This window comes from Pseudomonas sp. WS 5011 (assembly GCF_012985775.1).
In the GTDB taxonomy this organism is placed as follows: domain Bacteria; phylum Pseudomonadota; class Gammaproteobacteria; order Pseudomonadales; family Pseudomonadaceae; genus Aquipseudomonas; species Aquipseudomonas peli.
The window spans coordinates 1-47,796 of sequence record NZ_JAAQXA010000024.1 but is presented as its reverse complement, the minus strand read 5'-3'; the positions used below and the strand labels follow the sequence as shown (position 1 = coordinate 47,796).

At 55.2% G+C, this 47,796-nt stretch carries 52 protein-coding genes and 2 pseudogenes; 22 read left to right on the top strand and 32 right to left on the bottom strand.

What is annotated here, in order from left to right:
* Window positions 1-419: 419 nt before the first annotated feature.
* Both HBN63_RS19205 and HBN63_RS19200 read right to left on the bottom strand, forming a co-directional pair.
* Window positions 420-938: a hypothetical protein gene (locus tag HBN63_RS19205; RefSeq protein WP_170050512.1), complete on the bottom strand. Its 519-nt coding sequence runs from the start codon at window positions 936-938 to the stop codon at window positions 420-422.
* A 353-nt stretch (window positions 939-1,291) separates the two neighbouring features.
* Entirely contained in the window at window positions 1,292-1,492 is a 201-nt protein-coding gene (locus HBN63_RS19200) for a hypothetical protein (protein ID WP_170050511.1), read from the bottom strand.
* A gap of 109 nt (window positions 1,493-1,601) precedes the next feature.
* Here HBN63_RS19200 and HBN63_RS19195 point away from each other — a divergent pair, with 109 nt between their 5' ends.
* The 7 genes from HBN63_RS19195 (at window position 1,602) to HBN63_RS19165 (ending at window position 6,607) form a co-directional block, all read left to right on the top strand.
* Window positions 1,602-2,639 carry a phage/plasmid replication protein, II/X family gene (locus HBN63_RS19195; protein WP_170050510.1) on the top strand — a complete coding sequence of 346 codons (1,038 nt, stop codon included), beginning with the start codon at window positions 1,602-1,604 and terminating at the stop codon, window positions 2,637-2,639.
* A complete protein-coding gene (locus HBN63_RS19190; protein ID WP_170050509.1) occupies window positions 2,639-2,881 on the top strand; it encodes a hypothetical protein in 243 nt (80 codons plus the stop codon). The genes HBN63_RS19195 and HBN63_RS19190 overlap by 1 nt, the downstream gene beginning before the upstream one ends.
* 61 nt (window positions 2,882-2,942) lie before the next feature.
* The gene (locus HBN63_RS19185) at window positions 2,943-3,224 is read left to right on the top strand and encodes a hypothetical protein (protein WP_170050508.1); all 282 of its coding nucleotides are present in this window, start codon (window positions 2,943-2,945) and stop codon (window positions 3,222-3,224) included.
* Between the two features lie 341 nt (window positions 3,225-3,565).
* Window positions 3,566-3,787 (top strand): hypothetical protein, encoded by a 222-nt coding sequence (locus HBN63_RS19180; RefSeq protein ID WP_170050507.1) that lies wholly within the window; start codon window positions 3,566-3,568, stop codon window positions 3,785-3,787.
* Window positions 3,787-5,211: a hypothetical protein gene (locus HBN63_RS19175; protein WP_170050506.1), complete on the top strand. Its 1,425-nt coding sequence runs from the start codon at window positions 3,787-3,789 to the stop codon at window positions 5,209-5,211. The genes HBN63_RS19180 and HBN63_RS19175 overlap by 1 nt, the downstream gene beginning before the upstream one ends.
* Complete coding sequence (locus HBN63_RS19170) at window positions 5,211-5,531, top strand: DUF5455 family protein (RefSeq protein WP_170050505.1); 321 nt, start codon at window positions 5,211-5,213, stop codon at window positions 5,529-5,531. Before HBN63_RS19175 ends, HBN63_RS19170 begins: the two co-directional genes overlap by 1 nt.
* A gap of 62 nt (window positions 5,532-5,593) precedes the next feature.
* Window positions 5,594-6,607 (top strand): zonular occludens toxin domain-containing protein, encoded by a 1,014-nt coding sequence (locus tag HBN63_RS19165; protein WP_170050504.1) that lies wholly within the window; start codon window positions 5,594-5,596, stop codon window positions 6,605-6,607.
* A gap of 698 nt (window positions 6,608-7,305) precedes the next feature.
* Here HBN63_RS19165 and HBN63_RS19160 read toward each other — a convergent pair.
* The 4 genes from HBN63_RS19160 to HBN63_RS19145 form a co-directional block, all read right to left on the bottom strand.
* Window positions 7,306-7,593 carry a hypothetical protein gene (locus HBN63_RS19160; protein WP_170050503.1) on the bottom strand — a complete coding sequence of 96 codons (288 nt, stop codon included), beginning with the start codon at window positions 7,591-7,593 and terminating at the stop codon, window positions 7,306-7,308.
* A gap of 33 nt (window positions 7,594-7,626) precedes the next feature.
* A complete protein-coding gene (locus HBN63_RS19155) occupies window positions 7,627-7,863 on the bottom strand; it encodes an MbcA/ParS/Xre antitoxin family protein (RefSeq protein WP_170050502.1) in 237 nt (78 codons plus the stop codon).
* Window positions 7,864-8,102: 239 nt separating this feature from the next.
* A complete protein-coding gene (locus HBN63_RS19150) occupies window positions 8,103-8,324 on the bottom strand; it encodes a BPSL0761 family protein (RefSeq protein WP_170050501.1) in 222 nt (73 codons plus the stop codon).
* Between the two features lie 137 nt (window positions 8,325-8,461).
* Window positions 8,462-9,022, bottom strand: coding sequence for a hypothetical protein (locus HBN63_RS19145; protein WP_170050500.1), 561 nt, complete (start codon window positions 9,020-9,022; stop codon window positions 8,462-8,464).
* A 1,103-nt stretch (window positions 9,023-10,125) separates the two neighbouring features.
* Here HBN63_RS19145 and HBN63_RS19140 point away from each other — a divergent pair.
* The gene (locus tag HBN63_RS19140) at window positions 10,126-10,356 is read left to right on the top strand and encodes a helix-turn-helix transcriptional regulator (protein WP_345940502.1); all 231 of its coding nucleotides are present in this window, start codon (window positions 10,126-10,128) and stop codon (window positions 10,354-10,356) included.
* A gap of 266 nt (window positions 10,357-10,622) precedes the next feature.
* Here the strand turns inward: HBN63_RS19140 and HBN63_RS19135 are convergent, their stop codons facing one another.
* The 3 genes from HBN63_RS19135 to HBN63_RS19125 form a co-directional block, all read right to left on the bottom strand.
* Complete coding sequence (locus tag HBN63_RS19135) at window positions 10,623-10,985, bottom strand: histone-like nucleoid-structuring protein, MvaT/MvaU family (protein ID WP_170050498.1); 363 nt, start codon at window positions 10,983-10,985, stop codon at window positions 10,623-10,625.
* Window positions 10,986-11,696: 711 nt separating this feature from the next.
* A complete protein-coding gene (locus HBN63_RS19130; RefSeq protein WP_170050497.1) occupies window positions 11,697-13,070 on the bottom strand; it encodes an FRG domain-containing protein in 1,374 nt (457 codons plus the stop codon).
* Between the two features lie 113 nt (window positions 13,071-13,183).
* Window positions 13,184-13,603 carry a hypothetical protein gene (locus HBN63_RS19125; RefSeq protein WP_170050483.1) on the bottom strand — a complete coding sequence of 140 codons (420 nt, stop codon included), beginning with the start codon at window positions 13,601-13,603 and terminating at the stop codon, window positions 13,184-13,186.
* 1,020 nt (window positions 13,604-14,623) lie between these two features.
* On the opposite strand from HBN63_RS19125, the gene HBN63_RS19115 reads away from it, so the two are divergent.
* Complete coding sequence (locus tag HBN63_RS19115) at window positions 14,624-15,220, top strand: hypothetical protein (protein ID WP_170050496.1); 597 nt, start codon at window positions 14,624-14,626, stop codon at window positions 15,218-15,220.
* A gap of 96 nt (window positions 15,221-15,316) precedes the next feature.
* Here HBN63_RS19115 and HBN63_RS19110 read toward each other — a convergent pair whose 3' ends face one another.
* Complete coding sequence (locus tag HBN63_RS19110) at window positions 15,317-16,264, bottom strand: type IV toxin-antitoxin system AbiEi family antitoxin domain-containing protein (RefSeq protein ID WP_170050495.1); 948 nt, start codon at window positions 16,262-16,264, stop codon at window positions 15,317-15,319.
* A 969-nt stretch (window positions 16,265-17,233) separates the two neighbouring features.
* On the opposite strand from HBN63_RS19110, the gene HBN63_RS22015 reads away from it, so the two are divergent.
* A complete protein-coding gene (locus HBN63_RS22015; RefSeq protein WP_262499038.1) occupies window positions 17,234-17,365 on the top strand; it encodes a hypothetical protein in 132 nt (43 codons plus the stop codon).
* 98 nt (window positions 17,366-17,463) lie between these two features.
* Here the strand turns inward: HBN63_RS22015 and HBN63_RS19100 are convergent, their stop codons facing one another.
* Together HBN63_RS19100 and HBN63_RS19095 are read right to left on the bottom strand one after the other, a co-directional pair.
* Window positions 17,464-19,689, bottom strand: a complete 2,226-nt coding sequence (locus HBN63_RS19100) for a ThiF family adenylyltransferase (RefSeq protein WP_170050493.1) — start codon at window positions 19,687-19,689, stop codon at window positions 17,464-17,466.
* Window positions 19,686-20,876 (bottom strand): metallohydrolase, encoded by a 1,191-nt coding sequence (locus HBN63_RS19095; protein ID WP_170050492.1) that lies wholly within the window; start codon window positions 20,874-20,876, stop codon window positions 19,686-19,688. The genes HBN63_RS19100 and HBN63_RS19095 overlap by 4 nt, the downstream gene beginning before the upstream one ends.
* Before the next feature lie 178 nt (window positions 20,877-21,054).
* Here HBN63_RS19095 and HBN63_RS19090 point away from each other — a divergent pair, with 178 nt between their 5' ends.
* From HBN63_RS19090 to HBN63_RS22010, 3 genes are all read left to right on the top strand, one after another.
* Window positions 21,055-21,888 (top strand): WYL domain-containing protein, encoded by an 834-nt coding sequence (locus HBN63_RS19090; protein WP_262499037.1) that lies wholly within the window; start codon window positions 21,055-21,057, stop codon window positions 21,886-21,888.
* Window positions 21,881-22,444: a hypothetical protein gene (locus HBN63_RS19085; RefSeq protein ID WP_262499036.1), complete on the top strand. Its 564-nt coding sequence runs from the start codon at window positions 21,881-21,883 to the stop codon at window positions 22,442-22,444. The genes HBN63_RS19090 and HBN63_RS19085 overlap by 8 nt, the downstream gene beginning before the upstream one ends.
* Before the next feature lie 437 nt (window positions 22,445-22,881).
* Window positions 22,882-23,730 carry a hypothetical protein gene (locus HBN63_RS22010; RefSeq protein ID WP_244260892.1) on the top strand — a complete coding sequence of 283 codons (849 nt, stop codon included), beginning with the start codon at window positions 22,882-22,884 and terminating at the stop codon, window positions 23,728-23,730.
* A gap of 327 nt (window positions 23,731-24,057) precedes the next feature.
* On the opposite strand, the gene HBN63_RS19075 is transcribed toward HBN63_RS22010, so the two are convergent.
* The 14 genes from HBN63_RS19075 to HBN63_RS19010 all read right to left on the bottom strand — a co-directional run bounded on the left by HBN63_RS19075 (window position 24,058) and on the right by HBN63_RS19010 (window position 37,220).
* Window positions 24,058-24,885, bottom strand: a complete 828-nt coding sequence (locus HBN63_RS19075; protein WP_134638120.1) for an isocitrate lyase/phosphoenolpyruvate mutase family protein — start codon at window positions 24,883-24,885, stop codon at window positions 24,058-24,060.
* Window positions 24,869-25,495 carry a hypothetical protein gene (locus HBN63_RS19070; RefSeq protein WP_244260893.1) on the bottom strand — a complete coding sequence of 209 codons (627 nt, stop codon included), beginning with the start codon at window positions 25,493-25,495 and terminating at the stop codon, window positions 24,869-24,871. Before HBN63_RS19070 ends, HBN63_RS19075 begins: the two co-directional genes overlap by 17 nt.
* A 265-nt stretch (window positions 25,496-25,760) precedes the next feature.
* The gene (lapG, locus tag HBN63_RS19065) at window positions 25,761-26,381 is read right to left on the bottom strand and encodes a cysteine protease LapG (protein WP_244260895.1); all 621 of its coding nucleotides are present in this window, start codon (window positions 26,379-26,381) and stop codon (window positions 25,761-25,763) included.
* A gap of 111 nt (window positions 26,382-26,492) precedes the next feature.
* Complete coding sequence (locus tag HBN63_RS19060) at window positions 26,493-27,275, bottom strand: phosphate ABC transporter ATP-binding protein (RefSeq protein WP_134638122.1); 783 nt, start codon at window positions 27,273-27,275, stop codon at window positions 26,493-26,495.
* Between the two features lie 4 nt (window positions 27,276-27,279).
* Window positions 27,280-28,110 (bottom strand): phosphate ABC transporter permease PstA, encoded by an 831-nt coding sequence (gene pstA / locus HBN63_RS19055; RefSeq protein WP_170050490.1) that lies wholly within the window; start codon window positions 28,108-28,110, stop codon window positions 27,280-27,282.
* On the bottom strand, window positions 28,107-28,964 hold the full coding sequence (gene pstC, locus HBN63_RS19050; RefSeq protein ID WP_166801171.1) for a phosphate ABC transporter permease subunit PstC: 858 nt from the start codon (window positions 28,962-28,964) through the stop codon (window positions 28,107-28,109). The genes pstA and pstC overlap by 4 nt, the downstream gene beginning before the upstream one ends.
* Window positions 28,930-29,739 carry a phosphate ABC transporter substrate-binding protein gene (locus HBN63_RS19045; protein WP_134638125.1) on the bottom strand — a complete coding sequence of 270 codons (810 nt, stop codon included), beginning with the start codon at window positions 29,737-29,739 and terminating at the stop codon, window positions 28,930-28,932. The genes pstC and HBN63_RS19045 overlap by 35 nt, the downstream gene beginning before the upstream one ends.
* Before the next feature lie 14 nt (window positions 29,740-29,753).
* Window positions 29,754-30,794 carry a methyltransferase domain-containing protein gene (locus HBN63_RS19040; protein WP_134638126.1) on the bottom strand — a complete coding sequence of 347 codons (1,041 nt, stop codon included), beginning with the start codon at window positions 30,792-30,794 and terminating at the stop codon, window positions 29,754-29,756.
* A 311-nt stretch (window positions 30,795-31,105) separates the two neighbouring features.
* Window positions 31,106-31,510 (bottom strand): DoxX family membrane protein, encoded by a 405-nt coding sequence (locus HBN63_RS19035; RefSeq protein ID WP_166801172.1) that lies wholly within the window; start codon window positions 31,508-31,510, stop codon window positions 31,106-31,108.
* Between the two features lie 83 nt (window positions 31,511-31,593).
* Window positions 31,594-32,673 carry an FAD-dependent oxidoreductase gene (locus HBN63_RS19030; protein ID WP_134638128.1) on the bottom strand — a complete coding sequence of 360 codons (1,080 nt, stop codon included), beginning with the start codon at window positions 32,671-32,673 and terminating at the stop codon, window positions 31,594-31,596.
* Window positions 32,670-34,862: a bifunctional TVP38/TMEM64 family protein/FAD-dependent oxidoreductase gene (locus HBN63_RS19025; protein ID WP_134638129.1), complete on the bottom strand. Its 2,193-nt coding sequence runs from the start codon at window positions 34,860-34,862 to the stop codon at window positions 32,670-32,672. The genes HBN63_RS19030 and HBN63_RS19025 overlap by 4 nt, the downstream gene beginning before the upstream one ends.
* Window positions 34,863-34,875: 13 nt before the next feature.
* Window positions 34,876-35,856 carry an arsenosugar biosynthesis radical SAM (seleno)protein ArsS gene (gene arsS / locus HBN63_RS19020; protein WP_134638130.1) on the bottom strand — a complete coding sequence of 327 codons (981 nt, stop codon included), beginning with the start codon at window positions 35,854-35,856 and terminating at the stop codon, window positions 34,876-34,878.
* 67 nt (window positions 35,857-35,923) lie between these two features.
* Complete coding sequence (locus tag HBN63_RS19015; RefSeq protein ID WP_134638131.1) at window positions 35,924-36,616, bottom strand: haloacid dehalogenase type II; 693 nt, start codon at window positions 36,614-36,616, stop codon at window positions 35,924-35,926.
* A gap of 73 nt (window positions 36,617-36,689) precedes the next feature.
* A complete protein-coding gene (locus HBN63_RS19010; protein WP_244260894.1) occupies window positions 36,690-37,220 on the bottom strand; it encodes a TetR/AcrR family transcriptional regulator in 531 nt (176 codons plus the stop codon).
* Between the two features lie 323 nt (window positions 37,221-37,543).
* On the opposite strand from HBN63_RS19010, the gene HBN63_RS19005 reads away from it, so the two are divergent.
* The 3 genes from HBN63_RS19005 (at window position 37,544) to HBN63_RS18995 (ending at window position 39,485) form a co-directional block, all read left to right on the top strand.
* A complete protein-coding gene (locus HBN63_RS19005) occupies window positions 37,544-38,116 on the top strand; it encodes a carboxymuconolactone decarboxylase family protein (protein ID WP_134638141.1) in 573 nt (190 codons plus the stop codon).
* Between the two features lie 74 nt (window positions 38,117-38,190).
* Window positions 38,191-39,003, top strand: a complete 813-nt coding sequence (locus HBN63_RS19000; protein WP_134638133.1) for an alpha/beta fold hydrolase — start codon at window positions 38,191-38,193, stop codon at window positions 39,001-39,003.
* Window positions 39,004-39,068: 65 nt separating this feature from the next.
* The gene (locus tag HBN63_RS18995) at window positions 39,069-39,485 is read left to right on the top strand and encodes a hypothetical protein (protein WP_134638134.1); all 417 of its coding nucleotides are present in this window, start codon (window positions 39,069-39,071) and stop codon (window positions 39,483-39,485) included.
* Window positions 39,486-39,508: 23 nt separating this feature from the next.
* Here the strand turns inward: HBN63_RS18995 and merA are convergent, their stop codons facing one another.
* From merA to merT, 3 genes are read right to left on the bottom strand one after another with little or no spacing between them, the layout of a single operon-like run.
* Window positions 39,509-40,927, bottom strand: coding sequence for a mercury(II) reductase (merA, locus tag HBN63_RS18990; protein ID WP_134638135.1), 1,419 nt, complete (start codon window positions 40,925-40,927; stop codon window positions 39,509-39,511).
* Between the two features lie 2 nt (window positions 40,928-40,929).
* The gene (gene merP / locus HBN63_RS18985; RefSeq protein WP_134638136.1) at window positions 40,930-41,208 is read right to left on the bottom strand and encodes a mercury resistance system periplasmic binding protein MerP; all 279 of its coding nucleotides are present in this window, start codon (window positions 41,206-41,208) and stop codon (window positions 40,930-40,932) included.
* 14 nt (window positions 41,209-41,222) lie between these two features.
* A complete protein-coding gene (merT, locus tag HBN63_RS18980) occupies window positions 41,223-41,573 on the bottom strand; it encodes a mercuric ion transporter MerT (protein ID WP_134638137.1) in 351 nt (116 codons plus the stop codon).
* Window positions 41,574-41,644: 71 nt separating this feature from the next.
* Here merT and merR point away from each other — a divergent pair, with 71 nt between their 5' ends.
* From merR to HBN63_RS22150, 4 genes and pseudogenes are all read left to right on the top strand, one after another.
* Complete coding sequence (gene merR / locus HBN63_RS18975; RefSeq protein ID WP_134638138.1) at window positions 41,645-42,055, top strand: Hg(II)-responsive transcriptional regulator; 411 nt, start codon at window positions 41,645-41,647, stop codon at window positions 42,053-42,055.
* A 415-nt stretch (window positions 42,056-42,470) separates the two neighbouring features.
* Complete coding sequence (locus HBN63_RS18970) at window positions 42,471-43,958, top strand: SulP family inorganic anion transporter (RefSeq protein ID WP_170050489.1); 1,488 nt, start codon at window positions 42,471-42,473, stop codon at window positions 43,956-43,958.
* Between the two features lie 14 nt (window positions 43,959-43,972).
* Entirely contained in the window at window positions 43,973-44,824 is an 852-nt protein-coding gene (locus HBN63_RS18965) for a universal stress protein (RefSeq protein WP_170050488.1), read from the top strand.
* Window positions 44,824-44,956 (top strand): annotated as a pseudogene (locus tag HBN63_RS22150) (TraR/DksA family transcriptional regulator); the annotation flags it as partial. The gene HBN63_RS18965 and the pseudogene HBN63_RS22150, both read left to right, overlap by 1 nt.
* A gap of 66 nt (window positions 44,957-45,022) precedes the next feature.
* On the opposite strand, the gene HBN63_RS18960 reads toward HBN63_RS22150, so the two are convergent.
* Both HBN63_RS18960 and HBN63_RS18955 read right to left on the bottom strand, forming a co-directional pair.
* Window positions 45,023-45,334: a hypothetical protein gene (locus tag HBN63_RS18960; RefSeq protein ID WP_170050487.1), complete on the bottom strand. Its 312-nt coding sequence runs from the start codon at window positions 45,332-45,334 to the stop codon at window positions 45,023-45,025.
* On the bottom strand, window positions 45,335-45,694 hold the full coding sequence (locus HBN63_RS18955) for a hypothetical protein (protein ID WP_170050486.1): 360 nt from the start codon (window positions 45,692-45,694) through the stop codon (window positions 45,335-45,337).
* A gap of 108 nt (window positions 45,695-45,802) precedes the next feature.
* Here HBN63_RS18955 and HBN63_RS18950 point away from each other — a divergent pair, with 108 nt between their 5' ends.
* Both HBN63_RS18950 and HBN63_RS18945 read left to right on the top strand, forming a co-directional pair.
* Window positions 45,803-46,402 carry a DnaB-like helicase N-terminal domain-containing protein gene (locus HBN63_RS18950; protein ID WP_170050485.1) on the top strand — a complete coding sequence of 200 codons (600 nt, stop codon included), beginning with the start codon at window positions 45,803-45,805 and terminating at the stop codon, window positions 46,400-46,402.
* The gene (locus tag HBN63_RS18945) at window positions 46,399-46,752 is read left to right on the top strand and encodes a LysR family transcriptional regulator (protein ID WP_170050484.1); all 354 of its coding nucleotides are present in this window, start codon (window positions 46,399-46,401) and stop codon (window positions 46,750-46,752) included. Before HBN63_RS18950 ends, HBN63_RS18945 begins: the two co-directional genes overlap by 4 nt.
* Window positions 46,753-46,916: 164 nt before the next feature.
* Here HBN63_RS18945 and HBN63_RS18940 read toward each other — a convergent pair.
* Window positions 46,917-47,587 (bottom strand): annotated as a pseudogene (locus HBN63_RS18940) (transposase); the annotation flags it as partial.
* Window positions 47,588-47,796: the final 209 nt, after the last annotated feature.

The window sequence follows — 47,796 nt, the reverse complement described above, 5'->3', positions numbered from 1 at the left end:
GGTGCCCAAGGAACTGGACCATCTGCCGGTTCCTCCGTGACTGTTATCGAGGACAGCAGTCGCACGGCGCGCACGCTGCTGTAAGCCATTGATTCCCCTGGGGAAATATTCATAGGCTTCGCATAATATTCGTAACGTTACGTTAATTCGGTTCTGGACAATGCTGTAAGCTCCAGGGCCGATTTAATGTAACGTTCATTATGCGACAGCCCGTTACCGTAATTATTCAACCCCACGCCATTGATCAGGCACGACTTTATGCAGCCGGCCGGAGTGATTCCGAGGCTGTACAGCATGTTCTTGAGGATTACCCTCGTCTTGTTGGAGAGCTTCGGCAGCTCCGTCGCCGCGTTGCGCAGCTTGATGAGGAGGGCACCGCCATTGATGCCCGTTTAGACGCCTTGCAGGCTGCTTGTCGATCAATCCTCGACCTCTGATTTCACCTCGATGATTCGCCACCAGCATCCTTTTTTATTAGGAATTTCCGCTAGTGCGTCTTCTGCTTTTGCTTCGTTCCAGTAGCTACCTTTCAGCGTTACCCATTTTCCGTTTGCCCGTGCTTTCCGCTGTATCCGCCACACGCTTTCCCCTATGGCGTCTGCTACGTCGTGCACGTCCTGGATCATTCTCTGCATGCTCTTATTTAGCCGGCTTCCGCTGAGCTGCGCTTTAGCCTTCGCCAGCTCGTTGCCCATAACGTCACGCTCTGCCTCGGCCAGCTCGGCACGCTTGAGCGCCTCTAGAAGCTGCTTCCGCAGCTCCATTCTTTCGTCAATCGCAGATACTGTAATTTCGGTAACGTTACTTTTTAGCCGGATCCGATAGGCTTTCTGCTTCTGCGCTGGTGTCAATGCTGCGCCTGTTTTTGGACGGCCACGCCCGCGCTTTGGCTGCTCCAGGGGAAGGGATGCTGTTTGCTTGTCTGCTGGGTCGATCATTGCGGCGGCTCCATGTTTGCTGTCCATGGTGTAATTATAGTAACGTTACCAATAATACGCTATCGGTAACGTTACCAATAATCGACCGCTCGTCGGATATTCGGTAACGCATTGCGCGTTACTCTAATTCGCCTCGGTTCTGACCAGCGCCACGCCCTGGCCGACCCCCTCACTGATTACCCGCTTTTCGCTCTCCGTGGAAATCGTTCTGACGCGTGCGGTACACCCGCACATTTGCGATGGGCCGGAACGGGCCAGTGGCGAAGCCATGCTTTCTTGTCTTCCTGGTTCCGCCGATCGCTGAAAAAGTCGGTATAGGTGATACCCGACTTTTGTCTCATTTTGAGACTCACTCAGTCCTTCCCAAGCACCTCTTCCCTGTACTTCAAAACGTCCTTCGTCGTCAGTTCGCCCAGGTGTTTCCACAGCACGGCGTTCACTAAATCTGCCTCTGAAACGTCTTCCCTGGTCTCAACGATCATGTTGATGCGGCGCTCTTTTATCACCTCAACGAACTCGTCTCTGACGCGGTACGGCTTGGTCACGTTAGTCATTTCCTGTTGTTCCTCTGATGCCGGTTATCTTGTCACACGTTGCACTGTTACAAGTTACAGCGTATAAACCATCGAAACCTGTAACGCGTAACGCTGAAACGGACGCCTCATGATCGACTGGATTGCCGCAATGATCGAGCTACAGCACCCACCGCTAGACAGCGGCGCTGTGGTTTGCATCGAAGCTGACGGCACCGTTGCATGGGAAAGTCCTCGCAAGATGCACGTTCGCGGCTCTTACGAGTCGAGCATTCATGTTCGCAGCATAGGCGGCGACGGAAAGGGAAACGCCACACACCTTTACATCGATGGCAATCCCAGCAAGTGGCTCCAGGGTCACAACCTCGTCGGTTCCGACGATCTTGTTGCGCTGATGTGGGACACCTTCCAGCGACTCTGCGGCTTGGTTGATCTCAATCCCACCGATATTGAAAAGCAGAAGGTTAGGGCAGGGCGGTACCGCATTACTCGCGTCGATTACAACCGCATGTTTGAACTTCCAAGCCGTGCTGATGTTCGTTCCTGGTTGCGAGCTGGTGAGTTCAAGTGCAAGTCACGCCATGGCCGTCCTGTAAATAATCGCGGCACGCTTACTTTTGGCAAGGGTTCTTCCCATTGGTCAATTGTTTGTTATTGCAAAGCTGATGAGTTGAATTCTGGCGGCTCTCATAAGTTGCCTGATGAAATAAACGAACATCCTGAAATTCATGAATGGCTTGATAACAAGCTGCGTGTAGAGCTGCGTTTGCGCTCAAAGAAGCTCAAGGCCTTAGACCTTGAAAATGCGTTCCAACTAACCCCGGCGGTCTTATGGGCTCAGTACCGCCAATTTATAGGGGAATTAGATATGTCTGAGCAGATCGAATTAAACACTGAACAGTTGATGGCACTTCCTAGCAAGCTTGTTGGAACTTACATGCTTTGGAAGCAAGGTCATGACCTTTCTGAAATGATTGCGAAGGCAACATATTATCGCCATCGCACCGAGCTTATGCAGCTTGGTATTGACATTAACATTCGTTGCGACCGTCGTGACGACTCTAACGTCATTCCAATGATCCGTATATTGGAAGCCAAACCCGCCGCTATTCCAGCTTTCTTTTTTGATCGCGGATTAATTCACCAATCCGCACGGCGGGCCTGTTAATGAAAAATGCACTCGATAATTTCTACCTGGGCAAGTTATCGCGCCGGGAGGAAATTCAACAGCGTATGCGTGCTCTGCAAACCAATGGCAGTGTTATCCAGGAAGCCGAAACTGCTGTTTTTGCTTATGAGTCTTTGACTCTAGCTCAGAAACTTGAATTGCAAATCCAGGAAGCCAAGGATTCCAAGTTCAAAGTAGTTCGCAATGAGAAATCCGCTCCATATGTAGGCGACCGTTATTAACGCCCGTCTGGGCAAATCCAGCCGGTCATAAGTTACCGGCGCTCAATAAAGAGGCAATACCATGTCTATGGAAGTTAAATTGATCGTAACTCCAACTTGCACACATCGCTCGGGCATTTCGGGCAAGGGCAATCCTTACACTATGGCTGAGTGTTTCGTTGTCCTGGATGGCGTCGATTTTCCGCAAATGTTTTCTTACTATTGTGCCAAAGAGCAGGAAGTTCTTCCTCCTGGTGAGTATGTATGCCCTTTGAAGGGCACTGTTAAAGACGGTCGCGTTGTATTTGATTTTGACCCGCGCCAGTCACGTCGTGTTCCTAACAAGCCAGCTTCGCAAGCGTAAGGGCAGGGCAGAGCCATGGCGCGCTATCTCTCGTTCTTCCTGGTTGGCCTAGTTTCTGGCTGGACTTGGGGCTTCTTTGACGGCATGGCCGTTGTAGTAGGTAGCGCCTAATGGCTGAACTAACAATCACTGACCTCTACATGCTGATCGTCGCCGTCGCGATGATTGGCTGTTTTGGTCATGGCTATACGGCGGGTTCTCAAAATGATTGACGTAGAACCTGCCTCCCTCGCCGCTGGCGCTTGTGTTTTGTCCTGGGTAACTGGGTACGGCTACGGGCGCTTAAAGCGGTTTATCTACCGCATGACCTATAAAGGGTCGCTTTAAACTGGAGCTTCAAAATGAAGAAAATCATCTTCGCTTCCACCCTGGTACTGGTCTCTGGCTCTGTCATGGCCGCTGTTGATCCTGCTGTAAGCGCCGGCCTCGATGCTGTTGTAGACGATGTTGTTCTTTACATCGGTCTGGCTATTGTTGCTGGTCTCGCACTGATGGGGGCTTCTCTGGCTCCGGAAGTTGGCATGACTCTCGGCAAGCGCTGGATTCGTAAGGGCGCCAAGTAATGAAAAAGGCGACCTTAGTCCTGGCGACTTCGGTCGCCATTTTCTTTTTAGCGACATCAAGTTATGCCGCTACCAGGAAAATTGTTAATCATGGCCAGACAAACCAAGGTGTTATTACTGGCGGTGCTACTACTGGCGCTGTTTCTCTTCCAGCTGGAATGGCTGCTTATTACGGCCAGGATTATGTAGACCAGCATTCTGCCGGTACTCGCTTTAATGCTGGCGATAATCCTGGCGGCTCATCAACAGAACCAAAGGTCAAGGTTACTGTTAAGCCGGTTTCTGTTGTAAGTAAGGCAAAGGTTGCAGCCCAGGCTGTTTCAAAGCTTAAGTCTGCAAGTCCTATAAGTCTTCTCGCTATCCCAGCGCTTGAGTGGGCTATAGATCAAATTCCAGGCGCTAAAATAGAAGGTGGCACATTAGTTAAATCACCTGACCCGCAAACTCAACGTGTTTATTGGGATCGCACGTCTATTGCAGGTAGTGATAAATACATTTCCCCGATTACTGCCTGTAATACTTTTTGGAGTAATGGCGCTGGTCTTGCTTCTGGTCAAACCTTTAACCATGTTCAAACTAGCGCCACTGAGTGGGCTTGTCGTGCTCAGAACCCATTCTATTTTTTTGACTATGTCCGTTCATATACCGTCATATGTCCTAATGGTTTTGACGCATCAGGCAATTGTAATAACCAGCCGCAACAAAGCGTTCCTTTCACGGATTCTGATTACAGCAGCTTAGAATCAACGCTCTCTGGTATAGCAAACTCTGAGTGGTTGCGCGGCCTCATCAAGGCTAACTGTGAAGGTGCTTTGAATCCAGGTGGTTGCTTTGACTCAATGGTTGAGTATCAGCAGTTAGTAGGCCCTAACAACCTCCAGGGCAAGACGCAGACAACTACTACCACCACTCAGAATCCAGACGGCACCACAAGTACCGTTAGCAAAACATCAACGCCGACTTATTCTTATACATACGGCTCAAATTACTACGATTACAAAATTACGATGAACACCACGACCAATAACAATGGTCAAATTACAAATGAAACAACCACCACCGATACCCCTCCAGATCAAGAACCCGATGAAGAGCCAAAAGACGAAGAGGAAGAGCAGGTAGAGCCGCCAACGCTCGGTGACCCGTATGAACCCGTTATTTCGAAGTACAACGATATTAAGTCTGATGTTTCCTCTACTGAGGGCCTAACAACTCAAATACCCTTTGGCCCCTGGTACAGCTTCGGCAGTACTTGTGAAGAAATCCAGGTTGAGCTTCCTGTTTATGGCATGTGGTCTACGACATTCTGCCCAATTGTTGAGGATTGGGTCAGGCCGATACTTGCATTCTTATTTGCTGTTTTCACTTGGCAGTCCTGCCATGTAATGGTTCTTGAGGCGTTGCGAGTCGGGAGGCCGATCTAATGGGTTTTGCATCAATAATGCAGTTCTTCCTCAATATGTTTGTTTACTTTGCAAACTTTGCCATTGCAAAGCTCGGCGTTCGTTACGGTATTCGCCTCGCCCTGGTGGCATTCTGGATAACGGCTGTAGGCGTCTTAACTGCAACGGTTAATAGTATCGTCGGCGCTGTAGTGGCTAATGTTCACCCCGTTATAACAACAGCTTTATCTATCCTGCCTTCCTCTACCGGCGTGTGCATCGCGGCCATTGCCGCATGCCGCGCTGCTTGTTGGCTCTATGTATCCGGCGTTTATGTTGCGTCCGTAAAAGCTCGCGTTTGAACTGCTCCTACCGCACCCCCTTTAGGGGGTGGGGTAGGGGTAGTTCTTTTCTGGAGAATTCTATGGCTGTCTATTTCATCACTGGCAAACTTGGCACCGGCAAGTCACTCGCAGCAATCGACAAGATTCGCGACCGTCTCGCCGATGGTAGGAAGGTAGCGACAAATTTAGATTTGTATCTCGACGGCATGTATACCGAGTGCAAAACATCCGCCACGCGCTTGCCCGATAAGCCCAGGGCGGACGATATGTTTTCACTGGGGCAGGGGTACGACAGTGAAGACCCGCGCGATTACGACGAATCTAAGTTCGGTCTTATTGTTTTGGATGAATGCGGCACCTGGTTGAACTCCAGGGAATGGAACGATAAAGAGCGCCGCAAGCTGATTGATTGGTTTTTGCATGCACGCAAATACCGCTGGGACGTCATGTTTCTTATCCAGGATATTGAGTCGTGTGATGCTCAAATCGTCCGCGCTCTCTGTGAGCACCTGGTCGTTTGTCGTCGCCTGGACCGTATCCGGTTTTCAGGCTTCAAGTTGCCTCGCATTCATGTGGCCAACGTCTACTTGGGCCGCACAACTGAGCTGCGCGTCGAGCGTTGGACATATCGCGGAACGGATCTTTTTGACGCCTACGACACGCGCCAGGTGTTCAAGGATGATTTGTTGTTCACCGACTCCGGGCCTGTCGATATGCGAGCGCCTTACACTATGCTCAGCGCCTGGCACTTGAAGGGTCGTTATCAGGTGGCGCAGCCTGATCCTGTACCGGTTTCTCGCCGGCTGGCGTTTTTTGCACTAGGACTGTTCATCAAGCCTTTGCTGTACGCCTGGTGGCTTGTTGATTCCAGCGGGTGCTATCGCGTGGCTTTCCGTGCAAAGTATCTTGCTGAGCAGGCGCTAGAAATTCAGGCCCGCAAGGCTCGCCGCGCTGAACTTTTGCGCCAGGCGCTTGCGGTTGAATATCCGCCTTTTGTTGACCCGACTGGATTGGAAATTAAATGGGCATGTACGACAGGGACTGGTATCGGCAAGAACGCCGAGAAGCCAGACGCAAAGCAGCAGGCCGCATAGCGGAACCCTCAGGAAGGCCCCAAAAAGCGCCGCCAGACGTTTTTAGCCCTAAAGGGCTGTTCGTCATATCCCTGGCGCTGATCGTCGCTCTAATCGTCTTAGGCTTCGCATAATGTATATTATGTTAAATAGATTACAGAGTGATACGCTACGAGTCCCTCAGGCGGCTGCCTGATCTGCTTATCTTGTGATTGGCTGAATTCGAAACCAAATACCCCCTTACACTTATGTTTTCTCGATTTTGAAAGGCTAATTTGAAACTGCGTAGTTTCCATGGTGGCAATTTTAAAACTCCATCTACTTAGATGTTCATTGAGGGGTTCCCAGCAATCCTCGTCGTTCAGCACGCTTTGGGTGATCAGGAGTGATCGGTCACACCCGGCCAGAGGCATCGCAAGCCAGTGCCTGGGATGGCGTCGCCTACCCAAGTGGTCGCTCCGCCACTCGTCGCTGAGCAGCCTTATACGACCTTAATTTTGATGGTTTTTGAAGGCAATGTAGGGCTTCACTCTCAAGGCTAATGCAAAGCAGTTTAACGGCTCGTACCGGAGTAGCTGCAGGTCGGCAAACTAAATCGCCCAAAAAACGAAAGTAATTCTTTGAAGTCAGCTACGGTGCGGCACTAATGACCGGTAATACAGACCTCCGCCGCCCAAGTCGCACAGAGCACCTGGCGGAACGTCTCGTCAATTGAGTTATTAAATTGTAGTTTCAGCCTTCGGGGCATGAAGTTGTGTTTTCTTTGTGATTTTAATATGGGTTCCAGACTTCAACGTGCCGTAAGGCTCAATTGAGCGTATGGCGACTCTTTCTGTCTTTGAGACCTTGAGCAACTGACCGTCCGCAACGACTAAGACGGTTGCTCCACTTGCTATCGCGATTTGGTAGGCGTTTCTAAATGCACGAGATGCAATTTTCGGAATGTGCAATTCTTGTGCAGATATCTGCTTTTCAGTGAATTGTTTCTTTTCCGATTTGTTCGACATAGCCAGTCCTCAAGTAGATATAATATGTCGGAGTCATACCAGGTTACCGTATTCAATAGCACTCAGCACGCGGCGCACCTGAGCAGCCCCCTCATCGGTATCGCACAGCTCGATTGGCTTGGCATTGCCCAATGCAATGTTCTCCCGCATCATCCAGCTCAATGCGACTTTTTTGCTCTCAAATATACCCTCTGCCATACGTACAACTTCGTCCAGTCGAACAGTATGCTCAGCATTTGATGTGGTGGAGGAACTTTTTTTAATCACCATGAAACGCTCCAGTTACGTTGTCTATTCGTGATCCGTATCAGGTGGGCGTTTTCGGACGAAAAACGTGATTGGTAAGATTTTCATCTAGGATGATCACTGCAAATAAAAGTGAAGTGCCTCGCTGCTAAAAAATATGGCGAAGTTATTGGATATTTATATATTGTCTCGGCTAATAGCTGCATTAAATTAATAGTCGTCCCCTCCCCCATGGCCATTCGGGGATGTTGGGGGCGAGGATGTTATTCAATTGTAGAGCTGAAAATCGGTGTGATAATCGACATTGCTGCATACCGCTCTTGGATCTTACCTGCGAGCAAAATATCGTTGTCGCTTGGGTAGTGTCGCAAGAGAGCTACGGCGGTTTTACGGATTGACTCCGTTTGGGCTATATCTCGTGAAAGCTCCTCCAGAAACTCACGGGCATGAATTACAGCTCGTGTACGTTCGTTTGCCATGGTCATGATCCACTTCCTCAGTATCTCGGCGAGCGCCACAAGATTTTTACCTACGGCGACTTTACAGTGGGTGCCGTCAAGTTGGCACGGAGCTCTGCATAGGCCGCTAACAGCCATTTTTCATGGAGCTGGCCGACTTTAGGTCAGGCTCGCTCCTCCCGAGCGTTCAAAATAATTCCCATGCGCAAATTTGTTAGGTCGTCCTTGCTGAGTGGATTAGCCTGCTCTGTGAAAGCGTATCGAATCTCATGTGACCCTAATTCATCCCAATCGCCGAAGATGAGTAGGAAGTGGGCGCCGCGGCATTTTGAAAGTGGCCCCATGTTTAACCATTCAGGGGTGCTGGCTACAAACACACTCATAATCTCGAGCATCTTCGCTTCAACATGCGAGGCCCCCCAGCACTCCGGGTGGTCGTAGTAATCATCGATGTACGCACCCAGGCACTCTCCGGGGCTAGCGCCAGCGACATAGTTCCGCGATGCATCGAACTCACTGTCACATGCTTTCAGGGAGACATAGGCGTCGGCCACCATCTGAAATGCGGTTTGGCGAGGATCGAGTTCTTCATAGCGGCTGTGGTGCGTCTCCAGGTACACGAAAATCGGTACGCCCTCAGGGTAAGTAATCGGGTTGAGCTGCCAGCCAGCATCACCCCATACCAGAGGAATTTCGTTTGGCGTGAACATTTTTGTTGGACTCATGCAATGTCTCTTATGTCGCTGGTTAAGTGCGTTAGTGCAGAAGATCAGTACAAAAACCAAGGAGCCCTCGTGAACTAAGCCAAGGCCCTAAACCGCCTGGATCGTGCCCGACTCCAGCTCATTATCAATGGCCTACTGGCGGGCTAATCAATGAAACTGCGGAAGCCTCTACCATTGTTTGCAGCATGCCCTCAATTTCAAAAATATCCTCAAGCCTCCCTCTGAGCATGACCTGTAGGGCAGACTGCCCTGAACATGCTGGATTACTGATAGGTCGACGTAACCAGGACACCGGGTCATTCGGGCTGTCGAGTGAGAGGGCTTTTCAATATCTCGGATATATAACTGTACCTACCAGCGCGAATGATTAACTCGCAACGTGCCATAGAGCTAATTTCTTCGCAACGGTCTAGGTCTGGTAAAAGCAAGTTGACCTCGTGAGGAGAACAGCCCCATCGAGAAAGTATTTTTGTCGCTCTCAATAAAAAAATGCTGAGGTCTTCATCAGGCATCTCATGCAAACGATTCCACCAACCACTCAGCGCCATCCACATAGTCTCGATGTAGTTCGCGTGTTGATAACGTTTGCGTTCACTGACATGCGATGGATTGGATGTTCTAATCCACCGACCTAGCTGCGATTGCAGGCAGTACTGGCACAAATCAATAGCCACATTGGCACCATCACCAAACAACGAGTCATAACCGCCCGTGAATTCGACGCTTCTGAACTCGTAGAACTCTCGGTCAAAATGGTTTGCTGTTAGTCCGCACCGATCACATAGCATTTCTGTAAGTACCTGCGTGCTAGTCGTGGTTATATTTCGCACCTTTGCCCTCTCGTTCTTGCCAGCCACAGGAAATTCCTTAGGGCGCAACTCGCCGTTTCAAACGTATATCCAGACAACGGCGTGAAAAATCTATTGGGAAGCGGTTTGTATCACTGCAAGCGCCTATGTCCGAGAGATGCTCTACACCCTAGGCCAGGATGTGAAGCTGGCTGCGGGGTAATCACCACTCAAAAGCACGCAAATATTCACACTATACTGTGAAGACGAGCCGCCATCCATAGCCGACAGTCGCCTCCTGGAATGGGAGGCGGCGTGGAAGTAAGTCTTGAGTTCGGAAGAGTGCTGCGACGGCTACGTTTGGCTGCCGGGCTAACACAGGAACAGCTCGGTCAAGAAGCTGGCTTGCAGCGGAATTACGTCAGTCTCATGGAGCGTGGAGTCAATCAACCTACAATCACGACGATCTTCAAGTTGGCTACCGCGCTCAACATCTCAGCTTCCGAGATGATCACTGAAGTTGAAAAAAACTGTATCAAGCACTGAGAGTCCCTTGTGCCGCCACAGCCGAGTGCAAATACGGCCCACGCAGTCAGGGCATCGGTACCGCAGCGCTCGCATTCGCGGGGGCCAGCTTACGGCCTTCTATAGATACGACACTTGGAAGTCCCTCTCCGTAAGTGCTGTGCGTCAGAGCCGCCTTAGCGTGCTTCACTTTCCATACTCTACCCGTCGTCCATGCGCTACTTTCCGGTGGTAATAAAAAGGGCCCTTACGGACCCTATATTCAACTCAATACTGTATGGCAGGCATTATTGGATACGCCAGCTCTCTACAACATCCGAGCCACGCTCTGCTTTCCAGGCTTTCAAGGTTTTCTGGTTACCACCCTTGGTTTCGACGCGCTCGCCAGACTCAGGATGAACATAAATTTTTACGTCGCGCTCTTTGCGCTGGCCAACCGCAACTGCAGCGGGGGCACGACGAGATGCTTTCGGGTCTAGGATGTTGATCACATCGCCCAGATTGACATTGTACTCTGCCATCAAATCGCGCAGCTTTCTCTCGAACTCAATCTCTTTTTTAAGGGCACCATCGTTTTTCATGGCTTCCAGCTCGGCGAGCTGAGATGCAAGTTGTTGTTCGAGTTGACGGAATTCGGCGAGTCGAGACATTAGGTTCTACCTTTGTGGTGGTTGCAATGATCTATATATGGTAAAGAGTTATGGAATTAAATTCACAGCGACAAATTAATTATAGCTAGCTAAGCCCATTAGCTGTATTCACTAGAAACACAATTTCTGAAGCGATCATGCATCCAGTACCGTTTCGTGCTCCCAACGCTTAACTCGTCGATGCGTTCTTGGAGTGCAATGCTTCTTGAGGGAGTAACTTTAGCAATTTTCTTAAAGGCATAACGAGGTTAAATAAAGAATCTTGCCTTGTTATGCGTTGCGAGTGACCTAAATTTCGCAAGAGGAAATTAGTCTTGATACCTGTGCTGTATGCACAGGCGAATCACGGACTCACCCGCGAAGCGAGCGCGAGTACACTGGCAATAAGGCCTTAGCCCAAAAAACCGCCCTGAGGGGCGGTTTTTTTATTCGCAAACCTTGGTGAGGCCATGGTTTGCATCTCACTGGATACTCTGACAAGGGGAACATTAGAGTATACTGGTCGCCCGGTCAATCATCAGGTCGCATTGAGTCGTCCCTGTTTCATAGGCACGACTAGAGTTGATTTCGCTGGCTGCACTCTGTCACGCCACCAGTGGCTGATTTTGGTCGATTACAGCCTCTTGCAACTGGCAGCAACCGACACATAGCAGACTTCAGTCTTACGATAAGCATTCCAGCGACATGCACTTCTATGTCCACTCGAACACGCTAGGAGGGCTCGCCCCAAGTAGCCAGTGGATCAGAGGTAAGATCAACACCATTCTGAACGTATAGACCGGGTTCGACACATTTCAACCACCGGTCCTTCAACGAAAGATCAACCCGGCCAAGTAAGCTGAAATTCTCTGCGTGATCCGACCCGCACGTGCAGTCGTCCTCATGCATAACACGCTCCCAGCCACCACTGCTGTCGATCCGGTAATGCAATCCATAGAAGCGTCCAACGCCCATGATGCGCAGTCCTGGATGATCGACGCCATACTCAAAAACACAGACAATGTCTTCAGGCATCTTCACGATTCCTACGCCCTTCCCATATCGCGTGTCCATCCCATGGTAAACAAGACCATCCACCTCGATAGAGATCTCGTCGTACTCCTCAAGCAGCTTGTTGATCTCCGGAAGGATGAAGCGAGGCGTACTAGCTCCGTGATATAAGGAGCCACTGCATAGAAGCTGGGCTATTTGTGTGGCGGTCGCGGTCTGGCAAGCTGGCGGAGGCGGAAGATCCCTGGTCCAGAATGGTCGATACATCGCGCTCCGAGGCGGCATGTGCTTTTGAAGGTGCCAAGAGTACTCTGGAAGCTCCAGTGATCGTTGGAATGCTTCGAGGCAGTCATCTGGGACGTGTCGCATCTTTTCCCATGGTATCGCCAGCAGTTCGCGATACACGGGATCGTCCGAAGGCTCAGGGAATAACCAGCCAGCGTTATAGTCCTCCGCGAAGTTGCGCAGAACCTCTGCCGGCGCGGTGATATGACAAGGGATGCAATCACCACTTAGGCCACTCTGAATCAAAGGGCCAACCATGTACGCGTCTTGTCGCACGTATCGCGGCGCTCCCTGGTCTGTGGCGATTTCTGATAGGTGAACCGCCTGAATTCCAGACTGTCGAAGAGACTTCTGGCTTATTAGGTAGAGGTGGCCTATGTCCTCGGTTGGTACAAACCACGCATTGAGTGTGCGCAGCCAGACCGGGTCTTCGAAACAGTCTTCAACCAAGTTGACTGCGATCTTTGACTCAAACCTATTGCTTGCGAACCAAGCGGCAACGCGCGGATCACCGGAGGCATCTAGAAAGAATGAGCGAAACCCATAGTGCTGTAGGATCGCTTGGTTGGTGGCTGTATCGCCAGTCTTCTTCCAGCCGCGCACTAGATGCTGTAGGGCCCTCTTTGCGTAATAGGTCCACTTAATCATCAGGTCGGGCACGCAGCCCTGACGCTGAAATGTGGTAGACAATGAAGGGATACTATTAGAGTCGGGGTAGTGCTGGGCTTGCCCCCTGTATAGAACGCCCGGTCCATATGCTTCAATAGCCATTCTGAGCTCTTCAAGTGTCTCGCAGTGCCGCTTTTCCATGCCCCCTCCTCCCGCCACTCTCGCTACTCAGTTGTCCCCGGCGCCAACACTAGATAAGCAACAAACAGCCACCATTATCCTTGCCTAGCCTCAGGGCTGCAGAACCGTTTAGATCAAACCTGAGCAGCCAATGGGTGGATCCAGCATCCTGGGCTTAGGCAATTGAAAAAGTCCACCTGCACTTGGCCAAGATCATTCTGAATTGTCTGGTAGGCATCAGCCCTGTGCTGTTCGCGGTACTCATCCCAGAGCTGGATCAACGTCTGGCGTTTTCCCTGCATCAATTTGTGGATAGCAACCCAGTCTGGTATCACCTTGCCGCTTTCCTGCTGCCTGGGTGAATGGAGGAAGGTTTTCAGCTGGCGATCATCCATGCCCTGGACCGCCGCCCAGTCCCAATTGTTGCGTTCCGCAATGGACAGAACTCTCTTGGCGGTATTGGTTGAAATACCCGCCAGCTTGGCAATTTTCCGGTTACTCATTGCCGCGCAGCAGTGGAGTTGCAGCGCTTTACGATAGGTTTGCACTTGCATAGCTGTACCCTCCACGAGTCGCTCTTATGCTCGAATGAGCCATACGAACGGCATCGTTAGACGCAATCGAAAAAAGGATACAGAGAGGCCCCGAAGCCAGAGTCTGAACACTGGCTCGCGTCTTGACAGACCGGGCTTCGGGGATAAGACTGAAGACAGTCGGGGATTCAAATCGACTGCCTTGAAAGGCCTCTGGGATCGTCGTTCCAGGGGCCTTTTCTTATTCGCGCCTCACTGTGTTGGTTGCACGTATGGTCGCTAGGCCACTTGGGATCACCTCCTTGCTCTCGCTAGGGTGAAACGCCGAGCGCGGCGCTGAAGCGCTGCTCGGCCAGATAGCGCGCAACATCCTTCACCAGAGCGTGCTTTCCACGACGGTGCTCTAGGTTGAATAGAGGGACTGCGACGGTGTTTCGTATTCGTGACTGCCGAAAGGCCTCCTTCGACGTATAGCCCAAGGCACGTAGTAGCTAATCTCCGCTCATGACAGGCCCGTAGCGGCCCAGCAAATCGCTCTCGAGGCTTTTGGCGAGCTCATCAATCAGCAGGCATTTTTCGGTTTCATCCATCGTGGCGCATCCAAGTCGTGCGTATTAAGCCGTGACCTCATGAGTCTATGCCTCGCCGTAAATAGCTGCACTCCGTCGCCTTTTCCGGGGAAATCGCAGAAAAATTAAATACTGCGACTAGATTTTATTTGTGCCTCCGTAGCGCTTAAGGCCTTTTAAATCGGCGGGGTTGGATACACGCGCGCATGTATCCAGTTTCACACTGGGCGCGGCCCATAGAATATTTTTGACTATGCTCAAGTCGGTAATAGCCATTCGCAGCAAGTACTATGCAAGCGAATTACAGCGGAGACTCGGAGTGGGAAAAGTTTCGCAAATTCTTCCGGCCCTAATCGAGATAAGCCACGCTGGAAGTGAAATTAATTACTGTAAGTTCCGCGCAGACCTCTATCGATAGAGGTCTGGTGAGAACATAAAAAGTAATCTTCTAATAAAAGCCGTTGAGAGCATATTGCCTGGCACTGCAAGAGTTATTTCTCACCCACTCTGGCCTTTGCTCTCGGCTCGGGCGGTCGAGGAGAATCAACTCATAGCGCTTGCGCAGGAGCTTGAGCCTGGTTTCGCTTCAGCCCTACTTAAATATGACGAACTCACGCGAGCTATATACTTCAGAAACTTCTCTAAAGATCGTAGCTGGTATCGCCCAGGATCAAAATTCCTGCGGATTATTGATCGGCGCAGCCTGGACGATCTTGCCGCCTTGGTGATCGCAATTAAACTGCATGAGTTGCATGGCGAATACGGCGTATCTAGACTTCTACGGGAGGTTGTAAGACATTTCTTTGTGGAGATCAGTTTGATGGATGATTTTGAATGCGTCGCTGAAGATTTATACCGAGAGGTGCATGGCGCTCTTGCTGAGGTTCCATTTTCCGAAAAATGTGACAGGGAAGTATTCCTCGTGTTTGCTCAAGTTCTGGCTGCTGAAACGCCTGAGAGAATGCTCGGAATAATTCGAAGAGTCTCGGCTGGCCGCGCAACCCATGTCGGGGAATACAGCGAGATATTGAGATGTAGTAGAACTGCTGCATATGTATCTGGCGACTGAAGCGTGCTTAAAGTCCGTTGGGGTTACTAGCAGACGCAGGCGAAGACTTTGCGGCCAGACGTGGGGAATTAATCCTCCCGAGGAGCATGCTCCAAATTATGCGTATTGCGTCGGCTCACTGTTTTCGCGACGCGGCACAGTGATTTTGTACTCATGATCAAACACACCGCCTTTGATCAGTTGGCGCGCCCCACTACCCAGATCAATCTGATCGATCTTGGCGACAACAGGCTTGTACCAACTCCGACCATATTCGCGGGCAGTCCAAAGCACGGCCCGCTTGGCCTTAACCGAGCGACAAGCTATCAGCATCGCAGTGAGCAGATGCGGCCGTAACGTGCCCATCCCCTCTACAACATCAATGAGATGCTCCCAGTCATCTTGAGTTTTGAGCAGGCTTGCCCACTCAACCAGTGCCCGCTCTGGGCTTGAGATCAGGCACCAGCTTTGAGTTTGGCCAAAGCCGAAGATTTCCAAACCAGTCCCCACCAGAGCCATCTCAAGCTCATGCCTGCCGAGGTGGAAGATTTCACCTGCATCCGGGTCGCCAGCCCTGCCCGAGAAAAGCTTCTTCGAGTCCAGCTGTCGCCACGTGACAGACGTCATTGAACTCATCCACTTAGGGATAGCGGCTGGTGTGGTAACCGTAACGCTTGAGTCCTGGAAGTCAGAGACGTAATGCGCCAGATTTTGTAGCCATAGCGCGGAGTAACCCGCGACAGCAATTGGCGTGGCGGAGGTTAACAACACCGAGTTGAGAGCAACCCTCCAGCTCGGTGCATTGGAAAGGATACTGTCACGGGCGTCCCAGGATATGGCTCCAAGCGGCTTGGCATACAGTCCACGCCCGACCCGTACTAGGTAGCCAGAGCTGACAAAGCGGCTCAGGCGATCATCTTCGAACCCCTGGCTGACCAGCCATTCACGGGGCACGACGACGTGCTCAGGAAATGCCGTACCCAGCTCAAGGAGTTTATGTGAGCGCTTATTTACATGCTTCATGCGCAAGATATTCGCTATATCGATAAAGCATTCGAACATCATCGACAGCCATTACGCAATTACGTCGAAGCAACATAACGAGACTACCCATGCCCCTCGACGCGACCTTGGACTGGGTAGCATCCGCTATTGCTTGGGAGGGTTATCAATTCCTAGGTAATGGGCCCGAGCTTTCGCAAGCAGCTGCGCCGAAGACAAACGACCTGCTCGGTACTCATTGAGCAGATCGGCCAAGAATGGTGATGGGGACTGCCCGGAGATCCGAGCAGATGCCACCACGCGATCAACATCAGCTGCTCTTTCGGCTTCCAAGTGCTGCTTATTCGCCATGACAGTGCCGCCTCTGAAGCGCCAGACGTTCGCGTCCGGTCCGTATCAATACCGCGATGGATTATTTCGTTGGCCGTAGTTAAACGTAACCTGGCTGAGCGATGCCGGCAAACTGGTTAGCCTGCCAGATAGGCCCCGTGACTCAGAATCCGACGGAAGCTTGGCGATCTAAGTGAGCGCCTGCTTAAAAAGCCGAGCAGTGCACTCGCGAGCAGTATGTGCGTAACTGCTTCTGGGCTGGCTACATACTGCATCTCTTAGCCTACGTTTAGTAGCCATGGGAGGCTCCAGCCCAGTAAAATCGGCAGCGATCGGCCAATAGCTGCCGATCTGAAATGGCTGATTGGGCTCGAAAAGGCATGTTCATGGGGGCGGATTGTCAGAGCCTTGGACCATAGTCGCAGCACGGTTTTTTAGCATTGCAACTGACCGCCGCAGTGCGAACAATGACTGAACTTGGCCTCACGCGTCGCGTGCTGAAAAATCCGCATCGCGAGGGCGGCTTTCGCACCTCATGGAATAGAAGAACAAGGATGAAGATTCATCATGAGACGATCGCTGCCAGAGGGATATGCAAGCTACAGTGTCAGATGTGCCGCTATCAGGTGCCCAGGCTCAGCGGATACCTACACGGCCATAATTTGCAAAGGCATGTACATATCAAATAAAGGAGATAGGCAGATGGGTATAAAACCTGGACCAAAACCGATAGCTGAATCGACTGGTAAAAAAGATCAACGTCGCCGTGTTACTACCGAGAACAAAGATAAACACCCTGACCTAGAAGTGCATAAGCACAAAAAAGGGGAGTGACCGGTAAAGTCCCGCCTTACATGGCGGGGCTTTTACATAAATATGGGGCAAAAACCTAGCCGCTTTACGGCCCTTCGGCAAAGCCTTGCCAGACTCGCTTAACGCACAATGAATGACACTTCATTACTGGCGACAATGGCCATCAATGCTGGCAGCCCCTCAACACTCATCTTGCGATGAACCGTATTCAGTAGGATCTCGTCATCCTGACTTGGGCGCGCCGGAACGCCATCTGGATGTGAATGCCACTCGCCTAGGTAGTCGACCACTCGGGCAGTTCTAGCATGTACCTCTTCGAGCGCCTCCTGCTGCCCCCTCTCGCCTCTGATGAAGTGGCTGGTACTGGATTGACTGTCGGGCGGCGTGGGCAGCACATCGACAATGACGAGAGTCCTAGCCTTCAAATCGGTAATCCCTATGATGGAGCCACCAATTTCATTGGGAAGTGCAGCGAGGCGTGCTTGCTTGAGTTTATCCACGAGCGCTGCATCGTATTTGATGGTCCAACTGTTGGAGGTCGTTGTGAAAACCTCGAACAAGGAAACCTCATGAGAGGCGATCCCCCCCGACTGCTCGTCATAGGCCCAGACGCAGAGGCGCGCTTCAGGTTTTGCCACTGACTGGCGTAGCTGACGCGAAAGAATACCGGCATGAACGTGGATGCACTCATCGGATATGCGCACCGAAATGTCCCGACAGCCCCCACCGACCCAGCGATCACCAAGATGATTTGCTAAGTGCTCCTGCCCCCACTCATTGTTGAGGACCGCCCGATAATATTGGCCCTCCATTCCGTCGACGCGCTGCTGTCGAGCCTGATCCTCGAGAATCATCACGCTTGAAAGCCCCGACGGTGTCAGGAAGAGGCTCGCCGTACGTGGGGCATTAGCCGTGCGCGCTAACTGTCGGGGCGCCTGCAGGGTAGTAGTTACATCTACGACTAGTTGGGCTTCTGACAGTGCGTTAAGCACATCCTCGTCCTGTGACAGGATGCTTTTTGCGATGGCACCTGGTAGTGGTTCGTCAGGGTAGATGCGCGCTGCATGATCTTGCATGACATCGACTTTCTCTTGGCCAATGCCATAGTCAAACGCTACGTGCCGACTTAGGTTGTGTGGCATCAGTCGGTCAGGGTCTATGAATGTCCAGTGTCCCCACCCCTGGCGAATCCAGAGGTCTGCCAATGCACTGCCAAGTGCGCCTACACCGGCCAAGACGCCTTCGAACTGAGAATTCTCCGGCGCCACTGCTGACAAATCTCGCGCCATATTGGCTGTGAGTGCCGAACGTACTTCTACAGGCACTGGCTCCAGAGATCGCCAATCAGCCCCTCTTTGTCCGCCCACCAGCGTTATGCGCAAGCAACGACCGTTTGCATCTGGCGGGCCTAGCATGTCGAAGGCTTTAGCAAGTTCGAACAACGAGGACGTCATCAAGAAGCCCAAGACATCAATCCGGTCAGGCTCGCCCTGCCTTGTGCGAGGAACCCACAACAGGATCAGCAGCCCTTCACCGCCCCCCGCTGAGGGTGAAACACCCTCTGCGATAGCTTCAAAGACACTTTCATAGAGTGGCTTTGACAAGTCACTGTCCCACACCTCCAACTGGTCCTGGAGCGCACCCAGCGTGTCTGGCAACTCGACCACCGTGGTCGAGTCCACTGGCGGAACAGCAATGGAGACCACCCGTATAGCTTTAGATTGAGCGGTGGGAGTGAAAGGCACTGCACGCAGGATGAGCGACTGGCCTTCCCCCACCCTTAAAAAAGTGAGAGTTTTTCCACCAGCTGCCGCGTAGTCGGCATAATTGGCAGGCAGTATCAGCTGACAAGGGCTCATGTAGAAAAGCTGCTCCAGCGGCTGATCATCTCGGTGCAGCTTCAGCTGTGCTGACTCCCGGAGCCACCAGAACATTCGCGCGATGAATCGCTGTGGCGTCCAACTTATCTGCACTGCTGCCCAGTCGGAATCATACAAACACAGCATCCGAGGGCCGCCAGGAGTTCTCGGATGCTGGTGTGAAAGCGCCGGAAAGTCCTTGCGCAGTGCATTTATAAAAATAGGGACGCGGTACTTTGGGTTTACACCTATCGCAAGGCGTTCCTGGCGACGAATCCCGGCCAGGTTGCCAGAGTCGACGGTGCCATCGCCCGCATCGATGATTATGTACTCGGTGCGAGACGTTTCCGACGTTTCACAGCGGAGCTCGCGGAGCTCGATGTAGGGGCTCGCGCGACAAGCTTTTAGCAACGCAGCCGTCTCGGGGTACAGCTCATCTTCCCGAGACGCCTCTACCACTTCGCCAAGTACGAAGTACTCGATCATTTCCCGCTACCAGCCCGGGGCGCTACGGCAGCCGCAACCGAGGTAGTTGTGGCTCCAGCCAATGCAGCGGCTACTACGGCCCGCTTAACCTTCCCGTTGGACTCCACGGTGAACTCAAGAACAGCCTCATCTTTGAGATCTCCGGTGCAGCCAAACCAGCCATCAACATCAGCCAAGATGTCCTTGTACTCTCGCTTCGCACGGATGTTCGGCGGATCAATGTCATCGTCGAGAATTGCTTTGCTGCTCGCGACGATGGTGGCTCCGCTGCGAGCCTGGCCGAGGGCATTGCGCGCACCGTCGTTGAGCTTGGCCTTTTCTCCTTTCTCCGACCAGCTGTCATAGGACAGGGTGCGCCAGGAGCAATGGTGTGGCGCGAGCAGCAAGTCGTACTCAAGCGTTTCAGGTGTTTTCTCGAAGCGTTCCCACATGCGTTCCCAGATGAGCACCGCCGCGTCGCCCCCCACCAAAAACCGAGTTTTGGTACTTGAGTACGCCGATGGGGAGATTTCGATGTTCATGACAACGCTGGACTCGTTCTTGCTGAGTTGCTCTTCAAGAGCGGAGTCATCGTCATGCGGCGCAGGAGCCAGCAGGTGCGCTCTGAAATATGCGGGGTAGTCCTCACCATCAATGCGGCTGAATTTTTCGCCGGACTTGATAACGATTAGGCCGAGGCTATCCGTTTTGCCCTTGATATCCTCGCCCATGATGAGGATGCGATTGCCACTTCCCGCGCTTCGATAGGTCCGCCAATACTCGACCCGACGACGAGCCTCCTTGTCGAAAGCTGCCGCGTCGTCACACAGCTTGTGGCTGGACGATCTGCGCCGGAAGATCAGCGGAGACGACCAGAGCTCACGAATCAGGATGCGCTTGTCATCTTGAGCCAGATTATCGTCTGGATAGTCGGCGGGATCGCCGAGCCAGAAATGCTTGGCCAGCCCACGGCAGTGATCCTGGTCCGGATGGCTCAGAAGAAATGCATCCACATAAGGACGCAGATTCTGATCTTTCAGCAACCGCTTGCGGAGAGCACTCGCAACGTCAGGGGTTTCGTCGTCCGGGTCATCGGCCGCTACGCGAATATTGCTGTCAATGAGGATGGTCGTGACGCGCGTGTCAGCGAGCCGCACGAGGGTCATGTCACCATTGCCGACTTGAAAAAACGTGATCTTCGCCGCCATAAATCCCTCCTCGGGTCGCAGTGCGAGCTTGAAAAAACCTTCACGCCGGTTAAGATACGTATAGAAAAACGACCCGTCTATATCCTATGCGAATATTTTTTATGCCCACAATCCATTCAGCTGACTACTCATGACTAATCCGACTGCTCGCACTGGGCGCTGGGGGCAAGACCGACGCTTGGAGTTTATTGATTTCAGGCTGTTCTGGGAGGGGCGCCTGAATCGCTCTGATTTGACGACTTTCTTCCGAATATCGGTTCCCCAGGCGTCACTGGACCTTGCGGCCTATCAAGAACTGGCACCAGGCAACATGGTCTACGACCGCACACAAAAGACGTACGTGGCGGCCTCAACATTTGCGCCCGCCCTGACTAGCCCGGACAGCAGCCACTACCTCAACGAGCTGTTGTGGCGGGAGATTGGCACCGTTGCGGCCAGTGATAGCTTCATCGGGTGGGCCCCACCTGTAGCAAGCCTGCCCTCACCTACCCGACAGGTAGATACGCAGATTCTCATCAGCCTAATCAGAGCCCTCCAGAAGGGTGAGGCGCTTACCGTCGACTATCGCTCGATGACTCATTTCGACGAGCCGACGTTGCGAACCATCTATCCAGCGTCATTCGCACACGATGGCTTCCGATGGCACATCCGAGCCTTCTGCTTCAAATCACAAATCTTCAAGGATTTCGTTCTAGGACGAATCGCATCAGTAGTGGACTCTCTTCCCCCACCCTCACCGGTACCCAAGGACACAGAATGGGAGACCTACATAGACGTGGTGATTGGACCCAATCCGACCTACCCGCCCAACAAGTGCAAAGCGATTGAGCACGACTACCAAATGGTGAATGGGGAAACCAAGATCCGTGCGCGCAAACCGCAACTCTATTACCTCAACCGTCGCCTTAACCTGAACGACAACCCGGGCGACCCTATTGATGAGAAGCAACAGATCGTCATGCTTCGTATCGAAGAATATTTGCCTGTAAGGGAGTCACAGCTCGATGTCTGATAACGGATCGCAAGCGAAGGCCCCAGATAAAAGGGAGTGGATGATCTTCGTAATCATCATCTATCTGATGGGATTGTTGATTTTTGCGACCTACTCACTAGGGGCCATGGGTTTAGGCTGGTTACCTGCGCCTTATGCACCACTACGCGTGCCACTCATGTGTGGCTCTATTGCGTATGTAGGGGGCGCGCTGTACTGCTTCCGAGCGATCTATCTCAACAAGTGCGTCTACAAGCGTTGGGATCCGGACTGGCATGTCTGGTACCTCATTCGCCCCATCACCAGCACCATAGCCGGGGCGGTGAGCTACCTGTTCCTTAAGGCAGGCCTGCTAGTACTGGAGTCCAGCTCAAACACTGACGCAAGCGAGATCGGCTTCTTTGCACTGGCGTTCATTGCGGGTTTTAACGTCGACAAATTCGTTGCCAAAATCGAAGAGGTGGCAAAGGCAGTTTGGGGTATCGACAAGTCAAGGAGCTCGCAGGTACGGGCTGGAGAGCGCCTAGAGAACACCTCGGGTGACACTCCACTTCAATCCGAAAAAGCTTCTGACTAAAGATGGCAACTGACAAAGATCGCCTTGAGTCAGTTGCTGCCGCTTATAACAGGTAGTTCTGGCTCAAAAAAGCCCTTTGCCAACGGCCGCTATTGACCGGAGTCGAGCATCAGTGAACGGCAACTACCATCCGATTCTGTTGAAAAAGTCGGTTTTCTGAAATGGCCAGAGCAAAGGTCGGTGAACGCGCCTGTTTAGCACTCAGTCATGTGAAATCTGAGTCCAATAGCCTTTGCCGGAAGTAAAGATTTCAATCTCAAACGCATACTTTTTTGCTGCTGGAGCCATGGCCGACTTTTTCAACAGAATCATCCCAAAGCGGACAGTCAGTCATCTCCGTTGACTGAGTGAGACAACGCTGATGAAGCAGTAGCAAGCCATAAGCAGGTATGACAAAGCTTAGGCAGCAGCAAAGACGACTACTTTGAGGAACACCATTGAACGTTTTTAGTACCAAGGACAATCCTAAATTCCCCTACCCACTGACGCAGACGCTATACAACAAAAAGACTAGTCGGGAAAAGCCATATGTATGGGCTATTGGTGAAGAAGTAAAGTCCTACGCTATCTGTCCTGCATGCCAGAATCCCACTACGTTGGTAAACCGTCACATTGCACAGACCAATGCGACAATTCTGTATGCGAAACACACGGGCCATGACGTGTCAGGCCTGGCTGGTCATAACCAGGCTGCCTATCTCGATTGCCCGTTTCACAACCCCGAACGTTTCGACAGCAAGACACGCAGATCCAGTACTGGGCGAAATAACGAGCTGCGCGAAGCATTGCGCAACCACCTGCATCTGGTGATTACGACCCTTGAAGGTGCTATCGGCGTCAGATTTAGCGACACGGTTGTCGAGTCGATGGTGCAGGACTTTGGTGGCAATTGTGGGTATGAGTACAAGGCAATCAATTTATACAACTTACCCTTCGGCTTCGCCTACATGACAGAAGCACAGGATTTACATGGATGTACTGTTGAGTCAGAAATCGCCGATGCGATTAATACGGGCTCCGTTGGCTTCGAGACCAGTCGATATTCTTCAGTCTTTCGTAGATGTGGAGTAAAAGGCACCAAGCTTCGATTCTATTTCAACAACCATCGACTTGATGAGTCGTCGGTCGGCAAGGACTCGATAGATCTTGTGGTTGTTGAAATAGACGTCACATCTAATGAATCTAGAATCTTGTTTACAAAGCGCGTGGACTTTGATTGCGAAAAATTTTTCAACACATACATGCGACGTGAACGTTTCAGATTACTAGCACATCGATATTTTTAATTCCGTTGTTTCAACATAGAGCCATGGAGGCGCTGCATGCAGCGCGACCAAGTTGATAATCGTCAGCTATTGGCTGAAGGCGGCTTGCTGTGGGCCATGTGCGGTGAACTGCGATATAGATGCATGCGGTAGTCGATCTAGCCCCATACGCCCTATCAGCAGGGTGTTCAGACTTTTCCGGCACCGTGTATCACTATAGACCAGCTGGGCATATCAAACTTTCTGGCCCCTACACTTTGCCTGACATTTTCAAACGAGGCTTCGACGTGTTCAGGAAATCCTGGGCGATTCAGAATTCACATCCCAAAGCTTACTGACACAAATTTCCTAAATAGACTCCATGAGCGAGTTAGCCTCTCGAAAGCTGATGGCGTTGCTGGCGAAATTGAAAGTCCCCATGGTTTTTACTTCCTCCGCAGCGCGGATAAACTCACCAAGCGCGGCCCTGGCAAATGAGCTACCAAGACTGACTCTTCGGACACCAACCCCTGCAAGCTCATCCACTGTGAGCGTAGAGTCTGCCAAGCCCATCACCACATTGACAGGTTTTTGTAACGCCTCACAAACAATCTGGATAGCATTCAAATCGGGCAAGCCGGGTGCAAAGAGAACGTCGGCTCCAGCCTGTTCAAATGCTATGAGTCTGCGGATTGTGTCGTCCAGATCATGTATTCCTGAACTGAAGTTTTCAGCACGAGCCACAAATACAAAAGGGAACGACAGGCTGCGCGCAGCTTCAACACCAGCAATAACTCGCTCCAGCGCATGGTTGAACTCGTAGATTGGCGCTTGTAGGTTACCAGTAGCGTCTTCGATTGAACCGCCAACAAGCCCAATTTCAGCAGCCATGCTGATTGTTTTAGAAACCTCTTCAGGTGAGTCTCCAAATCCATTTTCCAGGTCGGCGCTGACAGGCAAATGGGTTGCCTCAACGATGCTTTGAGCATTGGCAAGTATCTCCAGCCGCGACAGAGCGCCTTCCGCATCTCGACGGCCCAGGCTAAACGCTAGACCAGCACTCGTCGTAGCTAATGCTTCAAACCCCATAGATGTCAGAATCTTTGCGCTGCCTGCATCCCACGGATTTGGCAGGATAAGTGGTTGTCTGCGCGAATGAAGCGCTTGAAACGTCAAAGCTTTATCCAGATGTTGCATTACGGCTCCAAATTAATTGGTTTTGAACAACAGCTAGGTTAGCCAACATGACTCGATACGGCCTAACTGGGAAAACGCACTGATCTGCACACCGAATTGCATTGCATCTGAATATATCAAGATCGTCGCCGGCCTCATCCGTTGCTTCTTGGGACTGGTGGTCAAAGGTTTTCAGTACCGCCTGGCCAAGAGTCTCCCAGTCGTCCTCGAATGCCTCAACAGCGAGTGCTGCTTTCCACCAGTCTCGACCGGGAAGGTTTTCGAGGAGCAGTAACGGACGCAACGCTTGCAAGCCTGAATGGCATTGCAGCACCCCGCTCACGAGGGCGTTGAAGAGCTCTCTCGGCTGGTTCGGCAAATCAGAGTGGCGAAGCGACCAGCCCAGCGCTGGTTTTGACTCCTGGTCGTGTTCATCACGCCGATAGCGAATGCCGATGGATGCGATGTCCCGAAAAACTTCGATTGCCTCTTCACGCGGAATTACGGCGATGACCAGACAGGCCCACAGCATCTCCGGTAGGCGAGTGTTAGCCCATGACGAGAAACTCATCCCTGTGAGTTGCATCATGGGAGGTATGAGCGCTTTGCCTAGCCGATTGGGAACAGGCATGAAGGCTCACGTTCGTCCTGCCGATAGTACTGACCTGACGAGCATTCGCCAGCCACAGAAGCCCCCAAGATACGGACAAGAACGCAGCCTGGGGGTGATCGAGTTCCCTGCCGCAACTAGAGGGCATTGGTATACCGAGATGAAAAGTCGACGTGACGAAAAAAACCAACGTACGCCGTAATGTCATCGTGGACATAGGTTCATTGGCGAAGGATGAACCTATGTGTACCCGCGTCCATGGGTGAGCTGTCCCGATCCTATAACCCTAAGAAAACCCTTCGCTGCGCATTTTCCGGAGCACATCCTGCCAACGCGACAATTGCTTGGTATCACCAGTTCGTTTAACCCCGCTGGCTTTGAATAGATAAAGTCCTTCGGCGTTAAAGGCGTACACCGGCAGCAAATCCGAACGCTGGTTGGCAGGTAGTATCTGGTTGATCAGGTTGTCCAACACCAGAGGTTCCGCACTGCTACTGGCGTAATAGGTCACCACCATGTGTGCCTGGTTCAGCCTGAGTGCCTTTACATAGGTAATGCGCAGTTTGTCCGCCGGAACAGCCAGTTGGCGCAGGCTGAAATACTTGGCAAGCGAATAGTCTTCGCAGTCTGCCCTGCCCTTTAGCAGTGCCTCGACCGGTGTGGCCCAGTAGTCATGCTCGTCCCAGATCTTGATGTCATCGACAAAACGCAGCACTCGATTGAAGTGGCGATTGACGGCTTGCAGCTTGTCCATCTCGCCAAGCCCTTGGCTCTGCAACAGCAGTGCTTGCCAATCCAGAATACGTTTGCGCGCATCCCCCAGAGGGCCATGACGTTGTTCGGCTAGACGGATGATCTGCTGAAAATCCCAACCCACCACGCGGCTAGCCCATGAAGCGCCGAACAATAGGCTAGGAAGGCCAAAAAACGCTATTTGCAGCACGGCACGTCTGCTGTAGCAACTCTCCTCGGAGTCTCTGGTACCTGGCATCGGTTCCTATCTCCGGATAGCGCTGCTCTAACACAGCAAACCGTTGAGGTAGCGATGAGCCAATGGGTCGCGACTGCCCTCGAACAGATCGCACGCAGGCCCACTGTCCAGAACACAGCCGCAGCCATCACGCACCCAGCAGACCGCCACATGATCGGCCAGCCGCCGGGCCTGAGCCAGGTTGTGGGTCACCATCAGCAGGGTGTAGCGCCCTTTAAGACTTTCGATCAGCGCCTCGACCGTGGCACTGGCAATTGGGTCCAGGGCACTGCAGGGCTCGTCCAGCAACAGCACTCTCGGCTGCAGCGCCAGGGCGCGAGCGAAACACAGGCGTTGCTGCTGACCGCCAGACAATCCCAGGGCCGGTTTATGCAGGCGTTCGCACACCTCTTTCCATAAGCCGGTGGCTTGCAATGCTTGCTCCATGCGGCCGTGCAATTCGGCTTTGTCACGCAGGCCATGCTCACGCAAGGCAAACAGAATGTTTTCGGCAATACTCAAGGGAAATGGATTGGGTTGCTGGAACACCATGCCAACCTGGCGACGTAAGGCTTGTACATCCATGCGGTGACTCAGCACATCTTGATTGTCGATCAATACCCGGCCACTAACGCGAGCTCCAGGGGTCAGATCAGTCATGCGGTTTACCGCAGACAACATGCTGCTCTTGCCACAGCCACTGGGGCCAACCACGGCCATAAGCTCACCGGGGGCAACATCCAGCGATGCTCCGAGCAAGGCCCCCTGCTCACCGTAGTGCACGCTGAGATTCTGGATACTGAGTGAAGGCGGTTGCGTTGACACAGTCATAACATTATCTCGCGAATGAAAGCGGTCGTTTGCCGATCTGCCAGGCCAGTAATTGGATTGCCAGGGCGAAACCCAGCAAGACCAGCGCGGTTGCCGCCGAGGCCGGGCTACCACCGGATACATTCATGGCCAGATCATAGATATGCACGGCCAGGGTACGCCCAGAGTCAAACAGGCTCTCCGGCCAGCGCATTACATAGCCGGCGGTGAACAGCAGCACAGCAGTCTCTGCCAAGGCGCGTCCGGCGCTGATGACCAGCGCGCCGGCAATACCAGGAGCGGCAAACGGCAACAAGATGCGCCGTAGATAGCCGAGTCGGGAGATGGCCAAACCGGCAGCCGCCTGCCGATAACTCTGCGGGCAGTCGCGCAGAGCCTGCTCGCAACCGCGGATAAACAGCGGCAGCACCATGCAGGCCAGGGTGCAACCACCGGACAAGAGCGAATAGCCCCAGCCCAAATCGACCACGAACAAGCGATAGCCGAACAGACCGAAAACCACCGAAGGGACCGCCCCCAAGCCATCAAGAGCCCATTGCAAGGTCAAGTTCAGGCGCCCCCCAGGGCGCACTTGCTCAACCAGAAACAACGCCGTCCCCAACCCTATGGGCACCGCTAGGCTCATACAGATCAGCAAGACCAATGCCGTAGACACAATGATCGGTCCGATCCCTCCACTGCGACCGGCCTGTTCGGGTTCAGCGATCAGAAACTGCCAGTCGAGCAGGCCACTGCCCTCGCCAAATACCGTCCACAGCAAGCTCAAGGGGGCCAGCATCAGCGCCAGCGCCAACAAACCTAGGGCGCGTGCGCGCCAGGTTTCCCGGATGTTCATGTGCGACTCCCGTAGATCCGCGCCAATGCCATCAGCAGCAGCGCCAACACCAGCAACAGCCAGCCGCTGAGGTACAGCGCATCGAGATGCGGGCCAGTGGCGTAGCTCATTTCTAACGCAATATTTGCAGTCAGTGTTCTGACCGGCGCAAACGGCGAACCGGGCCACTGCACCACATTTCCAGCCACCATCAGCACCGCCATGGTTTCACCCAGCGCCCGCCCCAGCTGCAGCAGGATGGCCGGCCATAGGCGCGGCCATGCCGCAGGCAGCAGCACCCGACGAATCGCCGCCCAGGGCGAAACGCCCAGACATAAAGCCGCCGGCATGTGGCGACGGGCACTCTCTCGCAAGGTCACATCAGCCTGCACCATCAGCAGCGGCAGAATCATCAGTGCCAGCACGATACCTGCGGCAAGCAAACTGGCTCCCGGCGGCACCCAGGCACCCAGTAGCGGCACCAGTACCACCAGGCCCCAGAGGCCGTAGACCACCGACGGGATACTGGCCATCAGGCCGAGCATGGCTGCATAGACACGCGCCACTGGCGCGGGGGCGTAGAAGATCAGCCAGATACTTACCAACAGCCCGGCAGGCACCGCCAGCAACAGTGCCAAAACGCTGCTGAACAGTGAAGCGCCAAGCATGGCCTGCAACCCGAATTGCCCGTTCGACGGCTGCCAGGTTGTACCCATGAGGCTTGCTGGTTGCTGCAGCAGCGGCCAGCTGGCCTGGGTCAGAAACACCAAAATCAGCAACAGCACCACTGCCGCCGTCAGCGCGCAGCCCAGGCTGGCTGCGCGTAACAGCCTGTCCAGATTATGGCGCAGGGATAAAGGCGTGCTGCTCGACAAGGTCGGCCACCTCGCTGGACTGGGCGAACGCCAGCAATGCTCGAGTATTGGCATCCGGATCGCCTTTCACGACCAGATTCAACTCGCGCTGCAGCGGATACTGACCGGCAAGCAAAGCCGCAGTCGAAGCCGGTTGGCCATCGAGCGCCAGCAGCTTGATTGGTGCGCCCAAGTTCACCTCATACTCGGCGGTACCGATGGAGACATAACCTATCGCGTGCGGGTTGCCGGCTACCGACTTGATGCCCTGCTGGTTGTCACCAATCACCAGGTCCGGATGCACAGCTGGATTTTCCAGTTTGAAATGCTTGAGAAACAGCTCCAGCGTCGAGCGGCCTTCGGCCTTATGCACCTTCACCACCTGCCCCGCTGCGCTGCCCAGATCCGCCCAGTCATTGAGTTTTCCGGTGTAAAGCGCCACCACCTGCTCGCTGCTGATGCCAGCGAGCGGGTTGCTGGCGTGAACAATCATGGCGATGCCATCCTGAGCAATAGTGTAAGGCGTCAAATCCCGCTCATCCGCATTCAATGAGCGCGACACCATGCCAATCGCTGCCAGGCCACTGCGGGCATCCTGAATGCCACGTGAGGTGCCACCAGCCTGGACATCGACTCGCACATCGGGGTGCTGGGTTTCGAAACGCTTGCCGATTTCGACCATCAGGGGGGCAATGGTGCTGGAGCCTGAAAGCGTAATGGTCTGCTTGTCTTGTGGGGCACACGCGCTCAGAAGCAGCGTCGTGCAGGCCAGCGCGATAAGGTTGCGACTGATCATCTGATTGGAACCCCTTAGCAACAATTGGCTGGAGAAGAGGCGGCACTCTGCTGGTCGAACGGCAAACCACCGCCACAGCCCTCGAACAGGCCAAAGTGGCGACTGAAGTCACCGATAAACTGGAAGTGCGGGGCAAAGCGGCTGTCCTTGAGCATGCGCCAGGTATTGCCGCACACCGGGAACACCCGGCCGGTCTCGATACGGTGGTGTTTATCCAGCACAAATGCAGTGGCCGCACCGGTAATGCTGCCCTGATAGATCACCGCCTGACCGTAGTCCTCGCAGGCAGGCTCCAGGCCTTCGAGCTTGAACAACCGGTAGGTTGCAGAGAAGAAACGTGCGTCACCGAGTTTTTCCGCCAGTGCCGGATCGGTAATGCTGATCGGCTGATCCTCGACCAGCCGTGGGTCGCTAAAGCCATGGCGGCGGGCCAGGTTCTCGAAGTCATTCCAGTACAGGGCACCGCCCAGGCACTCACCGTACAGCACCTCGTCCTGACGCAGCTCGTCAGCTAAACGGCGGTCGGCGTAGACATCGGAGAAATACAGTTCGCCACCCGGCTTGAGCAGGCGATAGGCCTCGCGCAGCACGCTGTCCTTGTCTGGTGACAGGTTAATCACGCAGTTGGAAACGATCACATCGAAGCTGGCATCAGCCAGATCCAGCGCAGCCAGATCTTCGATATAACCATGGCGGAAAGCCACATTGGCATATCCGAATTGCTCGGCGTGGTAGTCCAGGTGAGCATTGGCCACCGCCAGTTGCTCGGCGGTCATATCCACGCCCAACACGGAGCCCTTAGCCCCGACCAGTTGCGCCAATACATAGCAATCGCGGCCCGAACCACTGCCAAGGTCGAGTACCCGGCAGCCGTCCAGCAGCGCCGGTGCGACCAGACCACAGCCGTAGTAACGGGCGCTGACTTCGGGATGGACCTTGGCCAGCAACGGCTTGAGCCAGTTTGGCATGCTGGAGACGTCACAGCAGGCGCTAGTCTTCAAATCGCCACTGCTCTGCAGGACCTTGCCGTAGTAATTCTGTACCGATTCGTGCATGGATAACCTCTGTTGATAAGGTGCGCTGTCCTGTGCAGCAAACAAGCAGAACAACGCCGATCAAGTGAATTGATTAAAAAAAGAGCACTTACTAACACTTACTAAATAGATAAAAAAACGCCGCGATTGTTACAGCGCCAACTCACAGCCACTGCGGTTATGTGTGATTAAAAAAGGGGCTGTATTAACTACAGCCCCAAGCTCGGGGAGGAAAGGAGCAACCCCCTGTATTTCACTCAGTAACGAGTGAAAGCTTTACAGAACATTCAATGGTGTACTCTTCGAGTCGGCATCCGGCGCTTTGTTACAACTCAGTATTTTTTACCCAGTACCCACTTGTCCTCATCGCGAAAGGCAATCAGCAGCAGGCTGGCAGCGAAGATGATCAACGAGGGATAGAACAGCGCGTTGCTGCCCTCGAACACCCAGCTCCAGGGGTCGATAACCGACTGCATCACCGCCAGCAGCGACGCACCGTTGAGCAGTACCTGCACCGGGTAGACCCAGCGCCGGGCAAACCCTACGACCACTGCCAAGCCGACCAGTATCTGCAGCGCACCGGACACCTGCAGCGCACTTTCGGCAGCGAGAAAGCCGAAGTAGAACTTGTTGGCCACCGCCATACCGTGCTCGACGTTGAATACCTTGTCCGCGCCCCAGATAACCAATAGCCAGCCCAGCGATACACGCAGCAACAGCAGGGTCCAGATTTTCATTGCAACATCTCCTTTAGATGGGCCGACCTTGAAAGCCGGCATGGGTGTTTGCTCAACCCTATGGAAGAGCCGTCATAAATCTTTTAGTGGGTGCCGAGGTGGCGGGCGATAAAGCTGCGGTCCAGGCGGTCTTTCCAGCGCCCCAAGCACATGCCTTCGGCCGTCATCCCCGACCAGCTAAGCAGCGCGCCGCCCTGCCCATCAGCCAGCAGCGCTAGTGAGCGGCGCTGCGGTTGAAATGACGTCATGGCCTGGCCTGAGAGTGCCGCGCTCAGGTTCGCTGATAGAACAGGCCCCTGGCGCACGGCGTACACCCCGCTACGTGGTGTCGCACAGAGGCTTGCGCAGTCGCCGGCTGCAAACACATGCGAGTGTGAAAGGCTCTGCAGGGTTTTGCCGACCCGCACGAAACCCTGCTCGTCACAGGCTAGACCGGACCGGCCAAGCCAGGGCAAAGCACTGGCCCCAGTAGCCAGAATCACCCTTGCGCCGCACCAAACGAGCCGGTCACCGGCGACCAGCGCATCACCATGAATCGAATCAACGGCAATGCCCTCCACCACCCTGACACCGGCTTCGGCCAAGTGGCGCAAGGCCCGCTTGCGCAGCGCAAGGGGATGCCCGGCCAATACCTGAGCGCGGCTAAGCAAGGTCAGCTCAGGTACCTGGGGCGCCAGGGCCAAAGCCAATTCCACCCCTGCCGCACCACCGCCGAGAATGGCCAATGCCTGGGGTGCCTGTTGCCAGCGTTGCCAACCCTGCAAAAAGGTCTCAAAGGGCTTGACCGGTAAAATTTCCAATACGGTATCCGAGCCCTGCGGCACCCTGGGTACAGAACCCAGATTGAGTGACAGCCAGGTGGCCGCATACTGCCTACCATCTGCCAGGTGGACACATCTGGCGAGCGGCTCCAGTTCGTTAACCTGCCCCTCAAGCAATTCCACATCGGCAGCCGTACAGAGCGCCTGTAAGGGAATGCGGCACTGCTCCGCGCGATAGCGGCCAGCCAACAGCCCCGGCAACATGCCCGAATACCAGGCGTAAGGCCCCGGACTGATCAGACCGATACGGCCTTTAGGCCTTTGCCCACTCATCCATAGGCGCAGCACACCCAAGTGGGCATGCCCTGCCCCCGCAAGCAACAGGTCGAATTGACCGCTCACAGGGCTCTCTCACTCACCTTGAGTTCAGACTGAGCATCCGCCTTGGTTCCGCCCAAACGCCACTGGTGAAAGCGCGCAACCCAACGCAGCGCCGCTGCCGGAGCATGGGCCCGCTTCCACTCACCGGCCACGTACTTGTTGGCTTCGGCCATGGTCGGGTAGATATGGATAGTGCCGAGCACCTTGTTCAGGCCATAGCCCTGCTTCATCGCCGCCACGTACTCGGCAATCAGCTCACCGGCATGCTCACCGACTATGGTCACGCCCAGAATGCGGTCCTTGCCCGGCTCGGTCAGTACCTTGATATAGCCATGGGCGGCTTCGTCGGCAATGGCACGATCCAGATCGTCGATGCCGAAGCGGCTGACTTCATAGGCAATGCCCTGCTCTTTGGCATCCTGTTCGTTGAGCCCGACACGGGCCACTTCCGGGTCGGTAAAGGTAGCCCAGGGGATCACTCGGTAATCAACCTTGAAGCGCTTGAAGGTACCGAACAAACCATTGACGGCAGCAAACCAGGCCTGATGCGCCGAAGTGTGGGTGAACTGATAAGGGCCGGTCACATCCCCCACGGCGAAGATATTGGGGAAGCGCGTGGCCAAGTATTCATCAACTTCCAAGGTGCCATTGGGGCGCAGCGTCAGCTGCAGCTCTTCGGCCCCGAAACCCTTGACGTTGGCCACCCGGCCCAGGGCCAGGAGCACCTGATCGAAGACGATGCGCACTTCGCTGTCGTCAGCCAGGTTAAGACAGACCAGCTGCCTCTGGCCCTCGATCACCTCGAAACGCACGGCCTTGTGCCGCAGGCGCAGCTCCACGCCGTCCTGGCGCAGGCTGGCCATTACCGCCTCGCTGGCCTCCGGGTCTTCACGCACCAGCAGGCGTTCGGTCATTTCCACCTGAGTCACCGCGCTGCCCAAGCGCTGGAAGGCCTGAGCCAGCTCGCAGCCAATCGGCCCACCGCCCAGTACCAGCAGGCGTTTGGGTTGCTCGCGCAGGTTCCAGACGTTGTCCGAGGTCAGCGGCTCCACCTGCTCAATGCCCGGAATCTTCGGCACCAGCGGCCGTGCACCGGTGGCGATAACGATGGAACGGGTACTGAGGCTCTGACCATTGACCTCCACCGTCCACGGTGAGGTGATCTTCGCTTCGCCCTCGATCACCTCCACACCCAGACCGGTGTAACGCTCAACCGAGTCATGGGGTTCGACATCCGCCACCACCCGCTGCACGCGCTGCATCACCGCGGCGAAGTCCACCTCGGCCTTGATCGGTTTGAAGCCGAGCTTTTCCGCCTTCTTCATTTCATTGGCCAGCTTGGCCGAACGCAGCAACGCCTTGGACGGCACGCAGCCGGTATTCAGGCAGTCGCCGCCCATCTTGTGTTTCTCGATCAGGGTGACCTTGGCCTTCACCGCCGCCGCGATATAGGCCGACACCAGGCCGCCGGAACCGGCACCGATCACCACCATATTGCGGTCGAATACTTTGGGCTTGGCCCAGCCGGCATACACCTTGCGCGCCTTGACCAGCTCCAGCAGTTTGCGCGAGACAATCGGCAGCAGGCCGAGCAGGACAAAAGCACCCAGCAGGCCCGGAGAAAGAATGCCGCTCAGCGAGTCCAGCTGGCCCAGCTCACGCCCGGCATTCACGAACACCAAGGTGCCGGGCAACATGCCTAGCTGGCTGACCCACCAGTAGGTGCGCGCCGGCAGCTTGGTCAGGCCCATGGCCAGGTTGATCAGGAAGAACGGAAACACCGGTACCAGACGCAGGGCAAATAGGTAGGAAGCGCCCTCCCGCTCGATACCCTGATCGATACCCGCCAGACGCTGGCTGAACTTAGCCTGAACCCAGTCGCGCAACAAGAAGCGGCTAATCAGCATGGCCAGGGTCGCGCCCAGAGTAGAGGCGAAGGACACCAGCAGAGTACCGCCCAGCAGACCAAACAAGGCCCCGGCCACCAGGGTCATCAAGGCAGCACCAGGTAACGATAAGGCTGTTACCACGACATACAGCAGGAAAAACAGGCCTCCGACCAACAGCGGATTGGCCGAGACCTGGGCACTCAATGCCGCTTGCTGGGCCTTGAGGTTCGCCAGGTTGAGGTACTGGCCTAGATCGAACAGAAAGAAACCCGCTATCGCGAGCAGAATAATGGCCAACAGGGCCGCTTTGCGCTTGTCCATGACAAATCTCTCCTTAATGGTTATCCAGTGCACCAGCGCAACTGGAGCCTTGCCCGGCAGTGCAGGCATAGCAGTGGTCGCGGGTGATAATGGGATTGCCTGCAAGGCTTTCAGCCTTGAGCAGATCGCGCAGATGGGGGCGGTCACGACCGATTAGCCCAGGTATTGCCAAGGGCAGTTCGAGCATCTGATTGAAGTCGCAGTCATACAGGTAACCCTGCCAGTCGACACTGATCAGGCTCTTGCACATCACCGCATCGAGATTTTCCGGGCGGTAGCTGTCGCGCAGCAGCTGCATATAGCTATTGAAGGTGCCTTTGCTCACCAGGGTGCTGCCGAAGCGGGCAATCGGCTGGTTGGTGATGGTCAGCAGGTGATTGAAGTGGATACCGAAGTCCACCGCCAAATGGGCCTTATAGTCTGCTTCGAGCTGCGCTTGCGCGGGCGGCAGGCTCGGGCCCTGCGGGTTGTACACCAGGTTGAGAATTAGCCCACTGCCGTCCCGTCCATAACCCAGCCTATTGAGCTGCTGCAGCCCCTCAATACTGGCGTCGAACACGCCATCGCCGCGCTGCTTATCGACGTTATCGCGCGAGTAACACGGCAAGGAGGCACTAACTTCCACACCCTGTTCGGCAAGAAATTCGGCCAGGTCTTCATAGCCCGGCTCGCTAAGAATGGTCAGATTGCAACGATCAATCACGCGCAGTCCTTCCCGCCGGGCGTGACGGACAATTTCGCGAAACCGTGGGTGCATCTCGGGTGCACCGCCGGTCAGATCCAGGGTCTGTACCGAGTGGGCATCGATCACCTGGTGCAGCAGCGCCAGGCTCTCATCGGTCATGGCCTCGGTGCGGGTAGGTCCGGCGTTGACATGGCAATGCAGGCAACGCTGGTTGCACTGATAGGTCAGGTTGACCTGCAGCGCTTGCAACTGACCGCGGGTAATCGCTGGAAAACTCAGCGCGTTGAGCAGGGGTAAGGTGGCATGCATGGCGATTCAAACTCTTGGGATACTGCTCTTTTGAGACGCGAGGCGCCCATTCGTTACGGCGACTCGTTCATGCCATGGGTTGCCGATAGACCTCAGGCAAGCGGCTCGCTACCTCGCCAAAGCCCTCAAGCGTGATATCGGGCTGCCTCTCCCAGGGGTCAAACTGGCTGGCCGGATCGCGCCGCAGCCACGCGCTACGCAGGCCGGCATGGGCGGCCCCGAGGACATCGAAAGGATTGCTCGACACCATGCATAGCTGGGCAGCGGGCACGCTACAACTGCGCAGGAGATGGTCATAAACAGCGGGGTCCGGCTTGAATGAGCGCACATCCTCGACGCTCACCACCGAGCGGAAGTACTGGTCGATGCCAGCCCGCTCCAGCAACCGCTGCACAGCCGCGCGGCTGCCATTGGAAAAGGCATGCAGCTGCATCCCTTGCGTGTGCAACGCTGCCAGCCCCGCGGGTACATCGGCAAAGGCATCAAGGTCGGCATAAGCTTGCATGGCCCGCTCGACCAGTTCGTCAGTGGCCTCTATGCCTTGCTCGTTGCAGGCAAAGATCAGCGCCTGGCGTGTACAAACGGAAAAGTCGCAGTAATCGCCCATCAAGCCGCGACGAAAGCTGTACTCCAACTGCTTCTGTCGCCATGCCCGCGAAATTGCCGGTGCCTTGTTACCGACTAGTTCAATCAGGCGAGCCAGTACAGCCTGGATGTCGATCAGGGTGCCGTAGATGTCGAAGGCAATGGCGTGACGCATGAGTGAGCTCCTGATTGTGTTGATCCTAGGCATCTATTTACGGACTGAAAAGTCCAAAATAAGGCAAAAAAATTTAACGCAAGTTCGCCATCACCAGCTCGATAACTGTAAGTAGATCTTTCTGGGCAATGGCCGACTTGGTCTGGGTACGCAAACCACTCATGGCGCAGTGCATATACAGCGCCAGCGCCGCAGGAGGCCGGCTATCCGACAACTCGCCACAGGCCTGAGCTTGTTCGAAAGCCAACTCGAACACCTGACGAAAACGTCGTGTTGCCAGCTCGATCAATGGCTGCACGGCAGGGTCGGCAGTGGAAAATTCGTTGGCCACATTGACCAGCATGCAGCCACGGGGTGTGCCCTGCTGAGCATCGTCAAGCACGGACAACAGGCAGCCGTGAATAAAGTCTAGCGGCGAATCGGCCTGTTCCAGGCGTTCGCGCATCTGCTTGGCACGGCTGTCGAAATAGCGGGTAAAGGCAGCTTCGAACAGGCTCTGCTTGTTGCCAAAGCTTTCGTACAGGCTGCTCTTGGATAGCCCCGTGGCCAGAAGAAGATCCTGCAGGCTGGTGGTCTCATAACCCTGGCTCCAGAAAAGCTGCATGGCATTTTCCAGTACCTGGTCAGGGTCGAATGTTCTTGGGCGTCCACGATTCATAGGCCGCATTATGGACCGATCATTATTTAATTCAACATTCGCAACCACCATGCTGTAACAAAACCTCCCCCTTCTGCATCCGAACAACAGCTTCAGCACCCAAAGATGCTGATTGGCTCTACGAGGAGGCAATGCAGATTGACATCCGAACCAATCAGTCCAGAATAATTCAGCCCCTGGGTTGCTACGTTTTTTCGCCGGCTAAAGGCGATAAGCAAAGCAGCGCAGACTTAAAGACCGAACAGTCCAGATTAAAGAGGAACAACGCCATGCTCAGTGAATACCCACTTACCCTGCCCGCCCTCAGCCCCGACACCAGCACACCCCGCGGTGCCGAGGTGCTGAAAAAGGCTAAGGCGCAGGTCGGTTTTATCCCCAACATGTACGCCAATATGGTCCATTCTCCAGGGCTGCTGGAGACCTATCTGGATGGCTATGCTGCCTTTCGCGCGGAGTCCGGCTTTACCCCGGCCGAGCAGGAAGTGGTCTTTCTAGTCATCAGTCGCGAGAACGGTTGCGAGTATTGCGTCTCGGCCCACAGCTTTCTGGCCGACAAGAAATCAGGCCTTGCTACAGACGTGACCAACGCCATCCGTGACGGCAACCCTATCGCCGACGCCAAGCTCGCCACTCTCGCCGACTTCACCCGTACCCTGTTCCATACCCGTGGACTGCCATCCAAGGCGGCGGTCGAAACCTTCCTCGCTGCCGGCTACAGCGAGCGCCAGATCCTGGAGATTGTTCTGGCCCTGGCGGTGAAAACCCTCAGCAACTACGCCAACCACCTGTTCCACACGCCGCTGGATGACGTGTTCAGCGCACGCGCCTGGACGCAGAAATAAGCACACGGGCGACGCAGCACCCGAGCAACCTCGGGCGCTGCCAGCGTCATCACAGCGGACGGAGTGTGGGCATCATGCTACTCGACTTGGCCAAACTGACACTTAACCTGACTCCCGACTCACTGGCATTGCGCCTGGTCGACTCCCTGGCATCGCGGACACAGCGCCCGCCTTTGGATCAGGTACAGCGCGACGCCATCAACCAGGCGCAGTCCCTGCGCTATGGCACACAGGCCAGCCACACGGCCTGGTGCTGGGGAGAAGGGCCGCTCGTATTGCTGGTACATGGCTGGAATGGGCGAGCGGCGCAAATGGCACCCCTGGCCAGGCATATTGCCGAACAAGGTTATCGCGCCGTGGCCCTCGACATCACAGGTCACGGCGATTCCCCCGGCGCACGCACGCAATGGCAATTCTTCCGCAGCGACCTGCTGCAGTTGCTCAGGGCACTGGAGCAAGACATCCATACCCTGATTGGCCACTCGGCTGGCGCCCTGGCCATGATGGCTGCCCGCCACGCCGGTGAAGTAGAAGCCAGCCGCTATGCCTGTATCTGCGCGCCATCCCACCCTTTTCCGCCCATCGAGGTTATCCGCCGCAAGCTGGCTCCTCGACCGGCAGTCATCCAGCATTACCAGGCGCTGATAGCCGAGCAGTTGGGCGCATCCTGGGACGATATGCAGGCCGGCGCGTTTTATCGTGGACTGAATGCGAAGACCCTGCTGATCTACGACCAGGATGATCGCATCGTCAGTCACCAGGAAGGCGACAAGCTGAGCGGGTTTATGCCCACAGCGCAGCTGCTCAAAACCCAGGGTTACGGCCACACCCGAATTCTCACTGCTCCAGAAGTCAAGGCTGCGCTGACTGAATTTGTCGGCGCATAACGCCCGCGCAGCCAAAGCAAACTAGCGGCCCTATTCCTAACGCCCTCTGTGCAGGATCTTCCATCATGCTGGCAAAACTCATTATCACCATCGGCGCCCTGCTCTACGGACTTGGCGTACCACTGCTGGAAATAAACCAGACCCACGTATTCAACCCACAATGGGAAGCACATGCCCGACTGCATGAGGTGTGGCAACTGGCAACCAATTCATCCCTAGCAATTCTGTCACTCTGGTTCGCCTGGGGCCGCAACAACATCAAGCTACCAAGTATCCTGGCCATGCTTGTAACCGGCGGTTTCTTGTTCGCTTACCTGGTGCGCGAAGGCTACGGTGGTTCGATGGTGCTCTCGGATGGCAGCGAGAAGCTGATTTTCGGCCAAAACCTTGGCGCATTCGCCTTCGGCATCGTTTTTCTGATATCCGTGGCGACCTTGCTAAGTGCAACAGCTAAAGCTGCCCCACACGCTGAAAGGCCATGATCTTGATGCTATGTGGTGGCACTCTAGCCGGCGCAGCAGGACAGTTGTTTCACATCTCTGGTGAAGGTCTGCGCGCAGAGCTTGAGCCCCTCGACCATGGTCAGGTATGGGAACAGCTGGTCGGCCAGTTCCTGCACCGTCATCCGCGCCCGGATGGCAATGGCGGCGGTTTGGATGATCTCGCCTGCATCCGGGGTCACCGCCTGCACCCCTAGCAGCCGCCCGGAGCCGGCTTCGGCAACCAGTTTGATAAAACCGCGGGTGTCGAAATTGGCAAGTGCGCGGGGCACGTTGTCCAGGGTCAAGATGCGGCTTTCGGTTTCAAAGCCGACTTGATGCGCCTCGGCCTCGCTGTAGCCAACAGTAGCCACCTGCGGGTCAGTGAACAGCACTACCGGCATGCAGTTCAGATCGAGGACGGCGTTGCCACCCATCATATTGATCGCCGCGCGAGTGCCCGCAGCGGCCGCGACGTAGACGAACTGCGGTTGGTCGGTGCAGTCCCCGGCCGCATAGATATCCACTGCACTGCTGCGCATGCCTTGATCAATCTGGATGCCACCGCGCTCGTCCAGCGTCACACCGGCGGCCTCAAGATTAATGCCTTGAGTGTTGGGTGTGCGCCCAGTGGCAACCAGCAGTTGCTCGGTACGCAACTCACCGTGATTAGTGCTCAATACGAACTCGCCGTTGGCGCAGGACACCTGGCTGACTTGCGCATGCTCCAGCACCTCGATGCCTTCTAGGCGGAAGGCGGCCGTCACTGCTTCACCGATGGCCGGGTCTTCGCGGAGCATCAGTGTATGGCGAGCCAAGATGCGGACCTCGCTGCCCAATCTGGCAAAGGCCTGCGCCAGTTCGAGAGCGACTGCCGATGAGCCAATCACAGCCAGGCGGTTGGGGATGGTATCGCTCGCAAGGGCCTCCATCGAAGTCCAGTAAGGCGTGTCTTTCAGCCCCTGAATCGGCGGCACGGCCGCGCGGGCACCGGTGGCGACCAGGCATCGGTCGAACGCCAGCACGCGCTCGCCGCCTTCCGCCAGATCCACACTGAGCGTGCGACCATCCCTGAAACGGGCAGTGCCGCGCAGCACGGTGATGGCCGGCGTACTCTTGAGGATGTTTTCGTACTTGGCATGGCGCAGTTCGTCGACGCGACCTTGCTGCTGCACGAGCAAGTGTTCGCGAAGGACGACCGGCGTACTGGCTGAAAGGCCATCATCGAACGGACTCGTGCGGCGCAGATGCGCCACCAGCGCCGCACGAAGCATGATCTTCGACGGTACGCAGCCGACATTGACGCAGGTGCCACCGATGATGCCGCGCTCTATCAGGGTGACTCGCGCACCTTGCTCGACAGCCTTGAGTGCGGCCGCCATGGCTGCCCCACCGCTGCCGATCACGACGATATGAAGCGTGGGCAAGTCCTCGGAATTACCCATGGTCACTCCTTTAGCGAAGCCGGGTAGCCTGCGTTCTTGCTGGCCTGAGTCAGAGCCTCTGCACTGGTCTTAGTGTCATCGAAGGTGACTATGGCTTCACGACTCTCGAAACTCACTTCGGCCTTGGTTACACCCTCGACCCTAGTCAGCGCAGTCTTAACAGTGAGCGGGCAAGCGGCACAGGTCATACCGGGCACCGACAGGATGACGGTCTGACTGGCGGCCCAAGCAGGTGCCGTAACGAGGGTAGCGAGGACAAAGGATGCGAGCATTCTTTTCATGGCGGACTCCTAAATCAGTAGAACAACGGCAGGATGTAGGGGAAACCAAGCGCGACCAGCACCAAGGTCGTCACCACCCAGAACAGCAGCCTGTAGGTGCTGCGTACCTGCGCAATAGCGCAGACCTCGCCAGGTTTGCAGGCGGCCGTCGAGCGAAAGATACGCCGGTAAGCGAAGAACAGTGCGACCAGCGCCGCACCGATAAAGAAAAACCGATAGGGCCCCAACAGCGTCAGGCTGCCTATCCACGCTCCACTGAAGCCCAAACTGATCAACAGCAGCGGTCCCAGACAGCAGGTCGAGGCGAGAATCGCCGCCAGCCCGCCGACGAAAAGAGAGGCACGCCCGCTTGATGGTTCAGACATACAGTCCTTCTTTTGAGTTGTTGAACGATGAGCTAAAGTTACCTCCGTAGTTAAGTACGGAGTCAAGCGACATGCAGGGCGTCCAGAAAAACCTGACTATCGGTGCCTTTGCCAAGGCCGCTGGGGTCAACGTGGAAACCATCCGTTTTTATCAGCGCAAGGGGCTGCTGTCGGAACCGCAACGCCCTCCTGGTGGTATCCGTCGCTATGGGCAGGCGGATGTGGAGCGGCTGAGGTTCGTGAAAACCGCCCAGAGCCTAGGCTTCAGCCTGGACGAGGTGGCCGAACTACTAAGCCTTGACGATGGTGAGCATTGCGCGGATGCCAGCCGTCTGGCCGAGCACAAGCTCAAGGACGTACGGGCAAAGCTGGCCGATTTGGCACGCATCGAGTCCGCGTTGTCACAGCTTGTACAAGCCTGCCATGTAGGCCGAGGGGAAATTTCCTGCCCGCTGATCATGTCGTTGCAAGGCGCACAGTAGCTCGCTGTCGGCGCCCAAGCGCAACAGGTAAGCTGCACCGCGAAGCCCAAGCGGTTGTTTACATCCGCTTAGGCTATTATTCCAGCGGACATACAAGTAGGACGCCCTAGCCGGGATTGACTCCCAGAAAAAGCCCGCTTCCTGTAAACTCTCTCGGCCATTGAGTTATTAAAGACACTCGAAAAGACCTCATGCTTACCCTGCAAAACATGATCTGGCTGCCTACGCCGCCATAGCGCTTCGCCCCCCCGCATCATCTGTGACCGCTTGCTCTGCCAGCGGTCACATTCTGCTGTGCCTTCGGTTTTAACGCCCGCCACAGCGCCCCTACATCCGACAATTTGACCTCGTATCGACCAGCTGCACTTGGCCTGCGCCATGCTGTGCTGCGCGATCCATTGCCTTGGAAAATCTGATGCTCCACTCGTTAAAACAAACCTGGTTGTCCAGCATCCGTGGCGACATCCTCGCCGGTCTAGTGGTCGCACTGGCCCTCATCCCTGAAGCCATCGCATTCTCGATCATTGCCGGGGTTGACCCCAAGGTCGGCCTGTACGCCTCTTTCTGTATCGCCGTGGTGATCGCCTTTGTCGGTGGCCGACCCGGAATGATCTCGGCAGCAACCGGGGCCATGGCACTACTGATGGTGACCCTGGTCAAAAACCACGGTCTTGAATACCTGCTCGCCGCCACGCTGCTATGTGGTTTGTTACAGATCGCTGCTGGCTACCTGAAGCTAGGCTCACTGATGCGCTTCGTCTCGCGCTCGGTGGTGACCGGCTTCGTCAATGCGCTGGCGATCCTGATCTTCATGGCTCAGCTGCCCGAGCTGACCAATGTCACCTGGCACGTCTACGCCATGACAGCCGCAGGCCTCGGCATCATTTATCTGTTCCCCTATGTGCCGAAGCTCGGCAAGGTGATCCCCTCACCGTTAGTGTGCATCCTGGTCTTGACCGCAATTGCCATCTACTTAGGGCTGGATATCCGCACGGTCGGCGATATGGGCCAACTGCCGGATACGCTCCCGATCTTCCTCTGGCCTGACGTACCACTGACCTTCGAGACATTGGCCATCATCTTCCCTTACTCGGCAGCACTGGCCGTGGTCGGTCTGCTGGAGTCGATGATGACCGCAACCATTGTCGACGACCTGACCGACACCCCCAGCGACAAGAACCGCGAGTGCAAGGGCCAGGGCGTGGCCAACATTGCTTCGGGTCTGATCGGCGGTATGGCCGGCTGCGCGATGATTGGTCAGTCAGTCATCAACGTGAAATCCGGCGGGCGCACCCGGCTGTCCTGCCTGGCGGCCGGCGTATTCCTGCTGCTGATGGTGGTATTCCTCGGCGACTGGCTGAAGCAGATCCCGATGGCTGCACTGGTGGCAGTGATGATCATGGTGTCCATCGGCACCTTCAGTTGGGATTCGCTGCGCAACCTGAAGAAGCACCCGTTGTCGACCAACATTGTCATGGTCGTCACGGTGGTGGTCGTGGTGGCCACCCATAACCTAGCCTTCGGCGTGCTGGCCGGCGTGCTGCTAGCCGCGATGTTCTTCGCAAACAAGGTTGGCCATTACATGGCTATCAGTTCTTCGCTGGACGAAGCCGGCGAGCATCGTAGCTATAACGTCACCGGCCAGGTGTTCTTCAGCTCGGCTGACAAGTTCGTCGCTGCTTTTGACTTCAAGGAAGCCCTGAACAAAGTAACCATCGACCTGAATCGCGCCCACTTCTGGGATATCACCGCCGTTGCGGCCCTGGACAAGGTGGTTATCAAGTTCCGCCGCGAAGGCACCGAAGTTGAAGTGCTGGGCCTCAACGAAGCGAGCGCCACTATCGTGGATCGCTTCGGTGTTCACGATAAACCTGACGCCATTGATCAACTCATGGGCCACTAAGAAGGAGAACAACGATGACCCAAGTAATTGCCTGTATCGACGGTTCCACCTCGGCTCCAGCCGTATGCGACTACGCAGCCTGGGCCAGTCTAAGCCTGGAAGCCCCGCTGACCTTCCTGCATGTGCTGGATCAGCGCCAGTACCCGGTTACGGCCGATCTGAGTGGCAATATCGGCCTTGGCAGCCGCGAGCATCTGCTCGATGAGCTTGCTTCCCTGGATGAACAGCGCGGCAAGTTGGCCCTGGAGCAGGGGCGGATCATGTTAGCGGCCGCGAAAGAGCGGGCCATGACGGATGGTGTGACCGCGCCTGAGTCCAAGCAACGTCATGGTGATTTGCTGGAAAGCCTGCAAGAGCTGCAAAGCGAAACGCGCCTGCTGGTCATCGGACGCCAGGGCGAGTCTAGCGGTGGACTGAGTCAGCATGTCGGAAGCCAGCTGGAGAGCGTGATTCGTATCATGCACCGGCCAATCCTGGTTACCCCGGCCAGCTTCCAAAAGCCCAAGAGCGCGATGCTGGCATTCGATGGCGGAGCTACCACCCGCAAGGGTGTGGAGATGCTGGCGGCCAGCCCGTTGCTGAAGGGGCTGCCGGTTCACCTGGTCATGGTTGGGACCGTAAGCGATGAAGCGTCCGCGCAGCTGGACTGGGCGCAGAAAGTGCTGATCAACGCAGGTTTCACTGTTCGTGCCGAAACCTGGAGCGGTGAGATAGAGCCTACCCTCCACGCCTATCAGAAAGAGCATGGCATTGATCTGCTGATGATGGGGGCCTATGGCCATTCCCGTATCCGGCAGTTCCTGGTCGGTAGCACCACGACCAACATGCTCCGCACCACTACCAGTCCGCTGTTACTGCTGCGCTAATGGCCATGGACGACGCCCTCGATCTTGCCCATTTCAAGACCCTGCTAGAAAAGCGGGCCAGCCGAGCTGGATCGATTGCTGGAAGACGCTGAGTCTCGCTCGCAATCGGCAGAGCTGGATCAAAGCAAGGTTGCTGGCTGGCGCGGCATTGATCGTGCTTGGGCTCCTGGTTATCGCCAAGAGTCCTGATCAATGCCCCTAGGCCTCGTGCTGCTGAAAGGCTGCTGTCAGCGTCAAATGTGCACGGGCCTCGATGATCTCGATCAGTTCGAAGTGCTTGGGGAACTCTCGCTTGAGCCAGCCGCTGGGCACGAAGTGATGATCGAGGTGAACCGCGGTGCTTTGTCCTTCAGCTGCAGCGCAAAGCATGATGTTCAATTCTGAATCATCACCGGCCATCGCCGCCGGCACGAAGACGATGCCGTTGTCACTAATACCGAAAGAGCGTCTCCATTCGGGGAAACGCTTCTGTTCGGGATTTGAAACGGCAAGCCAATGAATTCTGTCCATTTAATTCTTCTCGAAAGGGAGCAGCGTGGAATACGGCAGCAAATCACCTTCGGCTGCGGCTAATACCTGGTCCAGCACCGCCTCGGGGGCATCGAGAGCACCGAGAATCACGTACAGCTCGGATAACACTTTCATCCTAGCTGCGCGATCGAAGCCAGCATCACCACCTACTGATTCGGCATGGTCGAATGCATTGGCAACGGCATTCTCCTTGAGCAGATAGCGCGCGCCGCAATCGCAGAGAAATGGTTGCTTGGCGTTGTAGAAACGATCCTGCGCTTCCCAACCATGCAGCCTCGGCTCCATGGGCTTGCCACACTTGGGGCAATAGGCAGGTTGCACATCGGTAAGGTAAAGCATGACTTGGTTCCTTTCCTGCCGCGCCGCTCCGTGGATGGAGGGCCGTACAATGCGCACTATTGTCGTAACCACGCTTCACCGCTGTCCAGAAAAGGTACAAAGGTACAAATGTCCCTCCTGCTTGATACCAACCATATCGCCCAGACCAACCCCGGCTTGATTCGGCTCGACCCGGCCTATGCCCTGGCTGCCCATCTCGCTGAGCGCCATCTGCTGGGTTACCTGATGCTAAATGGTGACGCGTGGCGTGTGGCGGCAAAAATTATCGATCCAGGTGATTTCGATGGGTATCCGCATTGCCGGATTTACCTGGCTATGGAGGCGCTGGCCAGTCTCGACGAAGCCATCGACATCCTGACGCTCTCTGAGTTGCTGGAGTCGGACGAGCATTACCAGGCCGCTGGTGGGATTCAAATGCTCGGGCAACTGGCCACAGAGACTCCAATTCGTTTCGAGCAGGTGAGAGGCCTGGCCCGCCTGCTCAGAGGTTTTGGTGTATTGCGCTCCAGCCTCAATGAGGCCTATCAGTGCCAGCGCCGACTATGCAGCCTGCTGGAAGCCAAACGCGATGGGCTCTCTCACGGCAAGTCATGGGTCGCCACCATCGAGGACAGGATTCGGCAGGAGCAGCCATTTCCGCAGTCCTGGATCGGGCAGCGCGTCTGCTATGTCTACGATGAATCCGTTACCGAGGGCGCGACTCTGTGAACAGCACTGCCAGCCTGAGAATCCGCCCGCACCTTGGCGAGGACATCGCTATTGGCCCTGGGAAGATTGATCTGCTAGAAGCCATTCAGCGTCGCGGCTCGATCAGTGGCACGGCGCGCGAACTGGGTATGTCCTATCGACGTGCCTGGTTGCTAGTGGAAACCATGAACCGCAGCTTTCGCGAGCCCCTAGTGATCTCGCTGGTCGGTGGCCGACATGGCGGCGGTGCTCGGCTGAGTAATACCGGGGAGCAAGTTCTGCGCGGCACCTTCCTGGGCCGAGGCACCCGCTGTCACCGCCGCCGACCTGCAATTTGCCCTGGAAGAGGTTCACCAGCAGTTCACGGCTGATACGGGCCAGTCGCTGCGGCTGGTAGCTGAGGGCCAGCGCCTGACGATTCGCCTGCCCGGTGAAACCATCCATTTGATGCCCATCGAAGGTAGCCTTTAGGTAAATTATGAAGAAGGTTTCCTAATTTTCGGCGCTGTAAAATGAACTGTGTATCCGCGTTTTTTTACAGTGCCGATAACGGCACACGCTCTTCACCGAACATCAACTGGAAGCTCTGCAGCGCCTGCTTCCAGTTGTGGAAGCCCTTCCAGTTCTGATGCCTCCCCAATTGCCAGGAACAGCGCCTTGAGCGCCGACTCATCGTTCGGGAAAATGCGCCGGTTGCGGGCGTACTTGCGCATCACCATGTTCGACGGCTCGATTGCATTGGTCGTGTAGATCACCTTGCGTGATCTCCGGCAGGAACTGGAAGAACGGAATGATGTTGTCCCAGTTTGTGCGCAACACCCTTACACGGAGCGATACTTGGCACCCCATTCGACTTCGAACGCATACTGCTCGGCCAGAGCCTCCTCGGCACTAACAGACCGGTAGATGCGCGTGAGCGCAGCCCCCACCACCTTGCCCCCCTCCTGCTGACATAGCGGAAGCTGGCCCGCACCAGATGGACGATGCATAGCTGCGTCAGTGTTTTTGGGAACACCACATTAACCGCCTCAGGTAGCCCCTCAAGACCGTCCATACTGGCGATGTAGATGTCGTGCACGCCGCGCTGGCGCACTTCAATCAGCACCGACAGCAAGAATTTCGCGTCTTTGTTCTCGGCTAGCCACAGGCCCAGCACCTCCTTCTGACCACGCCGAGCAACACGTGGGCCGATTTGTTGATGACCTGCGTTGCTTCACCATCGCGCCCGGTATCGAGTTGGCGCACGGCAATGGCCCCCAGTTGCTTCGCATTATTTTTGCCGCACGAGTTGTAGTGGTCTAATTTCCCCGGACACCTCGATAAGTGGAAAATGCATTTATCGAGGAGTTTTTCATGACCAACAAACGCAGGACATTCGACGACAGCTTCAAGCTACAAGTTGTGAAGATGATCAA

What these genes read in the sequence shown, in the direction of transcription:
- HBN63_RS19000 (WP_134638133.1), top strand. Translation starts at nt 38,191, where the DNA reads ATGCTACTCGACTTGGCCAAACTGACACTTAACCTGACTCCCGACTCA.
- HBN63_RS18960 (WP_170050487.1), bottom strand. Translation starts at nt 45,334, where the DNA reads ATGGACAGAATTCATTGGCTTGCCGTTTCAAATCCCGAACAGAAGCGT.
- HBN63_RS19135 (WP_170050498.1), bottom strand. Translation starts at nt 10,985, where the DNA reads ATGTCTCGACTCGCCGAATTCCGTCAACTCGAACAACAACTTGCATCT.
- HBN63_RS19060 (WP_134638122.1), bottom strand. Translation starts at nt 27,275, where the DNA reads ATGACTGTGTCAACGCAACCGCCTTCACTCAGTATCCAGAATCTCAGC.
- HBN63_RS18995 (WP_134638134.1), top strand. Translation starts at nt 39,069, where the DNA reads ATGCTGGCAAAACTCATTATCACCATCGGCGCCCTGCTCTACGGACTT.
- HBN63_RS19045 (WP_134638125.1), bottom strand. Translation starts at nt 29,739, where the DNA reads ATGATCAGTCGCAACCTTATCGCGCTGGCCTGCACGACGCTGCTTCTG.
- HBN63_RS19070 (WP_244260893.1), bottom strand. Translation starts at nt 25,495, where the DNA reads ATGCCTGTTCCCAATCGGCTAGGCAAAGCGCTCATACCTCCCATGATG.
- HBN63_RS18965 (WP_170050488.1), top strand. Translation starts at nt 43,973, where the DNA reads ATGACCCAAGTAATTGCCTGTATCGACGGTTCCACCTCGGCTCCAGCC.
- HBN63_RS19185 (WP_170050508.1), top strand. Translation starts at nt 2,943, where the DNA reads ATGTCTATGGAAGTTAAATTGATCGTAACTCCAACTTGCACACATCGC.
- HBN63_RS19155 (WP_170050502.1), bottom strand. Translation starts at nt 7,863, where the DNA reads ATGGTGATTAAAAAAAGTTCCTCCACCACATCAAATGCTGAGCATACT.
- HBN63_RS19075 (WP_134638120.1), bottom strand. Translation starts at nt 24,885, where the DNA reads ATGCAACATCTGGATAAAGCTTTGACGTTTCAAGCGCTTCATTCGCGC.
- HBN63_RS19040 (WP_134638126.1), bottom strand. Translation starts at nt 30,794, where the DNA reads ATGCACGAATCGGTACAGAATTACTACGGCAAGGTCCTGCAGAGCAGT.
- HBN63_RS19100 (WP_170050493.1), bottom strand. Translation starts at nt 19,689, where the DNA reads ATGATCGAGTACTTCGTACTTGGCGAAGTGGTAGAGGCGTCTCGGGAA.
- HBN63_RS19125 (WP_170050483.1), bottom strand. Translation starts at nt 13,603, where the DNA reads ATGCAAGTGCAAACCTATCGTAAAGCGCTGCAACTCCACTGCTGCGCG.
- HBN63_RS19170 (WP_170050505.1), top strand. Translation starts at nt 5,211, where the DNA reads ATGGGTTTTGCATCAATAATGCAGTTCTTCCTCAATATGTTTGTTTAC.
- merA (WP_134638135.1), bottom strand. Translation starts at nt 40,927, where the DNA reads ATGGGTAATTCCGAGGACTTGCCCACGCTTCATATCGTCGTGATCGGC.
- HBN63_RS19130 (WP_170050497.1), bottom strand. Translation starts at nt 13,070, where the DNA reads ATGGAAAAGCGGCACTGCGAGACACTTGAAGAGCTCAGAATGGCTATT.
- HBN63_RS19175 (WP_170050506.1), top strand. Translation starts at nt 3,787, where the DNA reads ATGAAAAAGGCGACCTTAGTCCTGGCGACTTCGGTCGCCATTTTCTTT.
- pstA (WP_170050490.1), bottom strand. Translation starts at nt 28,110, where the DNA reads ATGAACATCCGGGAAACCTGGCGCGCACGCGCCCTAGGTTTGTTGGCG.
- arsS (WP_134638130.1), bottom strand. Translation starts at nt 35,856, where the DNA reads ATGCATGCCACCTTACCCCTGCTCAACGCGCTGAGTTTTCCAGCGATT.
- HBN63_RS19095 (WP_170050492.1), bottom strand. Translation starts at nt 20,876, where the DNA reads ATGGCGGCGAAGATCACGTTTTTTCAAGTCGGCAATGGTGACATGACC.
- HBN63_RS19190 (WP_170050509.1), top strand. Translation starts at nt 2,639, where the DNA reads ATGAAAAATGCACTCGATAATTTCTACCTGGGCAAGTTATCGCGCCGG.
- HBN63_RS19085 (WP_262499036.1), top strand. Translation starts at nt 21,881, where the DNA reads ATGTCTGATAACGGATCGCAAGCGAAGGCCCCAGATAAAAGGGAGTGG.
- HBN63_RS19180 (WP_170050507.1), top strand. Translation starts at nt 3,566, where the DNA reads ATGAAGAAAATCATCTTCGCTTCCACCCTGGTACTGGTCTCTGGCTCT.
- HBN63_RS19160 (WP_170050503.1), bottom strand. Translation starts at nt 7,593, where the DNA reads ATGTCGAACAAATCGGAAAAGAAACAATTCACTGAAAAGCAGATATCT.
- merT (WP_134638137.1), bottom strand. Translation starts at nt 41,573, where the DNA reads ATGTCTGAACCATCAAGCGGGCGTGCCTCTCTTTTCGTCGGCGGGCTG.
- HBN63_RS18950 (WP_170050485.1), top strand. Translation starts at nt 45,803, where the DNA reads ATGTCCCTCCTGCTTGATACCAACCATATCGCCCAGACCAACCCCGGC.
- HBN63_RS19015 (WP_134638131.1), bottom strand. Translation starts at nt 36,616, where the DNA reads ATGCGTCACGCCATTGCCTTCGACATCTACGGCACCCTGATCGACATC.
- HBN63_RS19005 (WP_134638141.1), top strand. Translation starts at nt 37,544, where the DNA reads ATGCTCAGTGAATACCCACTTACCCTGCCCGCCCTCAGCCCCGACACC.
- HBN63_RS19205 (WP_170050512.1), bottom strand. Translation starts at nt 938, where the DNA reads ATGATCGACCCAGCAGACAAGCAAACAGCATCCCTTCCCCTGGAGCAG.
- HBN63_RS18955 (WP_170050486.1), bottom strand. Translation starts at nt 45,694, where the DNA reads ATGCTTTACCTTACCGATGTGCAACCTGCCTATTGCCCCAAGTGTGGC.
- merR (WP_134638138.1), top strand. Translation starts at nt 41,645, where the DNA reads ATGCAGGGCGTCCAGAAAAACCTGACTATCGGTGCCTTTGCCAAGGCC.
- HBN63_RS19165 (WP_170050504.1), top strand. Translation starts at nt 5,594, where the DNA reads ATGGCTGTCTATTTCATCACTGGCAAACTTGGCACCGGCAAGTCACTC.
- HBN63_RS19025 (WP_134638129.1), bottom strand. Translation starts at nt 34,862, where the DNA reads ATGGACAAGCGCAAAGCGGCCCTGTTGGCCATTATTCTGCTCGCGATA.
- HBN63_RS19035 (WP_166801172.1), bottom strand. Translation starts at nt 31,510, where the DNA reads ATGAAAATCTGGACCCTGCTGTTGCTGCGTGTATCGCTGGGCTGGCTA.
- HBN63_RS19200 (WP_170050511.1), bottom strand. Translation starts at nt 1,492, where the DNA reads ATGACTAACGTGACCAAGCCGTACCGCGTCAGAGACGAGTTCGTTGAG.
- HBN63_RS19010 (WP_244260894.1), bottom strand. Translation starts at nt 37,220, where the DNA reads ATGCAGCTTTTCTGGAGCCAGGGTTATGAGACCACCAGCCTGCAGGAT.
- HBN63_RS19195 (WP_170050510.1), top strand. Translation starts at nt 1,602, where the DNA reads ATGATCGACTGGATTGCCGCAATGATCGAGCTACAGCACCCACCGCTA.
- merP (WP_134638136.1), bottom strand. Translation starts at nt 41,208, where the DNA reads ATGAAAAGAATGCTCGCATCCTTTGTCCTCGCTACCCTCGTTACGGCA.
- HBN63_RS18970 (WP_170050489.1), top strand. Translation starts at nt 42,471, where the DNA reads ATGCTCCACTCGTTAAAACAAACCTGGTTGTCCAGCATCCGTGGCGAC.
- HBN63_RS19145 (WP_170050500.1), bottom strand. Translation starts at nt 9,022, where the DNA reads ATGAGTCCAACAAAAATGTTCACGCCAAACGAAATTCCTCTGGTATGG.
- HBN63_RS19150 (WP_170050501.1), bottom strand. Translation starts at nt 8,324, where the DNA reads ATGACCATGGCAAACGAACGTACACGAGCTGTAATTCATGCCCGTGAG.
- HBN63_RS19110 (WP_170050495.1), bottom strand. Translation starts at nt 16,264, where the DNA reads ATGATGTTCGAATGCTTTATCGATATAGCGAATATCTTGCGCATGAAG.
- HBN63_RS22015 (WP_262499038.1), top strand. Translation starts at nt 17,234, where the DNA reads ATGGGTATAAAACCTGGACCAAAACCGATAGCTGAATCGACTGGTAAA.